45 protein-coding genes and 2 tRNA genes (1 of these 47 running past the window's edge) are annotated in these 57671 nt (G+C 42.5%); 8 read left to right on the top strand and 39 right to left on the bottom strand.

Annotated features, from left to right (window positions below; all coding sequences use genetic code 11):
* Positions 1–219 carry the final stretch of a glycosyltransferase family 2 protein gene (locus QZ076_RS04850; protein ID WP_293710809.1) on the top strand. Its footprint begins 810 nt before the window's first position, so the window shows 219 of its 1029 coding nt (coding positions 811–1029); its start codon lies beyond the left edge, outside the window; the stop codon is at positions 217–219.
* Here the strand turns inward: QZ076_RS04850 and QZ076_RS04845 are convergent.
* Genes QZ076_RS04845 through folB form a run of 5 tightly spaced genes read right to left on the bottom strand, consistent with a single transcriptional unit; the run spans position 206 to position 4722 of the window.
* Positions 206–913: an HAD family hydrolase gene (locus tag QZ076_RS04845; protein WP_293710908.1), complete on the bottom strand. Its 708-nt coding sequence runs from the start codon at positions 911–913 to the stop codon at positions 206–208. The genes QZ076_RS04850 and QZ076_RS04845 overlap by 14 nt on opposite strands.
* Positions 913–1557, bottom strand: coding sequence for a MarC family protein (locus tag QZ076_RS04840; protein ID WP_075558727.1), 645 nt, complete (start codon positions 1555–1557; stop codon positions 913–915). Before QZ076_RS04840 ends, QZ076_RS04845 begins: the two co-directional genes overlap by 1 nt.
* A gap of 60 nt (positions 1558–1617) precedes the next feature.
* Positions 1618–2862 carry a PNGase F N-terminal domain-containing protein gene (locus tag QZ076_RS04835; RefSeq protein ID WP_293710807.1) on the bottom strand — a complete coding sequence of 415 codons (1245 nt, stop codon included), beginning with the start codon at positions 2860–2862 and terminating at the stop codon, positions 1618–1620.
* A gap of 6 nt (positions 2863–2868) precedes the next feature.
* Positions 2869–4305 carry a monomeric [FeFe] hydrogenase gene (locus QZ076_RS04830; protein ID WP_293710806.1) on the bottom strand — a complete coding sequence of 479 codons (1437 nt, stop codon included), beginning with the start codon at positions 4303–4305 and terminating at the stop codon, positions 2869–2871.
* A gap of 54 nt (positions 4306–4359) precedes the next feature.
* On the bottom strand, positions 4360–4722 hold the full coding sequence (gene folB, locus QZ076_RS04825) for a dihydroneopterin aldolase (protein ID WP_293710804.1): 363 nt from the start codon (positions 4720–4722) through the stop codon (positions 4360–4362).
* A 94-nt stretch (positions 4723–4816) separates the two neighbouring features.
* Here folB and QZ076_RS04820 point away from each other — a divergent pair, with 94 nt between their 5' ends.
* On the top strand, positions 4817–5179 hold the full coding sequence (locus QZ076_RS04820; protein ID WP_293710802.1) for a polymer-forming cytoskeletal protein: 363 nt from the start codon (positions 4817–4819) through the stop codon (positions 5177–5179).
* Between the two features lie 106 nt (positions 5180–5285).
* Here the strand turns inward: QZ076_RS04820 and QZ076_RS04815 are convergent, their stop codons facing one another.
* From QZ076_RS04815 to QZ076_RS04735, 17 genes are all read right to left on the bottom strand, one after another.
* Positions 5286–7979 carry a 4-alpha-glucanotransferase gene (locus QZ076_RS04815; RefSeq protein WP_293710800.1) on the bottom strand — a complete coding sequence of 898 codons (2694 nt, stop codon included), beginning with the start codon at positions 7977–7979 and terminating at the stop codon, positions 5286–5288.
* Positions 7980–8066: 87 nt separating this feature from the next.
* Entirely contained in the window at positions 8067–10607 is a 2541-nt protein-coding gene (locus tag QZ076_RS04810) for an adenosylcobalamin-dependent ribonucleoside-diphosphate reductase (protein ID WP_293710798.1), read from the bottom strand.
* Positions 10608–10863: 256 nt separating this feature from the next.
* Positions 10864–12261, bottom strand: coding sequence for a chromosomal replication initiator protein DnaA (dnaA, locus tag QZ076_RS04805; protein ID WP_293710796.1), 1398 nt, complete (start codon positions 12259–12261; stop codon positions 10864–10866).
* Between the two features lie 369 nt (positions 12262–12630).
* A complete protein-coding gene (locus QZ076_RS04800) occupies positions 12631–13515 on the bottom strand; it encodes an MlaD family protein (protein ID WP_293710794.1) in 885 nt (294 codons plus the stop codon).
* Positions 13516–13540: 25 nt separating this feature from the next.
* Positions 13541–14764: an N-acetylmuramoyl-L-alanine amidase gene (locus tag QZ076_RS04795; RefSeq protein WP_293710792.1), complete on the bottom strand. Its 1224-nt coding sequence runs from the start codon at positions 14762–14764 to the stop codon at positions 13541–13543.
* Positions 14765–14882: 118 nt separating this feature from the next.
* Positions 14883–16808 (bottom strand): family 43 glycosylhydrolase, encoded by a 1926-nt coding sequence (locus QZ076_RS04790; RefSeq protein ID WP_293710790.1) that lies wholly within the window; start codon positions 16806–16808, stop codon positions 14883–14885.
* A gap of 196 nt (positions 16809–17004) precedes the next feature.
* Positions 17005–17448: a 50S ribosomal protein L9 gene (rplI, locus tag QZ076_RS04785; RefSeq protein ID WP_075558740.1), complete on the bottom strand. Its 444-nt coding sequence runs from the start codon at positions 17446–17448 to the stop codon at positions 17005–17007.
* A 21-nt stretch (positions 17449–17469) separates the two neighbouring features.
* Positions 17470–17739 (bottom strand): 30S ribosomal protein S18, encoded by a 270-nt coding sequence (gene rpsR, locus QZ076_RS04780; protein ID WP_007654155.1) that lies wholly within the window; start codon positions 17737–17739, stop codon positions 17470–17472.
* A 2-nt stretch (positions 17740–17741) separates the two neighbouring features.
* The gene (gene rpsF, locus QZ076_RS04775) at positions 17742–18095 is read right to left on the bottom strand and encodes a 30S ribosomal protein S6 (RefSeq protein ID WP_293710788.1); all 354 of its coding nucleotides are present in this window, start codon (positions 18093–18095) and stop codon (positions 17742–17744) included.
* A 62-nt stretch (positions 18096–18157) separates the two neighbouring features.
* Positions 18158–19672 (bottom strand): sulfatase, encoded by a 1515-nt coding sequence (locus QZ076_RS04770; RefSeq protein ID WP_293710906.1) that lies wholly within the window; start codon positions 19670–19672, stop codon positions 18158–18160.
* 94 nt (positions 19673–19766) lie between these two features.
* Positions 19767–21161 carry a sulfatase gene (locus QZ076_RS04765; protein ID WP_293710786.1) on the bottom strand — a complete coding sequence of 465 codons (1395 nt, stop codon included), beginning with the start codon at positions 21159–21161 and terminating at the stop codon, positions 19767–19769.
* 60 nt (positions 21162–21221) lie between these two features.
* Positions 21222–22790 carry an arylsulfatase gene (locus tag QZ076_RS04760; protein WP_293710784.1) on the bottom strand — a complete coding sequence of 523 codons (1569 nt, stop codon included), beginning with the start codon at positions 22788–22790 and terminating at the stop codon, positions 21222–21224.
* Positions 22791–22901: 111 nt separating this feature from the next.
* Positions 22902–24536: a RagB/SusD family nutrient uptake outer membrane protein gene (locus QZ076_RS04755; RefSeq protein WP_293710782.1), complete on the bottom strand. Its 1635-nt coding sequence runs from the start codon at positions 24534–24536 to the stop codon at positions 22902–22904.
* 23 nt (positions 24537–24559) lie between these two features.
* Complete coding sequence (locus tag QZ076_RS04750) at positions 24560–27934, bottom strand: TonB-dependent receptor (RefSeq protein WP_293710780.1); 3375 nt, start codon at positions 27932–27934, stop codon at positions 24560–24562.
* A gap of 206 nt (positions 27935–28140) precedes the next feature.
* Positions 28141–29067, bottom strand: coding sequence for a FecR domain-containing protein (locus QZ076_RS04745; protein ID WP_293710778.1), 927 nt, complete (start codon positions 29065–29067; stop codon positions 28141–28143).
* Between the two features lie 89 nt (positions 29068–29156).
* Positions 29157–29714, bottom strand: a complete 558-nt coding sequence (locus tag QZ076_RS04740; protein ID WP_293710776.1) for an RNA polymerase sigma-70 factor — start codon at positions 29712–29714, stop codon at positions 29157–29159.
* A 102-nt stretch (positions 29715–29816) separates the two neighbouring features.
* A complete protein-coding gene (locus QZ076_RS04735) occupies positions 29817–31337 on the bottom strand; it encodes a sulfatase (RefSeq protein WP_293710775.1) in 1521 nt (506 codons plus the stop codon).
* A gap of 214 nt (positions 31338–31551) precedes the next feature.
* On the opposite strand from QZ076_RS04735, the gene QZ076_RS04730 reads away from it, so the two are divergent.
* Genes QZ076_RS04730 through QZ076_RS04720 form a run of 3 tightly spaced genes read left to right on the top strand, consistent with a single transcriptional unit; the run spans position 31552 to position 35746 of the window.
* Positions 31552–33981: a TonB-dependent receptor gene (locus tag QZ076_RS04730; protein ID WP_293710774.1), complete on the top strand. Its 2430-nt coding sequence runs from the start codon at positions 31552–31554 to the stop codon at positions 33979–33981.
* 18 nt (positions 33982–33999) lie between these two features.
* The gene (locus QZ076_RS04725; protein WP_293710772.1) at positions 34000–35040 is read left to right on the top strand and encodes a histidine kinase; all 1041 of its coding nucleotides are present in this window, start codon (positions 34000–34002) and stop codon (positions 35038–35040) included.
* Position 35041: 1 nt separating this feature from the next.
* The gene (locus tag QZ076_RS04720) at positions 35042–35746 is read left to right on the top strand and encodes a LytTR family DNA-binding domain-containing protein (RefSeq protein ID WP_293710770.1); all 705 of its coding nucleotides are present in this window, start codon (positions 35042–35044) and stop codon (positions 35744–35746) included.
* 4 nt (positions 35747–35750) lie between these two features.
* Here QZ076_RS04720 and QZ076_RS04715 read toward each other — a convergent pair whose 3' ends face one another.
* Both QZ076_RS04715 and QZ076_RS04710 read right to left on the bottom strand, forming a co-directional pair.
* On the bottom strand, positions 35751–36971 hold the full coding sequence (locus QZ076_RS04715; RefSeq protein WP_293710768.1) for an alkaline phosphatase family protein: 1221 nt from the start codon (positions 36969–36971) through the stop codon (positions 35751–35753).
* Positions 36972–37044: 73 nt separating this feature from the next.
* Positions 37045–37668 (bottom strand): hypothetical protein, encoded by a 624-nt coding sequence (locus QZ076_RS04710; protein WP_293710766.1) that lies wholly within the window; start codon positions 37666–37668, stop codon positions 37045–37047.
* Positions 37669–38074: 406 nt separating this feature from the next.
* Between QZ076_RS04710 and QZ076_RS04705 the strand changes: the two genes are divergently transcribed.
* Entirely contained in the window at positions 38075–39076 is a 1002-nt protein-coding gene (locus tag QZ076_RS04705) for an alpha/beta hydrolase (RefSeq protein WP_293710764.1), read from the top strand.
* Between the two features lie 6 nt (positions 39077–39082).
* Here QZ076_RS04705 and QZ076_RS04700 read toward each other — a convergent pair whose 3' ends face one another.
* Positions 39083–40468 carry a protein kinase gene (locus QZ076_RS04700; RefSeq protein ID WP_293710762.1) on the bottom strand — a complete coding sequence of 462 codons (1386 nt, stop codon included), beginning with the start codon at positions 40466–40468 and terminating at the stop codon, positions 39083–39085.
* A gap of 140 nt (positions 40469–40608) precedes the next feature.
* Here QZ076_RS04700 and QZ076_RS04695 point away from each other — a divergent pair, with 140 nt between their 5' ends.
* Complete coding sequence (locus QZ076_RS04695) at positions 40609–42093, top strand: capsule assembly Wzi family protein (protein ID WP_293710759.1); 1485 nt, start codon at positions 40609–40611, stop codon at positions 42091–42093.
* A gap of 6 nt (positions 42094–42099) precedes the next feature.
* Here the strand turns inward: QZ076_RS04695 and QZ076_RS04690 are convergent, their stop codons facing one another.
* On the bottom strand, positions 42100–42837 hold the full coding sequence (locus QZ076_RS04690; protein WP_129732184.1) for a lysophospholipid acyltransferase family protein: 738 nt from the start codon (positions 42835–42837) through the stop codon (positions 42100–42102).
* 139 nt (positions 42838–42976) lie between these two features.
* Between QZ076_RS04690 and QZ076_RS04685 the strand changes: the two genes are divergently transcribed.
* Positions 42977–43147, top strand: coding sequence for a hypothetical protein (locus QZ076_RS04685; protein ID WP_293710756.1), 171 nt, complete (start codon positions 42977–42979; stop codon positions 43145–43147).
* A gap of 85 nt (positions 43148–43232) precedes the next feature.
* Here QZ076_RS04685 and QZ076_RS04680 read toward each other — a convergent pair whose 3' ends face one another.
* The 13 genes from QZ076_RS04680 to QZ076_RS04620 form a co-directional block, all read right to left on the bottom strand.
* Positions 43233–43550, bottom strand: a complete 318-nt coding sequence (locus tag QZ076_RS04680) for a DUF3467 domain-containing protein (protein WP_293710754.1) — start codon at positions 43548–43550, stop codon at positions 43233–43235.
* A 385-nt stretch (positions 43551–43935) separates the two neighbouring features.
* A complete protein-coding gene (locus tag QZ076_RS04675; RefSeq protein WP_293710752.1) occupies positions 43936–44799 on the bottom strand; it encodes an endonuclease/exonuclease/phosphatase family protein in 864 nt (287 codons plus the stop codon).
* 132 nt (positions 44800–44931) lie between these two features.
* Positions 44932–49224, bottom strand: a complete 4293-nt coding sequence (gene rpoC / locus QZ076_RS04670) for a DNA-directed RNA polymerase subunit beta' (RefSeq protein ID WP_293710750.1) — start codon at positions 49222–49224, stop codon at positions 44932–44934.
* Positions 49225–49298: 74 nt separating this feature from the next.
* A complete protein-coding gene (gene rpoB / locus QZ076_RS04665) occupies positions 49299–53111 on the bottom strand; it encodes a DNA-directed RNA polymerase subunit beta (protein ID WP_293710748.1) in 3813 nt (1270 codons plus the stop codon).
* 107 nt (positions 53112–53218) lie between these two features.
* Positions 53219–53596 carry a 50S ribosomal protein L7/L12 gene (gene rplL / locus QZ076_RS04660; protein ID WP_293710746.1) on the bottom strand — a complete coding sequence of 126 codons (378 nt, stop codon included), beginning with the start codon at positions 53594–53596 and terminating at the stop codon, positions 53219–53221.
* A 43-nt stretch (positions 53597–53639) separates the two neighbouring features.
* Positions 53640–54170 (bottom strand): 50S ribosomal protein L10, encoded by a 531-nt coding sequence (rplJ, locus tag QZ076_RS04655; protein WP_293710744.1) that lies wholly within the window; start codon positions 54168–54170, stop codon positions 53640–53642.
* Positions 54171–54187: 17 nt separating this feature from the next.
* Complete coding sequence (gene rplA, locus QZ076_RS04650; RefSeq protein WP_293710742.1) at positions 54188–54886, bottom strand: 50S ribosomal protein L1; 699 nt, start codon at positions 54884–54886, stop codon at positions 54188–54190.
* A 15-nt stretch (positions 54887–54901) separates the two neighbouring features.
* Positions 54902–55345, bottom strand: a complete 444-nt coding sequence (gene rplK, locus QZ076_RS04645) for a 50S ribosomal protein L11 (RefSeq protein ID WP_293710740.1) — start codon at positions 55343–55345, stop codon at positions 54902–54904.
* Between the two features lie 63 nt (positions 55346–55408).
* Positions 55409–55951 (bottom strand): transcription termination/antitermination protein NusG, encoded by a 543-nt coding sequence (gene nusG / locus QZ076_RS04640; RefSeq protein WP_075558757.1) that lies wholly within the window; start codon positions 55949–55951, stop codon positions 55409–55411.
* Positions 55952–55963: 12 nt separating this feature from the next.
* Positions 55964–56158, bottom strand: a complete 195-nt coding sequence (gene secE / locus QZ076_RS04635) for a preprotein translocase subunit SecE (RefSeq protein ID WP_007654183.1) — start codon at positions 56156–56158, stop codon at positions 55964–55966.
* A gap of 19 nt (positions 56159–56177) precedes the next feature.
* Positions 56178–56250: transfer RNA gene (locus QZ076_RS04630), tRNA-Trp, on the bottom strand.
* A gap of 49 nt (positions 56251–56299) precedes the next feature.
* Positions 56300–57484, bottom strand: a complete 1185-nt coding sequence (tuf, locus tag QZ076_RS04625; protein ID WP_293710738.1) for an elongation factor Tu — start codon at positions 57482–57484, stop codon at positions 56300–56302.
* Positions 57485–57536: 52 nt separating this feature from the next.
* Positions 57537–57608, bottom strand: a tRNA-Thr gene (locus QZ076_RS04620).
* Positions 57609–57671: the final 63 nt, after the last annotated feature.

Here is a 57671-nt window from a genome sequence, read left to right as displayed (position 1 = left end):
TATATTGCGGCGGCAAAGTTCCTGCTATGCGGTCACTGGCCCAATGCCCGTGCAGTATATGAGGCACGCAAAGCCTTCTTCGAGATGAAGCCGGAGTATGCAGAGAAACGTCGGGAGAATCAGAAAAAGACGACACTCGTCACTATACCCGAATTGATGCGCAGCAGTCTGATTGTGGCTTTCTATTTAAAAGGGAAGAAAAAGTTTATTGATTTATAATCGTGTAAGGAAGTAGTGAAGTCACTTCCCAAAGCGAGTCCGCAGTATGGAAGCGCGGATGAATGACTGGTTCATCTACCAGTTCATGCGCCCAGGTCGTCTGGTAAGGGACGTGGATAGCATAGCTACCCAGTTGCAAGGGAGGAAGTATGTCGGAACGAAGGGAGTTGCCGATCATCAGGAATTCTTCGGGACGGATATCCAGATGATTCAATAAAGAATGATATTCACGGTCGGTCTTGTCGCTCATTATTTCGACATGGTGGAAAAGATGTTCGATACCCGAACGGCGCAGTTTCTGTTCCTGATCGAGCAGGTCGCCTTTAGTGACAACGATCAGACGGTAGCGGCCGACAAGGGCATTCAGGGTCTCCTCCACTCCATCCAATAGCTCTACAGGTTTGGTCAGTTGTTCTTTACCGAGGGTAAGGATCTGTTGCAGGACACTTGCCGGGACTTTTCCGTTCGTGATACGGATAGCTGTTTCAAGAACAGAAAGGATATAGGCTTTCACGCCATAGCCATAGAGGGGCATGTTGCGGCTCTCCGTACGGAAGAGTTCAGCCGAGACAGTTTCGCTATCCACATAAGGAGACAGCAAAAGACGGAGTTTCTGCTCCGTCTCCAGAAAATAAGTTTCGTTAACCCAAAGGGTGTCGTCGGCATCGAAGCCGATCACCTGTATTCCTTCAATCATAAATTAGCTTGTTGCAGTATATCGATCATTATGGGCTTGAAACCGCTTACAAAGCATTCCACGGCAATAACCATCAGGATAAGCCCCATCAGACGCATCATCACGTTGTTGCCCGTTTCCCCCATATACTTGTTCAGCCGGGTAGATGCCCGGAGGATCAGGAAGGTAATGAAGTAAACGGATGCGATCACACTAACCAGCAGGATTTTCTTTATCAATGTATTCGCATCCTCCATCAGCATGATCCCGTTGGCGATAGCACCCGGACCGCAAAGCATCGGGATGGCAAGCGGGGTGACGGAGATATCGTTTACATAGGTTTTCACCTCTTCGTCTTTGAGTTTTGCCTTGGAATAACGTGCCTGAAGCATATCAAATCCGATGGTAAAGATAATAATACCTCCGGCAATACGAAAACCGTTCGTAGAAATACCGAAGAATTTAAACAGGAACTGCCCGGAGAAGGTGAAGACCATCAAGGTGATAAAAGAGACGATAGTGGCACGACGTACGATGGTTTTGCGTTCGTCGTCACTCATGCCGTTGGTCATTGTCAGGAAGACAGGCATGGTACCCAAAGGGTTTGTCAGCGTGAAAAAGGAAGTGAAGCACAAAAGTGCGAAAGGTAATAATGTATCCATAATAATAATGATTTAACAGGTTGATAGTAGGGGCGGGATTGGCCCGCCCCTACTATCATATTAATCTTCATCCCAAACCAGATAGGCGGAAACCAGCCAATGATTCAACTTATTACCATCTACTTCCTGGGCCTCGGGGATACTTACGGTAAAGGTATGCTTACCCGGCTGAATGTCGGAAAGGACTACCTCTTCCGGCACAACATCGGAACCCGGACACCAGTTGGAACGGGAGAAGTCGGAAGAAGCGACAGGCTCTTCCACTTCTTTTTCTTCATACCCTTTATCACCGATATAAGAAGCCAGACGTTTTTCCAGCCACACGCCCGTAGCCGGATTGAAACGGCGGAAAGAGGCACAGTCGTTACGCCAGGGAATGAAATCCAGCACTTCCTTTCCATCCACCGAGATAATGTTTTGCTTCTGGACAAACTCATCGCCACCGCTATGGCCGCCATGCCCGGTTACAATATATTTCAAGCGAACGTTCTTCGCTCCCTCCGGTATGGTAAACTCGGTCGAAACATCTTTACGAGCGAAGATATCAGGATAAGATTGTCCGATATAATAAATAGTGTTCATTAACGGTTCGACATGCCGCTTCGTTAAGGCATCACAGGAGATGTCAGATTCATCCACATCGATCGTCACACTGGCGATATAACCCTCGGCCGTCCAGGTATCGATAAATACACCGACGTAAGCACCACCTTCAAACAAAGGATAAAGGTCGGTAATATTCTGCTCCCAGCTTACGCTGTCGGCCCACTGGTCGATATAAACAGGCTTACGCTTGCTGCTCAGGCTGTCGTCCGCACTGCTGTAATGACCTACACCGAACGGAGTCATAAAGCGCATCAATTCGACAGTAGGTTCGTAATCTTCACCGGAAACGATACCGATCATATTCTCCAGCTTCGTACTGTCTATAGCCGGGAACTGCTTCTCCCCTTTCGCGATGTTCAGCAAATTGATCGCCGACGCTTTCGGCAAGATAAAACAAGAGCCGGACTTATCCCAGCGATCGCCGTTGGAAGCAATCGTCACTTTTAGATTTACAGAGACGTTACGTTTATAGTCGGGCAAGGTCACCTTCTTCAAAATGATACGCCCGTTTACCAGATGATAAATACTGTCGGCACCCGCTTCGCTATACCCGCCGTACTGGTCGGGAGCGAACCTCACCGGAGTATCGTGGAATACCTGCACGGAGTAATCTCCCACAGCCGGCAATTCCCGATGACCACATGCCGTCAGCAGCATGGCACCCGCCAGTGAGAATGATAATAAGATTTTCTTTGTCATTTATGTTTAGTATTTAGTTAGTTCCTTCATCAGCTGCTTCTGTCCCGTCACTTTATCGGCATGGATACAAGGGCCGGTCACACAACCTCCTTCGCAGGCCATGACTTCTATGAACTGTGCCGGAGCTTTGCCTGTTTTGGCGTAGGCACGAAGCAAGGCGACGTTCTTTTTTGTCAGGTTAGCTACCTGCACAGCGTTTACCTGCTCTTCTTTCAGGTAGACTTTCACTGCGTTGATCACACCGCCACTCTGGGCGAAACCATGCGCTTCACGCACGGAGTTGAAAAGGACAGAGAAAGGTTTTGCTTCCTCCACTTTGATGTCGAGTCCTTCCAGAATAGAGCCGATCTCTTCGAATGTCAGTGTAAAGTCTACCGCCGGATCCATCTTTACTTCCTTGCGCTTGGCTACGCACGGGCCGATAAATACGATCTTGCAATCAGGATATTTCTGTTTGACAAGACGTGCCGTGTAATACATCGGAGAGCCTGTGGAAGAGATATATTTCTTCAGATCCGGGATATGCTTTTCAGCCAGCTGAACGTATGAAGGACAACAACTGGTCGTCATGAAAGGTTGTCCTTCTTCGAGTTTTTCTTTCAGTTCTTCCGCTTCACGGCGGGTAGTCTCCATCGCTCCCTGAGCTACTTCTACGATCTCCGTAAATCCCATCGCCTTAATCGCTCCGTATACACTTTCTACCGGAGCGCTGAACTGTGCCAGGATAGAGGGTGCCACGATAGCAACAATTTGTTCCTTATTACGTAACCGTTGCAGAATATCGAATACCTGGGATATTTCGAATATCGCTCCAAACGGACAGGCATTGATACATTTACCGCAGTAGATACATTTAGACTCGTCGATATGCTCCACACCGTATTCATCCTTACTGATGGCTTTCACCGGACAAACCTCTTCACAGGGAATAGGAATATATACGATAGCATGATAGGGACAATTCTGATGGCATTTGCCACAACTGATACAAGTATCGTGATCGATCCTCGCCTGTCCATTCTTCTTGAACTGGATAGCATCTTTCGGACAGTTCATGTAGCAGCTACGTGCCACACAACCACGGCATAGGTTGGTGATCTCATAATTTACCTGTACACAGGACGAACAGGCTTCGTCGACTACGCACATCAGGTTGTCTTTCTTATTCTCCGGGCGGAGCAAGGCGCGTTTGGCATACTCCGACAAAGGAGTCAGTTCGTCTATCTCGTCCTGCATATCGAATCCGAGCAGGGGAAGCGTCTTATATTTCCATACGGCACGCTCCTTGTGTACACAGCAACGGCCTATTACTTTCGATTTACGGGGACTCAATTCTATGGGCAGACGATCGATCTCGTCGAGCAGACGGTTTTCTTTCCAAAGTTTAACTAACTTCGCCATCAAGCCGTGGCGGACAATCATTACGTTGTTGGTAAATGCCATGGTGTATATTATTTGTGCTTTAAAAATGCAAAGATAGAGAAAGTTATCGAAATACTAGCTGTACGTCTCTTCCAGAATTACGGAGGCGCTGTAAACATCCCCGCCAAAAGGAGGATTTAGTTTGGATAGCTTCAGCTTAACAGCCAGTAGTTGGGGAAATGCTCTTTTGAGCGCATGCAGGATCCGCCCGGCTACATGTTCGAGCAGCTTCGACGGGATAGCCATTTCGCTTTTCACGATCTCATACACTTCGGCGTAATTGATCGTGTCGTCCAGATCATCACTAGCCACTGCTTTTTCAAGGGGTGCAGTCAGTATAAGGTTCACCACAAAAGTGTTACCAACACGTGTCTCCTGAGGCGACACGCCATGCCAGGCATAGAATTTCATGGTTTCCAGTTCTATTCGTACTGTCATTTTACGTTATTTTATCTGTAAAAGTAGATAAAGTAGTCCTCTCTGCAAAAAAAATAGCCTATATTTGCGAGACAAGCAACAAAGTATTTATATGATGGGAATAAAACAAAAAGATGAAAATTCCGCCGGTGGCCTACATAACACCCTTGCTGCCGGAACAGCCGTTAAAGGTAATATTATTACAGAAACCGATTTCAGACTGGACGGTCAAGTTGAAGGAGATATCAATTGCAACGGAAAGATCGTGATCGGCCCCAAAGGACGTGTTGCCGGTAATATCGTTTCTGCCAACGCCGAAATTCTGGGAGAAGTGGAAGGATCGGTACGTGTCAGTGAAAAACTGGTTCTGAAAGCTACCGCCAATATTAAAGGGGATGTATTTGCACAGTCTCTGGAAATCGAACCGAATGCTCGCTTCAACGGAGTTTGCAATATGTGTTCCAAAACGACGAAATAAGCAGGACTATAGTCCTACCTGCATCAGCACTACTGTGTTAACAACATCAATACTACTGTGCCGGTACGGGTAGGACTATAGTGCCGGTTAAAGCAAATAACTCTCCTTATTTCCTTCCCGACGACCGGATCAATTGTGACACTTTCTCATTAAACCGGTCTTCCGTCAACAGCCTTTCCAAAGGTATATGCATCCGGTAACGCCAGTAATGATTCGGGATAGCCGGAATATTAATCCGCTCGGATTCTATATCTTTCCTCTTCACCGTGTCGTCGATAGCGAACCAGTCCTGTATAGGAATAATGGTCAGCATGGAATTAGTAGCCAGATGGTTTGTGACGATCTGGGTCGCTATATCTTCCGAACATTCTTCCGGGGCAGTACCTTCTCGCTGCAATACATTATTATAATAGCGTTGTATCTTTTCGCGGTCTTCATTCCACCAATTACGAAGTGGGGTCATATCATGCGTAGATGTCGTACAGACCGAGTGATAGGGTAAGTTGAACATATCCGTAAACTCCCGTTGGGGTGTCTTCGGCATTCGCTCGATCTCCAGGCTGAGTATCTGAAGTTTATTCATTACATCGGGCACTGATTCAGGGATCATTCCCAGGTCTTCACCGCATACCAACATATTGGTACTTGCCACCAAAGGTGTCAGACGTTTAAATGCCTGCGCTTTCCAGAAGTCATTATGACGATGATAGAAGAACTCCCAATACAGTTGATCGAACGCATATCTGTCGGAGGTACTCAATTCACTGTACATGTATGACTGGCTTGCTGAAATACGAGGATGGAATTTATCCTTTTCCTGCGGATCACGGAGGAATAAGACCTCATTGGTAATAGAGAAGAGTCCTTCTTTTATGCGCAAGGAAGCTTCGTCGGTCTTTCCTGCAAACAACGCTTCGATTTTCCGCTGCGTATCGCAGAAAGATTTCAGCACAAAATGATTGGAAGAGGATTGTGCCAGATAGGTTCCCACCACTTCTTCAGACAGAATACCGAATAATTCCGGCAGGAATTTATGATTGATATGCGGAGTCGTGAAACGGGCTTCATTGAAAGTAAATCCATATTGCTCTATCTCCTCTTTTGTCAAAGGAAGAGCCGGATTAAAATGACCGCAAAGCCCCTGAATATAATCCTGCGGTACTTCCCAGATTCGGAAGAAGCCTAAGATGTGGTCAATACGGAAACTGTCGAAATAGTCGCTCATTTTATGGAAGCGTCTCTTCCACCAGGAGTAATTATCCTTCTCCATCACCTCCCAGTTGTAGGTCGGGAACATCCAGTTCTGGCCATTCACCGAAAAATCGTCCGGGGGAGCTCCTGCCTGACCGTTCATATTAAAATATTGCGGCTCTGTCCAGGCATCGATACTGGTGCGGTTCACACCGATCGGGAGGTCGCCTTTCAGGACAATCCCGTTCTTACGGGCATAGTCAGATACAGATTTAAATTGTGTGTGCAGAATATATTGCAGGAAATAATAAAAAGATATTTCCGGATAAGCACCACTATCTTCCGAACAAAGTTCACGTATCTGCGACTTGTTGTAGGTAGCATTATTTCCCCAGCTCGTAAAGTCGGATGTTTTATATTTATCACGAAGGTAACTGTATGCTGCATACGGTACCAGCCAGGATTGACTTTGAGCAAAGAATTCCTGATATTCGGGACTGGCCAGAATAGCAGTTCCCTCCTGACTGAAAAACTCCCGGCAATAAGCCAGTTTATATTTTACTGCTTCTTCATAGTCGACAGCATCCTTCGCGTTCAGTTCTTCCTGCTTTGCCTTATAAAAGGCGGACCTTCCCGCATCCTTCAACTCTCCCATCGACGGCAGGCTGATATACATTGGATGAAGCGCATAAATAGAGATTGCACTGTACGGATAAGAGTCCCCTTTCGTATGGCTCATCGTCGTATCATTCATCGGCAAGACCTGTATGATACGCTGGCGGGTTTTCTTTGCCCAGTCGACCAGCATACGCAGATCCCCGAGGTCACCAACTCCAAATCCTTGTTCGGAACGGAGAGAAAATACCGGGATCACTGTTCCCGCACATCGCCATAAAGGTAGATTGTCGCGGAAATAAAGCCCGGATACGGTAACGGTTTCTCCGAAATCCTGCGGAGGCAGATCGAGTTTCCGGTTCTCGTCTTCTTCCCAGTATACCGGCTGATGCTTATCGTTATCATAGACAAGGAATTTGTATTCCAACGGATAAACTATATCGTTTGCATCCAGGTCGATATGCCAGTCGGGGAAGGTGTCGCAACTAAGGATCAAAGCTTTATCGGGATGCCAGTTTCCCAGACATTCCTGATTGCCGGTGATGGCAACGCTTTGGTTCTTCTCCACACGCGGGGCCGAGATCTTAATGGTCAGCCTTTTCCCGCTTTTGACAACCCGTTCATAGGTGTTGCAGGGATGAGCAAACAGGCTTTTCGTGAAAGCAGAAGAATAGAAAGCCAGATTGTTAGGACGTATCTGCCAATAGTCATACAAGGTGTAATGATTGGCATGCCCTTCAAATACTATCTGATGGTTCTTCTCCCATTCTTCAAATACCTGCTTGTCATTTATACTTAAAAAGTAACGATATTCGATAGTCTGTTGAGGCGATGTAAGTTCCAGATCCAGCTCAAGCTGCCAGTTTCCATCCCCTTTGTAGTTCATTTCCTTAGCCAAAGCAGGCTCCCATGAGCCAAGCTCCGGAATAGATCCTACTACACATAACTTCTGCCCCCAAACGGTATGGAAGTTGATATTAAAGGTGACTTTCATGTGTATCAAATTTAGTTCCAGTCGCGAAGATATGAAAAATGCGGAGATTTCTCTCCGCATTCATTAAAAATATTTACGATGTTACACTTATCCACACTTTGATGCTCCACAGTTCGTGCAAATCAGACATCCTTCCTGGTAGATCAGGGTTTCCTGACCACAGTTAGGACATTTCTGCCCTTTTAGCTCGGTTCCATTCGGCAAGTATTTCTTCAAGGCACGTTCAACACCATTCTTCCAGGTATTGATAGACTCGTTGTTCAACTCCATTCCCTGAACCAGCTTGATCACCTGATCGATAGGCATACCATAACGCAACACACCGGAGATTAGTTTTGCATAGTTCCAGAACTCAGGGTCGAACTTACCGTCCAGGCCTTCGATAGTCATTTTATAACCACGTTTGTTCTTGAACTGGAAGTCGTAATGCTTCTGTCCATCCTCATCATAACTCTTGATGATCGAACCTTTCGATACGTTCTTCGGAAGCATGATACCTTCATCATCGTCTGCAAGACCGGTAAAAATCTCATAAGGACGTCCATTCAGCAAACCGACAAAGGCAATCCACTTTTCGCGGTTATTCTGGAACTTAACGACGTCTGCTTCCAGTTCACGCGGTCGGGTAGCCACGATAACAGGCGGCTCCATGCAATTGCAATCGTCTTTCTTATTCTTTTTCTCTGTCGACAACAATACACCTGAACGGGAACCGTCACGATAAACCGTACATCCTTTACATCCGCACTTCCATGCTTCAACATATAAAGAATCGACCAGATCTTCCGTTACGTCAGCCGGCAGGTTGATAGTCACACTGATAGAATGATCCACCCATTTCTGGATACGCCCTTGCATACGGACTTTCTGCAACCAGTCGACATCATTGGAAGTCGCCTTATAATAAGGTGATTTAGCAACCAACTCATCAATTTCCTCCTGAGTATATCGCTTGGAAGCGGAATAACCGTTTGCCAACATCCAGGTTACAAACTTATGATGGAATACCACATATTCCTCGAATGCATCACCTGTTTCATCGACAAAGTCGACACGCGCATCCGAATCATTAGGATTAACTTTACGACGACGTCTGTACACTGGAAGGAAGACTGGCTCGATACCGGAAGTCGTCTGTGTCATCAGACTGGTTGTTCCCGTAGGAGCAATAGTCAGACAGGCAATATTACGACGTCCGTATTTCAGCATATTTTCATAGAGTCCCGGATCGGCTTCACGCAGACGGTTGATGAACGGATTCTTTTCTTCACGTTTTGAATCATAGATTTCGAAAGCACCACGTTCCTTAGCCATCATAACAGAAGAACGGTAAGCCTCCAAAGCTAATGTTTTCTGAATCTCCTCAGCACATTCGGTAGCTTCTTCCGTACCGTAACGGAGACCTAATGCTGCGATCATATCGCCTTCCGCAGTGATACCCACACCGGTACGACGTCCCTGTAATGTTTTCTTCTGGATCTTTTCCCACAAATGACGTTCCGTTTCCTTCACTTCCATCGATTCCGGATCGGAGTCGATCTTTTCAAGGATCTTCTCAATCTTTTCTGATTCAAGATCGATAATATCATCCATGATGCGCTGTGCCAATGCTACATGTTTTTTGAATAGATCAAAATCAAAGTAAGCATCTTTTGTAAACGGATTCACAACGTATGAATAAAGATTAATCGCCAGCAAACGGCAACTATCATACGGACAAAGCGGTATTTCGCCGCAAGGATTGGTGGAAACCGTACGGAAACCGAGGTCGGCATATGTATCGGGAACCGATTCACGTAGAATAGTATCCCAGAACAAAACACCCGGTTCAGCAGATTTCCATGCATTGTGTATAATCTTCTTCCACAGAGCCGGAGCATCTATTTCTTTTTTAGTAGTAGGATTTTCCGAATCGATAGGATATTGCTGCGTATATGGAGTTCCGCTAACAACGGAATTCATAAAATCATCATCTATTTTCACCGATACGTTTGCACCGGTTACTTTTCCTTCCGTCATCTTCGCATCGATAAAGGATTCTGAATCCGGATGCTTGATCGACACACTCAACATCAATGCACCACGACGTCCGTCCTGCGCTACTTCACGTGTAGAATTAGAGTAACGTTCCATGAACGGCACCAACCCTGTCGAAGTAAGAGCGGAGTTCTTAACAGGAGATCCCTTAGGACGAATATGAGACAAATCATGTCCTACACCTCCACGACGTTTCATCAACTGAACCTGCTCTTCGTCAATCCTGATAATTGCACCATAGGAATCGGCTTCTCCATCCAATCCTATCACAAAACAATTAGAGAGTGAGGCAATCTGATAATCGTTGCCTATCCCCGTCATCGGGCTTCCCTGCGGAACGATGTAGCGGAAATGATCAAATAGGTCAAAAAGTTCCTGTTCCGACAACGGATTAGGATACTTTTTTTCTACACGGGCAATTTCTTTTGCCAACCGGTGATGCATATCATTAGGGGATTCCTCATAAATATTCCCGAATGCATCTTTCAAAGCATACTTGTTTACCCATACTTTCGCGGCAAGCTCGTCGCCCGTAAAGTAGTCCAGTGAAGCCTTAAATGCTTCATCGAATGTGTAAGTTTTATGGTTCACGATAATTACTGTATTTAATAATAGTGCAAGTTTAAGAATACTTTATTTATTAACCAAATTATTCAACAACTAAAATCGAAACAGGCGACAAGTTTTCCACTTCAAGCCAAATCACCAATGAATATCAATACATTACATTTCCACTCACCAAACAAAGTTTTCCAAAACGAAAACCTCCCACTTTTCGAGGTTATCCAAAAACAGAAAAGGATGCCATACAAAATGACATCCTTTCAGACTATATTTTAAGGCTTTCTTAGCCTTTCAACTTAACTTCGATTTCTTCGACAGACGACCGGAAAGATTTGCTCGTTTCCATCTGATCTTTGATTGTTTTGCAGGCATGCAAAACTGTGGCATGATCTTTTTTACCTACTATCTTTCCGATATGGGAAAATGAACAATCGGTATACTTTTTGGCAAGATACATCGTAATCTGACGAGCTTGTACAATTTCACGCTTTCTGGAACGCGTCTGAATGACTGACTGATCCAGATTAAAGTAATTACACACAATTTCCTGAATCATCTGAACAGACAACTGTTTCTTTTCAAGACGAACCGCCTGGCTAACCACACGTTTGGTCAAAGGCAAATCTATTTCCTTATTATTAATGACAGCATTTGCCATCAGAGAAACAAGAATACCTTCCAGGTCACGAACATTTTCCGTTACGTTATTGGCTATAAAGTTGAATACTTCATCCGGAATAACGATTCCGTCATGATTGATCTTGTTTTTAAGAATCTTCTTTCTCAGATCAAGGTCCGGACGACTCAATTCAGCAGTCAAGCCCCATTTCAAACGAGTAATCAAACGCTCCTCCATTCCTTGTAAGTCGACAGGAGCCTTATCGGATGTAAGGATCAACTGTTTTCCTAACTGGTGAAGGTGATTAAATATATGGAAAAATGTGTTCTGTGTTTTATCCATACCGATCAACTCCTGGATATCATCCAATAGTAAGACATCGATATTCTGATAAAAGTTCAGGAAGTCATTTGTCGTATTCTTACGGATCGCATCAGTAAACTGTACACGGAAAAGATGAGACGAAACATATAACACTTTCTTATCTGGATGAAGTTCACGGATACGTGTTCCTATGGCATGACACAAATGTGTTTTACCCACCCCTGAAGGGCCAAAGATAAATAATGGATTAAATGTTGTCTTTCCAGGATTCTGAGCGACAGCTTCTCCCGCAGTACGTACTAATTTATTACTGGTTCCTTCAAAATAGTTTTCAAAGTTATATTTGGGATTCAATTGAGGATCCAAATCCTGAGGTGCAGTTTGTACAAATGGACTAGGAGCCTTGTTCGCATCTTTGGGAGTTATTTTCTTTACAGCTACTGAACCATTCTCTGCCGGATAATCTACCGTACCACCAGTCGTCTTATCTACCATAACACGGTAATTAAGAATCGTACCCTGACCGATAACACGATATAATGTAACCTTCAGTACATTTACGTATTTCTCTTCAAGATACTCATAAAAAAACTGGCTCGGTACCTGAATCGTAAATTTGTTATCCTCATACGATAGAGGTATGATCGGCATGAACCATGTGTTAAAAGCGGCCTCCGGCACGATGTCTTTTATGACAGCGAGGCATTTATTCCACAATGTCTGATATTCAGTTTGCATGATTTATTACTCTCCCAACTATAGCTTTTATATTTCTTTCGGACTACAAAGTTTAGAAATTAATTCGGAAAAAAAAAGCTCCGAATTATTTGGTTCTTTTGAATGTTCAATATCCCATTTAGCATCAAGCAGTTACAAGAAATACATCTGATTAACAAGCACTTACTATTCGCGATATTCAAGAGCCCTTTATTTTGGGGCACTTTTACTATCCACGCTTTCCCCCCTTTCCCTATGCAAAAAGACTCCGATGTCAGGTTATTTTCCTCTATCTAAAGGCCTTAAGCCTGCCTGAAATTAGGTTTGTATATTTTTTTCTTTAATTGGAATAATTCTAAATAACATTAGATGTTTTAATATTCCTTTCAGTTAAAAAACAGAAAAATGAACATATCTTTTCGGATTCTTCTTCAAGTCTATTAATAAATTGGAAGCATTCACCATTGTGCTATCCAGATTATCATATAAACTTCTGTCATTCAACAATAATCCGAGGCTATTATCTTTTTGATTCAACTTATCAGTAGTAAGCTTGAGGTTAGCCAATGTTGCATTTATCGAGTTAACTGTTGTAGCCAGATCCAACTCTTTCAGCCCGGCACTGACCTCATTAAAATTACCTGTTATCACTTTCAGATCCGATACAATTCCGGGAACGTCTTTGCTCAGCAAGACATTCAACTGACGAGTGGAAGCTTCCAGGTTACCAGTTGTTTTCTCAATATGATTCAGAGACTGGGCGATTGCCGGATGAGCAATCAACGTTTGCAGACCTCCCAGGATCGAATCTATCTTAGGTAACAGATCTGCCACACCAGGCAGAATTTTATCTTGTACAGCCTGCATCATATCTTCTTCCATCCGTCCTTCAAGCGTCGCTCCAGGCTTCAGATAATCTTTTACATACTTATTCAGGTGAATATGGAGTTCTCCTCCACTCAGCAAAGTCTTAATAATCGTAATATAACTACCCGAAGTTAGCTTCATCTCATCATCTAAACTGATTTCAACTGTTATTTTATCCGTATTTTCATAATCATAGGCAATGCTTCTAACCAATCCGACTTTAAAACCATCAATAAAAACAGGACTGGAAACAGTAACGTCCTTCACATTATGAAATGTAACAAAATAATGATTTACCGGCTTGAATAAATTTATTCCTTTCAGATAATTAATCCCGAAATACAGCAACGCCAGACTGATAATACTTACGAGTCCGATTTTTGCCTCTTTGGTCAGTATATTTTTCATCCCTTTAAATTATATGTTTCTTTATTTAATATTTCACCTTTTTGCCATCTTTAAAGGCTACGATAAACGCATCTTTAAAGTCCTTAGCTACCTGTCGGCGTAACTTCCTGATTGAATCAAAATCCGTTGTTTCGCCATAAGTATATTTATAAATTCCTTTTTCAACAAAGAAGTTCACATTCTTATATCCTTTAAACACTTTTGCCCCCGGAGAAAGTTTTTTATCGGAGGTAAGAATTTGCACTTTATAGATTATTTTACCTGTCGTATCTGACTTTTCCCTGGACGCCACCGTAGTCTGAGTCCGTTTTCTTTGTGAAGATGAATTTTTCTTTTTGTTAAGAATATCTTCCTCACTCCCTACCGGAGCATCAGAAAGATCGCTCCGTGTCTGCTTATCTTCACTTAACGCTGGGATATTACGGGTTTCCGATGATACAACCGAACTATTTGCACCTACAGAGACACCTCCCTGTTTTCTGTCATATTCTTTTTTGTATTTCGTAAAAGCATCACTAAGAGCACTAGCCAGTTTATTCTGTCCGTCCGACGACTTCATAAAACGTTCTTCTTCCCGGTTGGAGATATAACCAAGTTCTACCAAAACACTAGGCATACTTGTTTTCCTTAAAACCAGAAAACCTGCTTGCCTCACACCTCTGTCACCACGATTGGCCGAGGTGAAACACTTCTGAATTTCAGAAGCCAGGCTGATACTCTGCTCCATATGCTTATTCTGCATAAACTCGAATATGATATATGACTCGGAAGAATTAGGATCGAATCCTTCATATTTCTGCAGATAATTATCTTCTAATAAGATAGCAGAGTTTTCGCGCATAGCAACTGCCAGGTTCTCATCTGTACGGGCCAAACCTAAGGTATAAGTTTCAGTACCGCGGGCTGTACTTCCTTTTTTAACGGAGTTTGTGTGTATCGAGATAAACAGGTCAGCCTTATTCCGGTTGGCGATGTTGGCACGTTCATCCAGTTCTATGAAACGGTCAGTCTTGCGAGTATAAATAACTTTTACATCGTCATGGTTGGCAGAGATCTTCTCCCCCAGCTTTAAAGCGACCGACAGGTTTATTACCTTCTCATCAATAACAGTACCGCGTGCACCAGGGTCTTTCCCCCCGTGACCGGCATCGATCACGACAGTAAACGTTCTCTCCCTGGCCTGAACTCCAGACAAGGAAAGAAACAGGGCTATCAGCAAAGTTATATATAGAAAAGATCTTTTTGCCACGTTATACTTTTATTGCAAATTCGGGGCAAATGTAGCATTTTTTTACTGATTACGAGAAGTCTTTTTCTATAAATAATTGGTCGTCTCTTGTTTACAGTAATAGATCTATCAAATCCACTTAATTAGTAGGCTGCACTTTCTTTATCGTCCCATCCGGATTAAACTCCATACGATCGATACAAACCTCACGGTGTGTACCAGGACTTTCCTTCAGGTAATTTTTATTTATGCGGTGATATATAATATACCATTCATCCGTCCCGGGGATTTGCAGAACAGAGTTATGAGCCGGACCGTATATTCCCTTTGCCGGGTTCTGAACCAATATAACCGGATCATCGGCTACCGAAATAGGACCTAGCGGAGATTTGGATGTACCATAAGCAAGATGATAATTAGGCGATCCGGTATCGTCTACCGACCACAAAAAATAATAAAGCCCGTTCCGGTAAAACACATAAGGAGCTTCACGATAAGCATAATCCTGCAGAGTTCCTCCTTCCGGGGTCATCACGGTAATTGTTTTCTCTTTGAGAGAAGTCATATCTTTATTAAGTTCAGCCCCCGCCATATAGCCATTACCCCAATAAATATAAGGTTTGCCCGATACAGGATCGGTAAAGACATCGACATCGATCTGTTGCCCATGACCGACAGGAGACGATGTAATAATAGGATGTCCTAAGTCAACAAAAGGGCCTGTTGGCGAATCGGCAATGGCAACACCAATCTGTTTGCCACTATCATCATTCGGATTGCCGCTATAATAAAAGAAGTATTTATATTTCCCGTCTATCATTTTTTCTTCTATACAGGGTGCCCAAGCATTCCCGTTAGCCCAGGAGACCTGCCCGGATTTCAAATCGAGCATAGTTCCCTCGTCCGTCCAGTCTTTCAGGTTATCAGACGAAAAGACATTGAAACTCCAACCACCCCATCCATCGTGTCCATCCGTTGTCGAATAGATATAATATTTCTTTGTCTGTTGGGAATATAAGATTTCAGGATCGGCATGGAAACCAGGCAAGATTGGGTTATCGGGTAATTCACCCAGTTCGGCAGGTTTCCCCCACTTACCGGTGATACGTCTTAATTCATCGCGGGTAATAGGAATAATCGTTCCATGACGCGGATGGAAATTCATATTGACCTCACTGTCTATCACTTTGAAGCTCTTCAAATCAATTGTTTCTGTGAACTGATATTTGCCGGAAGTATAAACATCATACATCAAAATATATTTATCCTGATTGATCAGTTTAAAAGTGCCGGCACCCTCCACTGGTTTGTCCGTCTGCTGCTTATAATCTGGTTCTTCATTCCATTGACCGGATGTAAGCGAACGAGTGGTAGCAACTTTGATACCGTTTCCATGCCCTTCCGTTTTATAGAATAAATGATAGGTACCATCTTTATAAACAATATCTCCATCTATACAAGACAGTTTATTTTCGGGTATGAACAACGGCTTAGGTTCTCCTTCCAGGTCCGTAAAGTCGTTATTCGCATAAGCATAATAAATAACATCCGGGCCATCCCCATATTTCATCGACCAATACACCATATACTTTCCGGCTTCCGGATCAAAAACAGTTTGCGGAGCCCAGACACGTTTCAGCTTCTCCTGTCCGACATAGCGCTTCTGCATATTGATCACCGAATGAGACCAATTTACCAGGTCGGTAGATTTCAGTAAAACCATTGCCCGGTTAGAATCCCAGCCATTATCAGAGACCATATCGGTTACAACCATGTAAAAAGTTTTTCCGTCTTCCGAACGTAAAATATGAGGATCACGTACACCACCGGTAGAACTGATCACTTTGGAATCGATCACCGGTTTATTATCATTCAAAGCCCAGTAATTATATCCATCCATACTCACAGCAAAACAGACAGCTTCCTGGCTGATATGGTTTCCCGTAAAATAGGTAAACAGATACGCTACATAATCTTTTTCAAGAACTCTATCCGACGCAGATTGTGACTGAACGATCCACGGCAACAAACAACTAAACAGTAGTAAATAAATTCGGTTTCTCATGTTATTAATATCCTTTGGTTTTAACAATAATCTTAATGACAGACACAAAAGTACAATATACATTTAATAGAGATGGGGGAGAAATTAAGCAAAAAGGGAGACTTTTCAGTCAAAGAGAAGGGGAAAAGGCAATCTAAGAACAAAAAAGGGCAATTCTATGACGAACTGCCCTTTTAAATTTATATCGTTTACTGAATTATTCAGAAACCACTTCGAAAGGAATTTCAACAGAAACTTCTTTGTGAAGTTTAAGAATAGCTTTGTAGCTACCAACTTCCTTAACAGCTTCTTTGATATAGATAATCTTGCGTTCTACTTCGAAACCAGCCTTTGCCAAAGCTTCAGCAACCTGAATATTCGTTACAGAACCAAAGATTGTACCTGTTGAGCTGGTCTTTGCACCGATAGTCAATGCAACACCTTCCAACTTAGCAGCCAATGCCTGAGCGTCTTCTTTGATCTTAGCCAACTTGTGAGCACGTTGTCTCAGGTTTTCAGCTAATACTTTCTTAGCAGACTCAGAAGCGATTACTGCCTTACCCTGGGGGATTAGAAAGTTACGTCCGTAACCATCTTTTACTGTTACGATATCGTCTTTGTAACCTAAGTTGATTACATCTTCTTTCAAAATAACTTGCATATTCTGTCTCCTCTCTTTTTATTATTTCATTAAATCGGTTACGTAAGGAAGCAACGCCAGGTGACGAGCTCTTTTTACAGCCTGAGCAATACGACGCTGGAACTTCAAAGAAGTACCTGTGATACGACGCGGAAGAATTTTACCCTGTTCGTTCAGGAATTTCTTCAGGAATTCAGGATCTTTGTAATCGATATACTTGATACCGTTCTTTTTGAAACGGCAATATTTCTTTTTCTTAACGTCTACTGAAGGCGGAGTTAAATATCTGATTTCTGATTGAGTTGCTGCCATGATTAATTCTCCTTTACTGTTTCTTTAGATGATTTCAGATTTCTTCTCTTAGCGGCATATTCTGCTGCATATTTGTCCTGGCGGAAAGTCAGGAAACGGATTACACGTTCGTCACGACGGAACTGAACTTCCAAAGCGGCGATAGTTTCCGGATTTGCCTTGAATTCAACCAGCTGATAGAAGCCTGTTGTTTTCTTGTCGATAGGATAAGCTAATTTGCGCAATCCCCAATTTTCTTCGTTCACGATTTCAGCCCCCTGTTCTTTCAGGATGTTCGTGAATTTTTCTACCGCTTCCTTCATCTGTGCGTCAGACAAAACGGGAGTTAAAATGAAAACGGTTTCATAATTGTTCATAAAACGCTGTTTTATATTTGTTAGTACTTAAAAATTTGCGGGGCAAAGGTAAGGAGTTTTTTTTATTCTGCAAACTTTGTTTCAAAAAAAGCCATATCAGGACGAACTTCATGCCCATCAAAATCGACGGGATAAAGTGCACCTTCATTTTCAAGACGAACAATCATACGACGAAGCATATCAAGAGTCTTTACAGGATTCAAGGCTGATATTTCTTTTTGTTCTCCCGGATCTTCTACCAGATTGAACAAAAGACAATCCGGTCGCTCAAGATGTTCCGGGTTATAATAATAAACCAGCTTCCAATCTCCTTCCCGATAAACCGTAAAATAACTGCCACGATGGTTATGAGGAAAATGCATTAAAAAACAGTCCTCCCGTGTACGATCTGCCTTTCCGGTCAAAAGCGTTCTCAAATCTTGTCCGTCGACAGGATAAGAATCCGGGATTTCCACTCCGGCAAAAGTAGCCAAAGTTGGCAAAACATCCATTACAGTTCCCATTTGTGTCTGCACAGCTCCTTCGGCCACAGTAAATTGTTTTTGCCATTTATTAGATTTATCTGGTTTTGCCCAGGCTACGATACAAGGGACACGCATGCCTCCCTCAAATTCGGTTCCCTTTTTCCCCCGAAGCGGAGCTGAAGAAGAATATTCCCGGGAAGGACCAAGCGGAGCGTCAGATCCGTTATCCCCTAAAAAGAGAATCAATGTATTCTCCGCAATTCCCAAAGAATCGAGATGATCCATCATATCTCCAAGCGATTTATCCATTCCTTCGATCAGTGTGGCAAAAGACTTTGCATCTGCCGGTTTATCAGACGATTCATAATGAGCCGAAAAACGATTATCTGTTTCGAATGGATAATGAACGGCATAATGGGACATATAAAGAAAAAAAGGTGCTTTCTCCGCTATTGCCTGATCTATCTGTGCATTTGCTTCAATGGTCAGCGCCTCCGTCAAGAAAGTGTCCGTACCATGGTATTTTTCCAAATCCGGAACAGCACGTAGCTTATTGCCTTTTATATATCCATACCCAGATTTACCATAATAACTACCGGGAGAACCAATGGAAGATCCTGCTATTACCACATCAAAACCAAGATTCTGTGGGACCTCCCCTTCACTTTCTTTACAACCGAAGTGAGCTTTTCCTACATGGATCGTCCGGTATCCTTGTTTTTGGAGTAACCGGGGCAATGTCAGACTGTTCGTTTTCAGACCTTCCCAATTCCAATTGTAAGGGCCGTATTGATCACGATTATTAGACTCGGCTTTGATCCAGTTCGTTGTATGATGCCGTGTAGCATTCTGGCCTGTCATAATCGAAGCACGTGAAGGAGAACTCACACTTTGGGCATAAAAAGTAGAAAAACGTATTCCTCGTTGTGCCAGTCTCTCCATATTCGGAGTCCGATACCAATCATTCAAAGGGTAACGAACCGGATTTCCATTCTTATCTGTCAGAAAAGGAAGCGACGTATCCATTACTCCCATATCATCAACCAGGAATACTATTATATTAGGACGTTCCTGAGCCCCTATCAACTGACTCGACAGAATCAATCCTCCCATCAATAGACTTTTCATATTATTCAAAATTTCACTTATTTACACTGAAAAGTAACTTTAATCAATTAAGCTTTTCTAAAAGGGTCTTTCTTCCGAATTACTTTCCATACCCAGGATTAAGCATTGTAGGAATCGGAGCCTCTACCTTTTGTTTCCATATCTGCAACCAATCGAACAATTCATCCCGCTTGTCTTTATTCTGCAAAGCCAGATTCTCCTTTTCAGACACGTCCGTCCGGATATTATACAGTTCAACATTTCCAGTTTCGTAATTTTCGATAAGTTTCCAATCATCCATTCGAATCACGGAAACCGGTCGTGTACGAAAACCATCACTACCAGTCTCTTCCGTTTCTTTTTCATTTCCTTCCAAATAAGCAGGAAAATGCCAAAACAACGGCCTTCCCTTAAAACTTGTTTCATTCCCCTCCAACAACGGAAGAAGACTGACTCCATCCAACAGTAAGTCAGACCGTCTTACTCCTGCTATTTCCAAAAATGTGGGAAACAAATCGAGCTGCATGACCGGCATATTACAAATTTCCCGTTTTTCATATTTACCTTTCTGATAAATAACCATCGGTATTCGAATTCCTCCTTCATAAAAAGAACCTTTTCCTGCTCTTAAAGGCCACTGACGTGATATTCCATATACACCTCCATTATCTGAGGTAAATACAATAAAAGTATTTTCCTCTATTCCCAAAGCCTGTACCTCATCAAGGACTCTTCCGATATTCCAGTCCATATTCTCCACCATAGCGGCATAAACCGGATTATTGTGAGCCGATGTTGATGGCTTTTTTCTATATTTATCAATCAGGTCAGCTTTTGCTTGTAAAGGAGTATGCACTGCATATGTCGCATAATATAGAAAGAATGGTTTACTCTTATCTACTTCCCGAAGATAATCAACAGCTTCCGAACCTAACCGATCCATCAAATACTCCCCTTCCGGACCATTTGTCAAATCTTCATTATAATAAGGAGAAAAGTAGCTAACAGGATGTCCGGCATGATTTCCGGCAATATTAACATCGACGCCATTTTGCTGCGGATCTTCAGTTACGTGCCATTTTCCAATATGGCAAGTCTGATAACCGGAATTTTTCAATACTTCCGGAAGAAGCCGGATACCCGACTCCAATGATGTCCGGTTCGGAATTGCAACCAATTTACGTTTACTGGCATCACCACGGTTAGGTTCCCCGACCGTATAAATACCATGGCGAGGTGTATACATCCCTGTCAGTAAACAAGCACGACTGGGAGCACTGTTAGCTGCACCGGCATAGGCTTCATTCATCCAGATACCTTTTTCACGAAGACGATCGATATTCGGAGTTTCGTAATATTGGCTTCCGTTATTACTCATATCCGTCCAACCCAAATCATCTATATTGATCAGTATGATATTCGGACGATCGGATGCTACTGCGAGGCAAGGAACTAAACCTGCAAAAGCCGTATAATATAATATGTATTTTTTCATGGTACATCGTTTTTACAGGCAGACATGTAAAAATCATATCTGCCTGAACTTTACCTATGCTTACTTATCCCAAGGTTGTTGAAAACCTTTCTGCATCTCCTGTTCGAGGATCTTTTTAAATGCAGAGACTTTGTCAGGATGTAAGGATGACAAATTATTCTTCTCACCAATGTCCTCACGAAGATTATAAAGCTGATCTTCTTTTGAGTTGCCAAGTTCCGTATTTGTCAGCTTATTATATGCAGGTCCATTATTCGGGGTGATATATTTCCATTCGCCGTCACTGATAGATAATGAACCGGAAGATTCGATTACATATTCACGTCCTCTCTGACTTTTGCCGGTCAATACTGTCAGGTAGTCATGGCTATCCGATCCAGCTTCCGCACTCATCTCCTGACCTGTCAGCTTTTCCATCGATGCGAACATATCGATATGAGAAAATAAAGCATTGGATACACCCGGTTTTACCCGCTCAGGCCAGCAAACAATAAACGGGATACGTGTACCAGCTTCAAAGTTACTGTATTTACCACCACGGAAATCCCCCCAGGGACGATGATCGCCTAAAAGTTCCACGGCACGATCCGCATATCCATCGTCGACAACAGGACCATTATCGCTCGTTAATACAATCATTGTGTTTTCATAAATACCAGCGGCCTCAAGTGCCTTTATGATCTCGCCGACAGTCCAGTCGAATTGCAGGATTGCATCCCCCCGATACCCCATGCCACTTTTATCACGAAAACGTTCATGCGGATAACGCGGAACATGGACATCGTTCGTTCCAACATACAGGAAGAAAGGAGCATCCTTATGCAGGTCGATAAACCGGACAGCCTTAGTCGCAATCGAATCGGCAATATTTTCATCCTCCCAAAGAGCCGTACCGCCTCCCTTCATATAACCTATACGAGAGATGCCGTTCACAATTGCCATATCATGTCCATGATTAAGAGAAGGTTTCAGCTTGGTTAAAAGCTCCGGATGATCTTTACCTAAAGGTTCTCCGGGGAAAGGTTCTTTATAACTGACAGATATAGGAGCCGACGGATCATAATTGGCAACTTTCTGGTTTTCCATCCACACACAGGGGACACGGTCGCCTGTAGCAGCCATCAAATAAGAATAGTCAAAGCCCAGATCACCCGGTCCGGGTGTCACCGTGCCGTTCCAATCCTGCGTACCAGCTTCTGCTCCCATCCCTAAATGCCATTTACCGATCGCACCGGTAGTATAACCGGCAGACTTAAATATATCGGCTACTGTCGTTTGCTCCGGACGAATGACCATGCCCGCATCTCCTGTCGCAATCCCGGTATCGTTACGCCGCCAGCTATAAAGCCCTGTAAACAAAGAATAACGGGAAGGAGTACTGGTCGATGCGACCGCATGTGCATCTGTAAAACGTAACCCATCAGAAGCCAGACGGTCTACATTCGGCGTACTGATACGATGGGCGCCATAGCAACTCATATCACCATATCCCAAATCGTCAGCCACAATAAAGATCACATTGGGTTGTGCTTTCGCCTGCTTACTTTCACCGGATTTGGAAGCTGAACCACCACAGCTTGCAAGAGAGACCAAGCTTAATCCATATATTAATTCCAATTTAATATCCATACTATCTCTATTTTTTATTCGTATTTCTTTTCTTTATAATCAAAAGGCCGCCCCACTCTCATGAGACAGCCTTTGATTCCTATCATCATCCAAAATCAGTCTTCAAAGGTGTCAACGTAAATTCGGATTAATATTCTTTTCAGCTAATGGGATCGGCCAGATATCCTGTCCTTTCTGGAAACTACGTGTGTTTACATACCAACGGTTATGCGGATCCGGTTGCCCGTCTTTCATCTTCATCAAACTCTGATCCGACACATAGAACGGTGAACCGTAAATATCAGCATTCAACTTCTCTTCTGCAATACCCCAACGGAACAAATCCCACAATCTCCATCCTTCGAAAGCCAATTCTATCATTCTTTCTTTCTGAATCAGTTTAAACAGCTTATCCGGATTCGTTTCTGTCAATGCCGGCATGCCTACACTCTGACGCCCCCGAACTGCATTGATTGTCTGATCCAGCAACTGCTGCGTGATCGCTTGACCACCACGAACTTTGGCTTCAAGATACATTAACAAGACATCGGCATAACGCGCCAACGGAACATTTACGCCATAAGAGTTGACATCTCCGCTCCAGGACTCATCCAGGAATTTACGCAAAAGATATCCCGTTTGCGTTGTCTGCCCCGGTCCGATTTTATCAGCAGTCGTGCTCTCCGGATTACAACGATACACAGAACCTCTAAAAGTAGCACCTTCATAATAAAGCGTATAATCCAGACGAGGATCGCGGTTCGCTCCGAAATTAGTCTTATCGAAACGTACATCTTCATAACTGAAAGGCGTTCCATCCAGAAAATCGTATGCTTCAAACAAGAAGTTCGAGATATTCACCAAACACCAGCCACCGTCTTTGATCGGATAAGCATGTTGCGGCAAACCTATACCGGCAAGATCATCAACAAACTGAGTAGCAAAAATATGCTCACTGCTACCTTCTCCGGATTGATAAAACAAGGTTTGATAATTCGGGTCCAGCGTATTATCCCCCCAGGAAATAATCTGTTCGCAAGCAGCCGCAGCATTCGTAAAATCTTCCATCACGAGATATGTACGTGCAAGATAGACCAACGCAGCCTGAGCCGTAGCCCGTCCCTGCTCCGAAGAGGGCAAATCTTTATGACGGGGTAGTATTTCAGAAACAGCTTTCAGCTCATCCGCCGCATATTTCAGAACCTCAGCCCGTGCAGATTTCGTCACGCTATTTGCTTCCTCCAGAGTCATTGTTTTAGTCACAAGAGGAACATCATGATAAAAAGAAGCCAGATAAAAATACTGAACCGCGCGGATAAAACGAGCTTCAGCTTTCATTCGTTCCATCTCAGCACTCTCATTGGTCAGTGCATCCAAACCATCAATAAAACGACAACAAGCACTTATTCGCTTATAAGGTTTCTGATAAAGATTGGTAACCCATAGATTGGTTTCCGTAATTGTTCCGGCAGTCAACTGCCCTATCGCATTATTAAAACCGCGACGATCATAACCTATATCGGATATCCCATCAAAAAGAATCGTTGCACTATATGCCCACCAGTCAGAGACATTGTAATCAACTCCCAAAGTAATACCTCCGCGATATAAACCATTCAAAGCTAATTTTACATTCGCCTCATCATGGTAAAAAGTTTCTTCACTAAAGCTAGTCAACGGATAGCGATCCATGTCACAACCACCCAGCAATAACAGAGAAACTGCTGCCAGACCAATCGTTCTTATTATTTTATTTGATTTAATCATTGTATACATACTCATAACCTCCATTAAAATTTAAGATTCACGCCAAATGTGAAATTACGTAAAACAGGATAGAATTGTCCTCCACTATAGGAATCGTCTTTAGCCGAATTAATTTCAGGATCCCAGCCATCCGGATAACTATGGAATGTATATGGGTTTTCCGCAGCTGCATAAACACGTAAACTTGAAATCACCGAATTTTGCAACCACTTCTTCGGAAGTGTATATCCCAGCTGTATATTTTTGATACGCAGATAAGAAGCATTACGAACCCAATAGTCAGAAGTCTGTGTATTATGTCCACCCGCAGTTCCGATATTCTCCAGACGTGGGTACTTCGCATAACGATTCGGATTTTCCGGATCGAAAGCTTCTTCCATCTGCCATTTCTGCACATTACCTTCTGAGAAGAATGCCCAGGCAGCATAATTATTCAACATACCTTTCACACCGGCAACACCCTGTAAGAAGATATTCAGGTCAAAACCTTTATAAGCAGCATTCAAAGAGACACCAAATGTATATTTCGGGATTCTGGAACCCAGATAAACACGGTCATAGGTTGCATCGACTTTTCCATCAGGAACACCGTCCGGACCGGAAATATCTTTGTAACGAATATCACCAGGCTTTGTATTTGCGTGATTTCTACCGAATGCAGACTGGTCCGTATGAGCAAACCATGCATCGATATCAGCCTGATCTGTAAATACGCCATCAGTCAGATAACCGTAATACATTTGCATCGGATACCCGATGAACAGATCGGAACCGTTACCAACCATGCCATTCGGTTGATCCACATTACCCACTCCCAGTGATTTCACTTCGTTATTGATAATACTAAAATTAGCATTTACACCATAACTGAACCCACCGATCGTATTTCTGTGTCCTACTTCAAACTCCCAACCATGATTGAGCGCTTCACCTGTATTGACCTCGCTCATGTTAAGTCCGAAAATAGAAGAAGCACTGGCATTCGGCTTAAACAAAATGTCGTATGTATAACGATGAAAATAAGAGATATTGGCACTCAGCAAGCCATTCCACAAAATAGACTCGAAACCGGCATCGACCGTACGTGTTGTTTCCCACTTCAATCTGGGATCCGTATAGTTGACCAATTGTGCCCCTTGCTGTATAACACCTCCAAGCGGATAGTTATATTCATTACCCAGCACATAGACAGAGTGGTAAGCATAATCACCGATATTATTATTACCCAGAATTCCGACAGATGCTTTCAACTTCAGGTTGCTAATGAACGATAGTTTTTCATTCTCCTTCATGAAGTTTTCTTCCGAAATACGCCAGCCAATAGCTCCTGAAGGGAAAAATGCATAACGGGAATCCGACGGGAAGCGGGAAGAACCGTCATAACGCATGGTTACTTCTGCCAGATAACGCTCCGCATAGTTATATTGAGCACGTCCGAAAACAGACTGGATCACCCAATCTTTACCACCGCCAGTATTCGTCTGTACATCCGGCGAACCAACCGTTAGATACGGATAGTTATTGTTCGGGAAGTTTTGGCGTCCTGCTTCCAGGTCACGTTCCCTTTCATCTTCCCAGGAGTAACCGATCAATACATCCAGGTTATGCAATTCATTAAAAGTCTTCACATAATTAGCTGTCGCCTGGAATGACTTATATTCTGTATTTTTATTCTTCTCCGTCAATTTAGATGGGCCTAACGTATTAATCGTCCCGTCAATATTCACCGGAAGAGTCGCTTTATAATCTTTCTCCTGTGCATTCGTAAAATTATACGCTCCGGTAGCAGTCAACTTCAAACCTTTTATCGGTTCATAATCCAGACTGACAGTAGCATTAAAGCGTTTAACGGGATCTTCCGAGAAAGACTCGGAAGCCAGCCAGGCTTTCGGAGTACCAAAGTTTTTAACACCCGGTCCCCAAGTTCCGTCACTAAGAACAGACGGACGATATCCCGGAAAACGTAATCCCTGCTGGATCAACAACAACATTCCGTCGCCATCGATAGCACCTGCCGTACCCGGTTCTTTGGTCGTTGCATGATCACCACGCATACGGACCGTCATTTTCAGATTATCAGTCAAATTGGATGTCAGGTTTACGCGAGCCGTATATCGGGAATAGTTATTTCCCGGAACTATACCATCCTGACTCAAATAGCCGAATGAGGTAAAATACTGGCTACGATCGTTACCGCCCGTAACAGATATATCATGGCCGGTTTGAAAACCGTTTCCTGAAAAAATATCATCGGCAAACTTCTCATTTGCCCAACGGTCCGGTTGGCTACCGTCACGCATGGATTGGATATCTGCATCGGTAAAGCGGGTAATACCTTCAGCCTGATTCAACAAACGGGCATAATCCCATGAATCTACATATTGAGGCAGTTCTGTTGCCCGGTTAAAACCGACATAACCGTTGTAGGAGATCGCTACTTTCTGTTCTTTACCCAGCTTAGTCGTCACCAACACAACACCATTCGCCGCACGTGCTCCATAGATTGCAGCTGTAGAAGCATCTTTCAGGACAGAAACCGATTCAATATCATTCGGATTAATATCCGTCATATTACCAGGAATACCATCGATCAATACCAACGCATCCGGTGTCGCACCAAAAGAACCGACACCACGTACACGAATCGTACCAGTATTATCACCCGGACGTCCTCCCGGCTGGGTAATCGTTACACCCGGCATCTGACCAGTCAATGCGGAAACGACAGAAGAAGTCGCACGATTCTCCAGTTTTTCAGCACCTACCATCGCAATAGATCCGATCACATTCACCTTTTTCTGTGTACCGTATCCTACAACCACGACTTCATCCAATGCCTGGGAATCTTCCTTCAGAACAACGGCCAATACAGATTCGTTGCCTACTTTCATTTCCTGCTCTACGTAACCTATATAAGTAATGGATAAAACAGCTCCGGACGGAACTTCAAGGCTAAACTTCCCGTCCAGATCCGTTACAGTTCCGTTCGTTGTTCCCTTTACAATTACATTCGCCCCGATCACAGGATATCCGGTCTGGTCGACAACTGTTCCGGTGATCTTACGGTCCTGTTGGGTTGCTTGTGCGGAAGCATTCTCACCTCTTTCGGACAAAACGATATTCACGCCTTCCAACTTAAAGGTCAACCCTGTGTTTTTCAAAATAGTTTCTAAGACTTCACGGACAGAAACGTCCGACACATTCACTGATACATTCTGTTTCAAATCGATGTTTCGATTTGAAATAAACAGATAGTCTGTTTGACTTTCGATAGCTTCAAGAACTTCGCTCAAATGAGCCTGTTGCTTGTTCAAACTGACTTTTGCATTTTGAGAGTTTGCCGGATTAGCAAACGCAAAAGCTGAACATAATAACAAAAAACCCGTCGTTAACTTCATAACTCTACCCGTTTGTTTTCCTCCCGAATCTTTTTCTTCTAAAGACCCGGATAAAAAAAGTTTTTTCATACCTTTGTTTACGATTTTAAATTAGTAAGTATATTTATAAATGTACTGCTTGACCGGTAGTTGTTAGCGCAACTGCCGGTTCTTTTTGTCAGCGTGTTTTTTCATGTTCTTTTCCTCATAGGCAATTCCATTTTTTATTAGTTAATATATATAATGTTAGTTTCTTCATCGCGCTTATAAGTGAATGGAAAATCGTTCTGCAACACACGTAAGGCGTGGTCTACCCCATCCGAAATACGCAGCTTCCCATGATATCCAAGATCACCGACTTTCTGGTTATTAACCACAATCCGGACATCATAAAATTTCTCAAACAATTCCATAACAGCATCAAACGATTTATTCTCAATATAAATCAGACCGTCTTTCCAACGGCAACTATTCCCGTCGGTTGTAGAAGATACTTCCAGACGGCCTCCCACCAACTGAGCTGTTTGTCCGGGCGAGAGAAAAACGGCTTCGGGATCTGTCGAATTATATAGTTTCACTTTTCCGTTGTAAAGCATTGTCCTGAATGCCGGCTTATCGGCATAAGCTTCTACATTGAAAGTCGTACCCAACACCTCTACATTATATTTATCCGTTTTTACAATGAAAGGTTTCTTGTCTTTTACCACCTCAAAATAAGCTTCCCCGTCCAATATGATTTCCCTGTTTTTAGAAGAGAATGCGATGGGATAGCGCAAAGTCGTATTGGCATTCAACCAGACACTCGTTCCATCCGGCAAGATAATGTTCGTCCGATTACCGACAGGAACATACACAGTCTGGACAGCATGCAGCAGTTGTTCGTTCCGATAAGTGTCATAAGCATAGAAACCACCCAGCAAAAACAACACCGATGCAGCAATCCCCACATAACGGACGATCCGCGGAGAAAGATGAAAATACTTTTTACGGGCCAATGCCTGTTCGTCTACCAACAAAGAAGCATCGAACCGAATCCTTTCGTTTATGAAAACCCGGCGATTGGCTTCATCAGTTTCCAACCATTGCCGTATCTCTTCTTTTTCAGGCTCCGGGCTTTGTCCTAAAAAGTAACGTGTCAATATATGTCGATCCATTTGCATCTATATTCTTTTGTGTATACAATAATAGAGCAACCGATCAGGCAAAAATCCCAAACAACTATGGCACTTTTTTCAAAAAAAATTCAATTAAAGAATAAAAGGAGAAAGGGGACGTAGTCTTTCAGGCGATATTTAAGATGGTCATTCGCCTTATTTATATGGTAATCGATTTTCTGCTGGGAGACACCCAACAGTTGGGCAATTTCTTTCCTGGGTTTATTTTTCAGTCTGTTTAACAAAAAGATCTCCCTGGTTTGTTCGGGCAACTCAGCCAGGGAGTCTTCTACTATCTTGAGAATATCTTTTGTAAAAATAGTTGCATAGCTTTCACTCTCCAACGTCTGGATACGCATATCGATCTCCCAGTCGTACAAATTGGCATAATTCTTACTATACTCCCATTCTACCTGCACATGCTTCAGGTAATTAAGGCATTTATTCTTTACCGACTGAAGTATATAACCTAACACATCCATGTCTGCCGCCAGCTTATGCCGGTTTTCCCAATAATAAAGCAAAGCATCATGGGTCATATCTTCAGCCGTCGGTTTATCATTCACATAATAATAAGCATATCTTACAAAACGCTGGTAATACGTATTGTAAAACGTTGCAAAGTTCATTTCAGAATTGACTTCCAAAGGATTTATTATGTCTCTATAGGTACTCAAAGATGTATTAGTTTTCTCACTATGCAAAAATAGCTAATTTTATGATAGCTACCACTAAATAGACCTAAGTTGTCAGATAGAGCCAGAGAAGAACGGCTTCAGCACATTCCCTTTCGCATCCTCCGGATAAAGCGCCCCTTCGGCTTCGAGCTGTGCCGTCATTGCTTTTATCATCTTTACCAATAATTTAGGATTTCTTTCCGATACATCGAGCGATTCGCCCGGATCTTTCTTCAGGTTATACAGACGGTAACGGGGTTCTGATGGATTTTCCGGGTTATAATAATAGATCAGTTTCCAGTCTCCTTCTATATAGGTCGTAAAGTAACTTCCCCGGTGTTCATGCGGGAAATGCATCAGGACAGTTTCCGGACGGCTATTGTTTCTCTTCCCTTCCAATTGTTCCCGCAAGTCGATACCATCCACAATATGTCCCTGCGGATTTTTTGCTCCGCCCAAAGAAACAAGTGTCGGATAAATATCCATTACAGTTCCCATCTGCAACTGGACTCCTCCCACTTCAATCGGTAATTGCTTCTGAACCGGATTATTCATATCCGGCTTACCCCAGCAGGCGATAAACGGAACGCGAACCCCTCCTTCAAATTCGGAACCTTTCTTTCCGCGCAAAGGAGCAGAAGAAGTGTAGCCCTTATCATCCCCCAAAGGAGCATCGGAACCATTGTCCCCCAGGAATATTATTAATGTGTTTTCAGCAATCCCCATTTCTTCCAGATGATCCATAATATCACCCAGTGATTTATCCATTCCTTCGATCAACGTAGCAAAATCGGCCGCCACTTTCGGCTTTCCCGTATATCGGTAATGATCGGCAAATCGCTTGTCAGCCTCGAAAGGAGAATGCACTGCATAATGGGACATATATAAGAAGAAAGGTTTCTTTTCCCCTACCGCCTGCGAAATCTGTTCGTTCGCTTCCAATGTAAGGGCTTCACTCAGGAAGGTATCCGTACCATGATACTTTTGTAAGCCCGGTACGGCACGAGCTTTTTGTCCTTTGATATTTCCATATCCGTTCTCTCCGTAATAACTACCCGGATGTCCGATAGAGGAACCGGCAATATTCACATCGAAACCGATATTTTGCGGAAGTTCACCTTCGCTATTCTGGCAACCGAAGTGAGCCTTGCCGACATGGATCGTTTTATATCCGGCATCATGCAACACACGGGGTAATGTTGCATCATTCTTCGATATTCCTTTCCAGTTCCATGCCGTAGGTCCGTAAGGTGTTTTGTTGTTTGTTTCGGAATTGATCCAGTTAGTTGTTCCATGCCGGGTCGAGTTTTGCCCGGTCATGATGGATGCACGGGAAGGGGAACTGACACTCTGCGCATAGAAAGTAGAAAAGCGGATTCCCTGACGAGCCATACGCTCCATATTCGGTGTCTGATACCAGTCGTTCAACGGATAACGAACCGGATTACCGGCTTCATCCGTCAGAAACGGCAACGAGGTATCCATCAAGCCCATATCATCGACCAGAAAAACAATAATATTCGGACGCTCTTGTGCCATAAGCGGCTGTCCGGCTAAACATAAAAGAGTTGATACGCATAGAGTTTTTTTCATGATATTTATTTTATAAGATTATCCCTAGAAGATCTGTTATTCGAATGACTGCAAATTTAAACAATATCTCCTAAACCTGAAGCTTCTACTCTCCATAATCACAGGAAACGGACTTTTTCCCTTTCATCAAGTAAATCACTCCGTTCGTCAGGTTAATTTGATAGCTGTATTGCTTCGGATTAGTTTTGTCTCAGAAATCAAAAACAATAAAGTTATGAAATACAACAAAATGTATATCCTGGCCGTATTACTGATTCTGTCTATCAGTATATCCGCACAATCCGTCATATCAGGAAAAGTAATAGACAAAGACAATACACCTATTGCAGGTGTGACAATATTATTAATCACCCATGCCGATTCAACCTACATAACAGGCGCTATCTCTGATCTGGACGGGCTATTTGAAATTCCTAATCTCAAACCGGATAATTATATCCTCTCATTTTCTATGATGGGATTAAAAAAGAGCAACATAGAGCAACAAGTCGGACTAAATACAAAAAACGAATTGGGTAACATCGTTATGGAAGAAGATTCTTATATGTTGTCTGCTGTAACTATAACCGGTAAACGCCCTTCAGTGAAAGTCGAACCAGGGAAAATGACAATCAACCTGTCGTCCGCATTATTGAGTACGGATGGCAATATACTGGATGCACTAAAGAAACTTCCGGGCGTGATCGTTCAAAATGACGGATCGATCATTCTAAATGGCAAACCAGGTGCAAAAGTATTGATCAATGATAAAGTAACTTACCTGTCAGGAGAAAACCTGGTCAATTATTTGCGTTCCATCCCCGCCAACTCCATTGAAAATATCGAACTGATATCCCAACCATCATCAAAATATGATGCAGCAGGTAGTTCAGGTATGATTAATATTCAAAAAAAGAAGGTCAAAGAACAAGGTATAAATATGACAGTATCTTCCGGTTTGGAGAGAGGAAAATATACCAAAGGGAATGATAATTTATCCTTAAACTTTCGTCATAACAAATTAAACGTATATGCGGATTACTCCTATTATTGGGGGAAAGATTATATAGAACTCACAGTCTCCGGCCATTACATAGATCCGGTCACACTAAAACCACTCGAACTACGAAAAGACTTTGTAAATGATATAGAAAGGAAATATAGAGGACATTATGTAAACACCGGAATAGATTATGACTTTTCGGATAAAGTTACCGTCGGAGCCTATCTATCGTCAAGTTGGTTTAACCGGGATAAAAACGAAGTTATCATATCAGATTTCTTTAAGAATAACAGCACGCAAAGCGATTCTACTCTAACAGCATTAAGCGCATTAGATCATAGCTACACCAATATCACAGGCGGAGCCAATATGGTATACCAATTTGCGAAAGCGGGGAAATGGGATGCATCCTTCGACTTCCAGCTATTCGACCAGAAAGACGATCAGTTGCTGAAATCCTTTTTCCAGACTCATATCAAACCATTACAGGAAGATACAATGTCCGGCAAAACAAATGGGGACATTAAAATATACAGCGGACAAACTAATTTGAGTTATGATCTGTCCGGGAAATTTGGAATAAAAGCCGGTCTGAAAACCGTTTTCGTTAATATAGGAAGCGATGCTTTGTATAAAAACCTGATTAATGGCAATTGGCAGGAAGACAACAACCTCAGCAGTAATTTTGCTTATAATGAAAACATCAACGCAGGGTATTTTCAATTCAACGCGAAATGGTCTCCCCGCTTTTCAACCGAAATAGGTTTGCGAGTAGAAAATACATATACCAAAAGTGATTATAGTTCGACAACCCGGGACACAACTTTCAGTAAAAGATATACAGACCTTTTCCCTTCTTTAATGGCTCAATATCAGCTTTCTGAAAATCATGGTCTGTCTATGGTATACAACCGCCGTATTGTCCGGCCGAATTATAGAAATATGAATCCTTTTGTAGAGGTTAGAGATCAGTTTTTATATGAACAAGGGAATACGGAGCTGAAACCCGAGTTAATAGATAATATAGAAATTTCATGGCTATTCAAAAAACGATATTCATTTAATGTATTCTACTCTCATACAAAGGATCCGATCTCTACAAGTTTTCTGGTGGAGGATAGCCGTGTCATGATTATGCCGCTAAACTTATCCGGCAACAATTCACTCGGATTAAGAGTCGGATTAAATAACCTGCAACCTTTTAGTTGGTGGACAGCCCACATAAACGGTTCCTTAACTTATAAACAATACGATTGGGCGGCATCCGGAAAAACGTTAAAAAATGAAGCTATCACCCCGATGTTACATATCAGCAATCAATTTAGATTACCTTACGAATGGGGCGGAGAAGTCCAGGGATTTTATAGTGGCAAGATGATCGAAGGACAAACCAGGGTGAAATCTTTATGGACTGTATCACTCGGAGTTCGCAAAAACCTGTTCAAAGACAGATTTAGTATGTATATTTACGCAAACGATATCTTTCACTCTCTTCGTCCCCGTGTTAGTATAGATAGTAATTATCTGTATTATACATCTAAAGAAAAGAATGACAGTAGAATGATAGGAATATCGCTCGGTTACCGTTTTAATCGTGGCAGGGAAATAAAGAATTCTCAGAAAGCCAACAGGATCGAAGAAAGTAAACGAATAGGTTTGTAACATTTAAGATAAAGACAAATGAACTTAAAGCATGACTGGATTAATTCCCTGCTTATCGCATTAACACTCACATTGTGCATGTTTATTGTTGTAGATATTACTTATAATGAGCAAATGTGGGAGTTTTCCCCCTTCGCCTTTAAAACCCGTTTACAGGCGATGGGCATAACCGTTGTCACCTTCTTTTCAGGAAGCTATATTTATCAAAGAATAGCCAGACACTTCATCAATAAAAGCAAAGATAAGAAGAGAGCAAGCTGGAAAGAATACGTATTGGTTTTTCTGATAAATTTCGTCCTCTTAAATATCACACACACGTTTATTCAGTTTTATGTAAATCTGAACGATACTTTTAAATGGGGCGAATCGGCACTGATCAATGTGGTTGTATCTCTTCTATTGTTTCTATATTATACGCTGGTACGCAATGGTATTTTATTCAAAAGCTTTATCGAGCAAAACCTTCAACTGGAAAAGGTTAAAGTCGACCAGTTAGAAACCGAACTGAAATTCCTTAAATCGCAATACCACCCGCATTTCCTGTTCAATGCCTTAAATACCATTTATTTTCAGGTAGACGACAAAAACAGGGAAGCCAAACAAAGTATCGAGCAGTTATCCGACCTGTTGCGCTATCAGCTCTACGATATAGAAAAGGAAGTGAGAATGGAGCAGGAAATAAACTATCTGAGATCATACATTGCTTTTCAGCAGTTACGGATGACTGAAAGGCTTGTATTGGATTTGTATTTCGACCCGGAATTGAAAGACCGGAAGATACATCCCCTTTTGTTTCAGCCTCTGATTGAAAATGCTTTTAAATATGTAAGAGGCGAATACAGAATACAACTGGAAATGAAATCGGACGGGGGACAAATTCTGTTTGAAATAGCAAATACAATATCCCAGTCGCAAAGCACCAACAAGAAAAAAGGGAAAGGAATAGGCATCGAGAATTTAAAACGGCGACTCGACCTTCTGTATCCCGGCAAATATAACTTAGAGATTAAACAAACAGAAAATCTGTTTGTTGCTAAACTAATTATAAGCACAAACTGACATGAAAATAAAATGTATCATTACAGATGACGAACCCATGGCAAGAAAGGGTTTACGAGGATATATCGAAAAGATAGAATTCCTCACGCTAACCGGTGAATGCGAAGATGCTATTCAACTAAACACAATGTTAAAGACGCAACAGGTCGATCTTATCTTTCTCGATATTGAAATGCCAGAGATGACAGGGCTGGAATTATTATCAAATTTAACGAATCCACCTAAAGTCATCATCGTATCCGCTTATGAGCAATATGCCCTTAAAGGATATGAGTTTGAGGTTGTGGATTATCTTTTGAAACCGGTATCTTTCGACCGCTTCCTAAAATCGGCAAACAGGGTCCATGACCTGTTACAAACGGAACAGAAAGAAGCTGACGACTATATATTCGTAAAGAGCGACAAGCAGTTAAAGAAGATTATGTTCAGGGATATCCTCTTTATCGAAAGCATGGAAAACTATGTTATCATCCAAACGGTGTCTTCTAAAGAAATAGTGTACACTACTTTGAAACAAATCCATGAGTCGTTGCCACAAGATATCTTTCAACAGACTCATCGTTCATACATTGTAAATATCGATCAGGTAAACGCAATCGACGGAAATCTGCTGAACATAAATTCGCACAAAATCCCCGTAGCCCGGAATTTAAGGGATAACGTATTCAACCTGATTCTGAATAACCGGTTAATAACCAAAGGTTAGATAGCTATTTCTGTAGCCAGCGGTTCAGATGATTACCCGGAGCAGCGACGACAAACTTATAGAACTTTGATGCCGGCAAAACTTGCAGGTCGACCGTATAACTTTTCGTTCCGGCCGGCAGTGTCGCCAGCTTGATCCACTCATCTTCCCCACCCTCTTTGAATTTATTTGCGGCGGCGGCATAAACAGTCACCGGAACATCCTCCGAATAACATTTCCAGGACAGCCCGACCGTATCGTCATAAGGCATTGTCTGTAAATCATAAATATCGGCATCCCCGACAAAAGGCATACCATCCTGCTCCCACAAGACAGGCTGCGGAACCTCAAAACCGACAAACCGGCAGATCGAAGGCACAATATCGGTAATCGCCAGGCCACCGGAAGTAAAATGGCTGTTTACCGGCACATTCGTTGAAATCCAGGTAGTACGTTCACGCCAGGACTGTCCTCCGTGACCGTGGCCATTCTCCCCGCGTCCGTGATCGGTAGTGATTACGACCATCCATTCTTCATCGAAATTAGCCTCCCGGTATTTCACGGCTTCCCAGATACGGGCAACCTGATCGTCCGCTTTGCGTACATATTCGTCGAAAAAAGCGCCGTTACCGGCAATATGTCCCGCGTCGTCGGTGTACCACAAGTACACCCAGCTCAGATCAGGCGCATCTTTGCGGATACCTTCTGCCGCATCTTTCGAGATTTGTTCGTCTATATCGAAAATATGCAAATCCTTCTCTTTCTTCGGGAAACGGATGGTATCCAGATCGTAACCGTCTTTTACGTAATCGATCTTGAGATAGTTTGTCTCCTTTTTCCCCTCCCCGATCAGGACAGTCCGGTTATCCGTCCAGCTGGAATAGATGGCCGTTTTATATTCTTTCGGTTGCTCTTTGGCAATCCGGAAGATTGTCCAGTAGTTATAATTCGGTTTCAGGTCGGAGTTACCGCCTACGTTATGTTTATTAAACCAGGTAGATGTCAGCAGATTGGTGTAACCAATGGCCGAGATCGTCGCCGTCTGCGAATATCCGCCTATCTCCCCTCCGGTATATGCCCGGCTATAAGCGCCTTTCGAAGCAATATCGAATACAGCCGGCGTATGAAGCCTTTCGATCTGATCGGCCGGAACCCCGTCGACAATTACATATACAGCTTTCTTCGTTTTAGCAAACAAGCCGGTACAACACAAACTAACCAGCAACAGATAATAAAAACGTCTCATAACTATCTTCCCTTATTGATTTAACCAAGTCTTAAATATACATATTTCTTTCATTCCACAAAAAAACAAACGACTATTCAGCGGCTTGTACCGACTCTTCCTGAATGCGTCTGATCGAAACCACTCGTCGATGTGCCTCTTTCAGCAGATTCAATTCCTTTAAACTCATAATAATCTTGCACGTCTGCGAACAATACGGAAAACTCGCCTGTAAAATCTGGGTCTGCTTATTATCAGCATTATAACAAATCACCTCCACTTGATTATCGACCTCAATAATATCATCCGTAAAGATCACGACATTCTTATCTATCGTAGATACTCCCAGATAGGAAACCTTCGTAAAATTCTGCTTTCCGTTCTCAAATTCCATCGGAGAATACAACGTATTTTGAAGTCCTTCGATAAGTCCGGCACTCCCCTTCCCTAATATCTCCCCGGCAACTTTCCCTATCGAGTCGGCATTCTTCGTCAGCAATTTACTTAAAGATTTCCCGACGCCTTTTCCTACTTCTCCTAAACCATCGGCAGCTTTCTCGCCGGTTTCTCCCCCCCGGTCTTTCAGTGCGTCCGATATTCCATCAATCACATCCAGCGTTTTCTCGGTAACTTTCTTTGAACTATCCCGTGTGCTGCAAGAAATCACAGGCAACAGAAACAGGATACTTCCCAAAACAATAAACCACCTTTTGACCATAATAACAGGAATTTAATTAACACTAATGAGTTTGTTTTCGCATCATTTATCAATGAAGTTCTAAAAGTACGCAAATCTTTTATTTTACGAAACAAAGCCTGACTCTTATTATTTTATTTGCCCGGACGCTACTCTTTAGTTTGTACATATACTACTTTTAATATTTTGTTCCTGTATTTTTATATTTTTGCCCATGCTAAAAATCAATTTTGAGCTAGCTCAAAATTAAATTCATGCTAGCTCGAAATTAAATTTTAGCATGCTCAAAAGAAAAAAAATACAGATACTAAGAGTTAGTTATAAGGTAGAAAAAGATTAGATTACAAGCACCTTTCTATTAGTTGTTTCCTACCTTTGCAGACTGAACAAAGGCTAACAAGTTATAGTTATAAAAAGAAAAACAGCTATGATACGCAAGTTACTTCTTACTTCCCTGGTATTTTTCTTTGCAATAAGCATTTACGCGCAATATGTTCCCGACGTACTCGGTGATGGTTATCTGCGCCGGACGTTTCAGATGCCGGATGATTATGAAGGAAAAGTGGTCTGCACGCTTGTAAAAAAGCCGCAACTACCGGATGTAAAGAAAGCGGTTTTATACATTCATGGTTACAACGATTATTTCTTTCAGAAGCAATTGGGAGACAGCGTGAATGCACATGGCTACAATTTCTATGCGATGGATTTGAGAAAGTACGGCCGTTCCATCCTACCCAACCAGAACCCTTTCTTCTGTAAAAGCCTGACGGAATATTTTGCCGACATCGATACGGCGCTAGCAACCATACGGTCGGAAGGGAACGATAAAATCCTGCTGATGGCACATTCCACCGGGGGATTGATCACACCCTTATATCTGGATAGCAAAAAGGATAACCTGCCGGTAGACGGCTTGATACTGAACAGTCCTTTCCTGGACTGGAACTTCGGTTGGTTTATGGAGAAGGTGGCTATTCCGGCCGTCGCATTTATAGGGCGGTTCTTCCCTAACCTGACTGTACAGGGTGAAGGCGACGCATCATACGCACACAGTCTCCTGAAACAATTCAAAGGGGAATGGGAATATGATACAAACTGGAAAATGATCAACGGACACCCGAAAAAAGCCGGTTGGATCAAGGCGATCCAGGAAGGACAAAAAAAGGTCAGAAAAGGATTGCAACTGGATTGCCCGATACTGGTTATGTCGTCCGACAAATCGTTTCCGGAGACCAGTGAATGGCATAACGAATATCTGTCATCCGATATTGTACTCAATGTGCACGACATCCAGAAGTATGCTCCCAAACTAGGTGATTATGTAACCCGCGACACGATACCGAACGGCATGCACGACTTGATCCTCTCCGAAAAACCATCGCGTGATTACACCTACCTGATGGTTTTCGACTGGATGGAAAAGAAATAAGTTCGTTTACTTTCTGCGGGGAGACGTCACATGCTGTTTCGTCAGATTATTCATATCTTCAAGAATATATCGGTTGACATAGCTGAAGCTGAACCGGAAAAAGTAGTCCCGTAACGTTCCGATATTGGCCGGATTGATCAGGCTATGCAAGTGGTTCAATGCAATGAAAAAGTAACCTTCGCGAGGCAACCGGTTATAAAACTCGATCTTTGTACGGTCGAGGGCTATTATATCGCCATCGCTCTCGGCAAATCCGTTCATTGCCTCTTCCCAGGTTATCAATGTGCGGTCCTCGTAGACAGCCCAACGATAGACATCTTTGCCGTTAACCTTTTCAGGGGACGTATTGGAATGATGCACAAGGATATAGTCATTACGCATATCGGTATCGCTATGTATCCAGATATCGAGGATACGAAGTTGGGCCGAATTGTCGAACTTGATATAACCGTTCTTGCATAGCTGCGGAGAAAATATATTCCGCTCGACATCTGTAAAATAGACAAGGTTACTTCCAAAGAATTCCTTTCTTTCGACGAATTCGGAGAACAGTTTGTTTATCTTCTTCTGGTCCGAGCAGTGTACAAACTCGGGCAGTTCTTTCGGAAAGTTCTTACGGCATATCAGACTGAACTCTTTCAACAGGTCGTTCGGATCGCGTTCCTTCTGGATCTCGACAAATGCCAGCATCTCTTCCACCGTATGAAAACGCTGACGGGAGTCTTGTGTCAAACAACGTTCTACTATACGATCATAGAATTTCAAAGCAGGAAAAACCTTACTGATAGTTACATCGCCGTTCGTATTACCAAAAGCATACCATCGCAGGATTTCTCCTATGGCGGTTATATCGGAATAGTCCGGATCTGTATTCTCTGCCATCGCAATATCTGTCAGCACAAAATCATTATGATCGTCAACCAGTATATTACGCGGGGTGATGGCACCGTGTATAATCCCCATACTATGCAGGAACTGAACGGTATTAGTAAGGAAATGGAATAACTTAAGAAAAGAATCCACAGAAAGGATGCTCCTGTATTCTTCCAATGAACATCTGTACAGTTTCATTATCAACACAGGGATTTCCTGTCCCTGCACGGTTATCATATCAAAGTCTGCATATTGAACAATATTATTCCTCGTTTCAAGCAAGGATATTACCAGATATTTAGCTTTAAGTTTACTTAACCATTTTTCTTTTCCTGCATCGTCCCCATTATATAGAAAAAACTTCAGGGCAACATCGTTCCCATTCATTCGGCCCTTGAAGACTATGCCAGCTTCGCTTCTGCCCAAAGGCTTGGAATCAAGCTGACACTCTCCCAAAGATAATGAAATTCTATGCTTTTCGCTTTCTAGAAATTCCAAAAATAACTGTTTTTCATTCATATCAAACGTTGTAAATCAAGGAACGGAAACAAAGATACAATTATATTTGTATTTTTATAATGCTTAAGCTTCTTTTTTAAATCTCCCGACAGAGAGATTATTTTAATCATTACCTTTGTTGCAGACAAAAAGTATATTGAATGAAAGCCTTACATATTATAATAGCAGGAACTATTTTACTAGGTATATCCAATTATAGTTATTCCCAGACAACCGATATCCCAGAAGCGACAATCTACAAAACAGAATTGTTCGGTTCGGCGGCAACTGGCTCCAACACCCCCTTCTGGATGGTAAGCAACCGTTATGGGATCGTTCCCCTGGATGCAGGTAACGGTTTATTGAATGCGGGAGTATTCCACAACCAACATTTCGGCAAAGGCTTTCGCTGGGGAGCCGGACTCGATATTGTTGCTGCCGTACCCCGCCATCGTAATGTATTCATCCAGCAGGCTTATGCGGAGATAGGATACAAAAGTCTATTACTTAGCTTTGGTAGTAAAGAAAGATATAACTCTCTGTGGGACCGGAATCTGAGTTCCGGTGATATGGTCCATTCGGCAAATGCACGACCTATCCCGGAAGTTAACTTAAGTATGCCGGAATTTACGTTAGTGCCTTTAACTAAAGGTTGGTTACAGATAAAAGGAGATTTTGCAGTCGGCAGATCATTCGATACCGATTACCTGGAAGATTTCGTTAACACCAAGCAAGTCTATATAAAGAATGTCTTATGGCATCATAAATCGTTATTCCTCCGTATCAAGGATACAGAAAATGATTTTCCCTTATCACTTACTCTAGGTGCCCAGCATTTTGCTCAATGGGGAGGGACTTCCACTAATCCGAAGATCGGTAAACAGCCTCAATCCTTCAAAGACCTGATCCGGGTGATCTGTGGACAAAAAGGAGGTAGCGATGCTACGGAATCCGACCAGATCAATGTATTAGGAAGTCATTACGGTTCTTACGATTTCAAATTGAGTTATACAGAGAAAGACTGGGCGGCTCACGTCTACTATCAACATTATTTTAATGATAAGTCCGGCATGGAGTTTGCCAATAAAACAGACGGTTTGTGGGGAGTACAATTTGATTTGCCTTTCCTTCCCTGGCTGAACAAAGTGGTTGCCGAATATCTTGTAACAATGAATCAAAGCGGTCCCATGCACTTTATCATATTCGACCGGGACAAATGGCAAGGCGGACGTGGAGGAGGAAACGACGATTATTACAACAACGGGGAATACACAACCGGATTCTCTTACTTCAACCGGGGAATAGGTTCTCCGCTAATTCCGGCTCCCGAATATAATTCAAACGGTTCCCTGGGTTTCAAAAACAACCGTGTTAAAAGCTGGCATTTTGCTGCTGAAGGGGATATTAATACACAACTCTCCTACCGTATCCTGTTCACGGCGATGAATGGCTGGGGAACTTCATATTTTCCGTTCCTGAATAAAAAGTTCGGAACATCCAGCCTGGTCGATATAAATTATACCCACCCTAAACTGCAAGGATGGAAGTTTTCCGGATCAGTAGCAGCAGACACGGGAACCATGTTAGGGAAAAGTGTAGGCTTTAGCTTAGGTGTAACAAAAACAGGAATTCTGAAAGCCTGGTAACAAACACTATTTATATTTATCCCATAAAGCAGAAGCGATTATCTCTTGCGTATGATCGGCAAATTGTTGCATCCCTTTATGGGATGTATCCATATCACTCGTCGATATAGCGGGGTGAATAATCATTTCCATCTTATGCCTATGCACATTCAATGACCCGATGGGCAATACATCAAAAGGTCCGTTCAACGTAATTGGAATAACCGACAAATGCTGATCGAGAGCCATCTGGTAAGCTCCCTTTTTGAAACGGATCATCTTTCCGGTATATGTACGGGAACCTTCGGGAAAGACAACCACAGAAGCACCGTTCCTGAGACAACGTTCAGCTTCCCTCACACTACGAGCCGCCGCCTTGGAAGTCGAATTATCAACAAAGATGAAACCGGCAGCCCGACAGGCAGCTCCGACAAAAGGTATCTTTCCTATCCCTGCCTTCATAACCCACTTGATAGGGACACCGAGAAAACCATATATCAAAAAGATATCGAACGCACCCTGATGATTTGAAACGAATACATAAGATTGGTTACGGTCAATATTCTCCCGCCCTTTTACTTTTACCGGACAAAGGGCCAGATAACAGGTTAATCTCGACCAAATCATACCCGGATAATAGGCAAATATCTTCTCCCCCCCCAAAAGGCAACCGATAATAACAGTCAAGGCCGTAAGTATAGTCAGTACCACAAATACAGGTACAAAAAACAGCCATAAATAAACCAAGTAAAGTATTCGTATCATATATAACTGTGTTGATACTACAAATATAGAAGCTAAATTTGTAGGATTCATTATTTTTATTCTAAAATATTTTTGCAATCGGGTTATTATTACTTTATTTGCGGTAGAAAAGAAAATAATTATAAAAACATCTATAACCATGAACGAATTAATCAAATATCTTGGGGTAATCGTACTCCTGATCGGTGTAATTATTCTTGCAGTACCGGCTATTAGCGGAGGTATGACAAATACTATCCTTCTGGCAGGTTTAGGAGTTATTATTTTAGGTTACATCGGCCATATTGTTATCAACAAGAAGATGGAGTAAGACAACGCAAGTTTAAAAAATTAAAAAGGATTGTTCCCTGATTGGAAACAATCCTTTTTTGCTATCGATAAAAGGTTGAAATATTTTAAGCTTCTCCCTGAACCCCACCCATAGGAGGAATAAAGTCTTCAAAATTAGCTGTCTTGTTTCCACCCTTCAACTGTTCTTCATATTTTACCAGATTATCCTGCAAAGCAAAAAGTAAACGTTTTGCATTATCCGGTGTCAGAATCACGCGGCTCTTTACCTGTGCCTTAGGTACACCGGGAACCACACGGATAAAGTCCAGTATAAACTCGGATGTTGAATGTGAAATAATAGCTAGATTAGCATAAGTACCTTGTGCCATTTCTTCAGACAGCTCTACCTGTATCTCATTAGATTGCTTGTTATCGTTTTCCATTTCTTTTATGTTTTATATTTAACAAATCGGGCACAAATATACAGATATAAGAGGGTTTCATGAAATATATTGCAAATAAAAAGGGCCACCTTCACAGGCAGCCCTTTTCCAGTTGTGTTTTTAATTCTCAATTCTTTAGACCAATGTAAAAAAAATACCTTATTGTGTTTAATATTTATTATCCTGACTTTTAGGCTAAGGTTTTACGTCCAGATGCATATTTATACATTTTGAACAATGCAAAGATACAAACTGTACAAAAAACCTCCAAACGCAAATAACTCATTAACTAATATTACTCCAATAATTAACAAAATAAAACATATATAAAACTGGTGTAAATGTGATTATTAGAAAGATATGTATTTACAACAGTCCGTATTTTCTATTGAATGATTAAAGTAGCCATAACCGGACAGTGATCCGAAGGATAAAGACTATTTAATGTATCAGTAAGAACACCGTTACGCAACACCTTAATGTCTCCTTTTACAAAAATATAATCGATCCATTCTCTTTTTTCGTTCGGTATACGTCCATAATCGTGGAATGTCCACTCCGGACCATATTTTAAAGAAGCGATTTCACGTGAATGTATGATATGGCGAGGATCATTTTTATCTGTCAATACCTTGATCGGATCATCATCCGGTGTTGCATTGAAGTCGCCTGTAACGATAACCGGAAGCCCTTTAGCTAATTTATGTGCTTCTTCTAACACCAGGGAGGCACCCTCGTGGCGTGCCACTTTCCCCATATGGTCCAAATGAGTATTCAGGAAAAAGAATTTCTTTCCGGATTCCTTATCCTTAAAAATTCCCCAGGTAGCAACACGCTCACAGGCTGCATCCCAGCCTTTCTTACCCACAGCGTTTATGTCTTCCGCCAACCAGAAGTTACCACTGTCTTCCAGGACAAAACGATCCTTCTTGTAAAATATCGCGGCATATTCTCCTTTTGTCTTACCGTCTTCACGTCCGACACCAACATAAGCATATTCCGGCAAACACGTCAAAAGGTCATTCAACTGATGATTCAACACCTCCTGGGCACCAAAAATATCTACATTATGGAATTTAACCAGACCGGCAGCCAGATCCTTACGGTTACTCCATTGGTTAGCCCCGTCGTCTTTTGTATCCATTCGTATATTAAAAGTCATTACATTTAATGGGACATCCGGTTGCTTGGCAGATAAAAAACTCACTGACAAGAAGAGTGACAAGAAGCTTAACAGAATTTTTTTCATGATATTTGATATGTTTATTATTAAAGTCTACCTACAAAAGTAAAGGTTATGCTTTGATTAACCAAATTAGTAAAAACAAAAAGGCTTCCGGAAATCAATCCGGAAGCCTTTTCTATTGTGTGATAAGTATTATTACTCGTCGTCTTTATCCATAGCGTTAAAATCGACTACGTTCTTACGATTAGCAAAAATACGTTCGAATTCATCTTTAGCACCAACAACCAGTTTGTCGAAATCTCTCTGACCTGTACCTGCCGGTATCAAGTGACCGCAGATAACATTTTCTTTCAAGCCTTCCAGACGGTCTACCTTTCCATTGATAGCAGCTTCGTTCAACACTTTCGTTGTTTCCTGGAATGATGCAGCCGACATAAAGCTAGTTGTTTGCAGTGCAGCACGTGTAATACCCTGAAGAATCTGATTGGCAGTAGCAGGAACGGCATCACGAACTTCTACAAGTTTCATGTCACGACGTTTCAACATACTGTTTTCATCTCTCAACTTACGGGCGGTTACAATCTGACCAGCTTGTAATGTCTGAGAGTCTCCCGGTTCCAAAACAACCTTCTTGCCCCAGATACGATCGTTTTCATCCATTACTTCCAACTTATCAACAATCTGCTGTTCCAGGAAGCGAGTATCTCCCGGATCAACCACTTCTACCTTACGCATCATCTGACGAACGATAACTTCGAAGTGTTTGTCATTGATCTTCACACCCTGCAGACGGTAAACATCCTGTACTTCATTCACGATATATTCCTGAACGGCAGTCGGACCCTTGATAGCAAGGATATCCGAAGGAGTAGTTGCTCCGTCAGACAACGGCATACCTGCACGGATATAGTCGTTTTCCTGAACCAAAAGCTGTTTTGACAGAGGTACCATGTACTTCTTCACTTCACCCAGCTTAGAAGTTACAGTGATCTCACGGTTACCACGTTTGATCTTACCGAAGCCAACTTCACCGTCGATTTCAGAAACGACAGCCGGGTTAGACGGGTTACGAGCTTCAAACAACTCGGTAACACGGGGAAGACCTCCGGTGATATCACCAGCCTTACCAACTGCACGCGGAATCTTAACCAAAACCTCACCAGCCTTAACCGGATCGCCGTTCTCTTTGACAACGTGAGCGCCCAGTGGCAATGAATAGTTCTTCAGATAATTTCCGTTTTCATCTACGATGTGGGCAGCCGGAGCTTTTGTCTTATCCTTAGATTCGATAATGATCTTTTCTTTCAAACCTGTAGTTTCGTCACTTTCAACTTTGTAAGTAACACCTTCTACAACGCTTTCGAATTCGATCTTACCGGAAACTTCCGATACGATAACCGCATTGAACGGGTCCCATTCGATGATTACGTCCCCTTTAGTAATTTTATCTCCGTTATTGAAGAACAACTTAGAACCGTAAGGGATATTATGAGTCAGCAATACAATCTTCGTATTCGGATCAACGATACGCATTTCAGCCAGACGGCTTACAACAACCTGATATTTCTTTCCGGTTGTTGCATCAGTAGCTTCTACTGCGCGAAGTTCATCAATTTCCAGAATACCGTCATATTTAGATGTAATACTGTTTTCTGTTGCAATGTTAGATGCGATACCACCGACGTGGAATGTACGCAGTGTCAACTGTGTACCCGGTTCACCGATAGACTGGGCAGCGATAACCCCAACGACTTCACCTTTCTGAACCATACGTCCGGTTGCCAGGTTACGTCCGTAACACTTAGCACAAACACCTTTCTTCGATTCACAGGTAAGTACTGAACGAATCTCCACACTTTCGATCGGAGAATCCTGGATCATCTTAGCTGCATCTTCACGGATCTCTTCACCGGCAGAAACAATCAGTTCACCGGTAAGCGGATGCTGGATATCATGTACGGATACACGGCCGAGGATACGTTCGTACAGAGAAGCAATCACTTCTTCGTTATTCTTCAGTTCTGTACAAATCAGACCACGCAATGTACCACAGTCTTCTTCATTAATAATCACATCATGCGATACGTCTACCAGACGACGAGTCAGGTAACCAGCATCGGCAGTCTTCAAAGCGGTATCGGCCAAACCTTTACGAGCACCGTGGGTAGAGATAAAGTACTCCAACACAGACAAACCTTCTTTAAAGTTTGAAAGGATCGGGTTTTCAATAATCTGACCACCTTCAGCACCACTCTTCTGCGGTTTTGCCATCAAACCACGCATACCAGACAGCTGACGAATCTGTTCCTTAGAACCACGGGCTCCGGAATCCATCATCATGTATACAGAGTTGAATCCGTCGTTATCCGCAGTCAACTGCTTCATCAGGATATTAGACAACTTACTGTTGACATGTGTCCAGGTATCGATAATCTGGTTGTAACGTTCGTTGAAGGTAATGAAACCCATGCTATAGTTAGCCAGGATCTGTTCCACTTCATCGTAACCTTCTTTAACCAGTTCGTCTTTTTCGGGTGGGATAAGTACGTCGGCCAGGTTGAAGGACAGACCTCCCTTAAATGCCATGTAGTATCCTAAGTTCTTGATATCATCCAGGAACTGAGCCGTACGGGCAACACCACAAGTCTTAATAACCTTACCAATGATATCACGAAGAGATTTCTTACCAAGCACTTCGTTGATATAACCTACTTCAGCAGGAACGAATTCGTTCACCATCAAACGACCTACCGATGTTTCAGTCAATACCTTAACAATCTCACCATTTTCATTCACATCTTCTACATACACTTTGATCGGAGCATGGATATCCACTTTCTTTTCATTGTATGCGATAGTTGCTTCTTCCGGTCCGTAGAATACTAAACCTTCTCCCAGTGTACCGGGACGCATTTTAGTAATGTAGTACAAACCAAGCACCATATCCTGTGAAGGAACGGTAATAGGCGCACCGTTAGCCGGGTTCAAAATGTTATGAGATGCAAGCATCAGCATCTGTGCTTCCAATACAGCCTCATTACCTAAAGGCAAGTGAACAGCCATCTGGTCACCGTCGAAGTCGGCGTTGAATGCCGTACAAGCCAACGGGTGCAACTGGATAGCCTTACCTTCGATCAGTTTCGGCTGGAATGCCTGGATACCCAAACGGTGCAATGTCGGTGCACGGTTCAGCAACACAGGGTGACCTTTCATTACATATTCCAGGATATCCCAAACAACCGGTTCTTTACGGTCTACGATCTTCTTAGCAGACTTAACCGTTTTAACGATACCGCGTTCGATCAATTTACGGATAACGAAAGGTTTATAAAGTTCGGCAGCCATATTCTTCGGCAGACCGCACTCGTGCATCTTTAATTCAGGACCTACAACGATAACCGAACGGGCAGAATAGTCAACACGTTTACCCAACAAGTTCTGACGGAAACGACCTTGTTTACCTTTCAAACTGTCGGACAGTGACTTCAGCGGACGGTTAGCATCTGTCTTAACTGCACTCGATTTACGAGAGTTGTCGAACAGAGAGTCCACAGCTTCCTGAAGCATACGTTTTTCATTACGTAAGATCACTTCCGGAGCCTTAATATCAATTAATCGTTTCAGACGGTTATTACGGATAATAACACGACGATACAAATCATTCAAGTCGGAGGTTGCGAAACGTCCACCGTCCAGCGGAACCAACGGACGCAGTTCAGGAGGAATAACAGGAACAACCTTCACGATCATCCATTCCGGTTTGTTACGACCTCTGGACGCACGGAAAGATTCAACTACCTGCAAACGTTTCAAAGCTTCGTTCTTACGTTGCTGTGAACCGTCCGTACTTGCACGGTGACGCAGTTCGTAAGATAGAGAATCCAGGTCCAGACGAGCCAACAAATCATAAACGGCTTCAGCACCGATCTTTGCGATGAACTTGTTAGGATCTGTATCTTCCAGCATCTGGTTTTCCTTAGGCAGGTTATCCAGGATCTGCAGGTATTCTTCTTCCGAAAGCAAGTCTAATTCAGCAACAGTGTCTACACAACCCGGCTGAATAACCACATAACGTTCATAGTAAATGATAGAATCCAGTTTCTTGGTAGGCAAGCCTAACAGATAACCGATTTTATTAGGTAGAGAACGGAAATACCAGATATGAGCGACCGGAACCACCAAATGGATATGTCCCATACGTTCGCGACGCACTTTCTTCTCTGTAACTTCTACCCCGCAACGATCGCAGACAATACCTTTATAACGGATACGTTTGTATTTTCCGCAATGGCACTCATAGTCCTTGATAGGACCGAAGATACGTTCGCAGAAAAGACCGTCACGCTCAGGTTTGTACGTACGATAGTTAATCGTTTCCGGTTTCAGAACTTCGCCGCTAGAGTTTTCAAGAATCTCTTCAGGAGAAGCCAGACCGATGGTTATTTTTGAAAAGTTACTCTTTATCTTGTTTTCTTTTCTAAAAGCCATATTGTTTATTTATAAAGAGTTATCAATAGATAAAGTAGATGAGCCGAAACTCACCTACTTATATTGTTGTTGAATTAATCCAGAGTAAAGCTTAAACCTAAACCTCGCAGCTCATGAAGCAATACATTCAGAGATTCCGGAATACCCGGTTGTGGCATCGGATCACCTTTTACAATAGCCTCGTAAGCTTTAGAACGTCCTACAACGTCGTCAGACTTAATTGTAAGGATTTCCTGCAGAACATGTGCGGCACCGAAAGCTTCCAGTGCCCAAACTTCCATCTCTCCGAAACGCTGACCACCGAACTGAGCTTTACCACCCAGAGGCTGTTGAGTAATCAGAGAGTACGGACCGATCGAACGGGCGTGCATCTTATCGTCAACCATGTGACCCAGCTTCAGGAAGTAAGTTACACCTACTGTTGCCGGCTGGTCGAAACGCTCACCGGTTCCACCATCATACAGGTAAGACTTACCATACCGGGGAATACCGGCTTTGTCAGTCATTTCATTCAGGTCATCCAAAGATGCACCATCGAAAATCGGAGTCGCGAACTTAACATCCATTGTTCTACCTGCCCAACCTAATACAGCTTCAAAGATCTGTCCCAGGTTCATACGAGAAGGCACACCCAGCGGGTTCAAACAGATATCGACCGGAGTTCCGTCTTCCAGGAACGGCATATCTTCCTGACGAACGATCTTGGAAACAATACCCTTGTTACCGTGACGACCGGCCATCTTATCACCCACCTGAATCTTACGTTTCTTAGCAATATAAACTTTTGCCATCTGAACAATACCTGTAGGCAGTTCATCACCGATAGTAAGATCGAATTTCTTACGTCTCAGTTCGGCATCCAGCTCTTTGTATTTCTTCAGATAGTTCAGGATAACCTGCTTGATAAGTTCGTTCTTATCTGCATCGGCAGTCCATTTACTTACCTGAACAGCATTATAATCCAGATCTTCCAGTGCTTTACGAGAGAACTTGGCTCCCTTCGCAATCACTTCTGTATTCATATAGTCTTTGACACCCTGAGAAACCTTACCGTTAGTAAGAGTCAATAATTTCTCTACCAACAGATTTTTCAGGTCGGCCATCTTCATTTCGTATTCTTCATCCAACTTCGGAAGAATAGCCTTGTCTGTCAATCTTGACTTACGTTTCTTAACAGCTTTAGAGAATAAAGCAGTATCGATAACAACACCACGAAGAGACGGAGTAGCTTTCAAAGAAGCGTCCTTCACATCACCTGCCTTATCACCGAAGATGGCACGCAGCAATTTTTCTTCAGGAGAAGGATCCGATTCACCCTTCGGAGTAATCTTACCGATCAGAATATCACCCGGTTCGATGCGAGCACCTACACGAACGATACCTCTTTCATCCAAATCCTTAGTAGCTTCCTCACTTACGTTAGGAATATCAGATGTCAGCTCTTCCATACCACGCTTTGTTTCACGTACTTCAAGGATATATTCATCCACGTGAACAGAAGTAAAGAAGTCTTCACGAACCATACGTTCGTTCAATACGATAGCATCCTCATAGTTGTAACCCTTCCAAGGCATATAAGCCACTTTCACGTTACGTCCCAAAGCAAGTTCACCCTTCTGTGTAGAATAACCTTCAGTCAGGATATCCCCCGTCTTCACACGCTGTCCACGATGACAGATCGGACGAAGATCGACAGTCGTACTCTGGTTCGTTTTGCGCCATTTCGGAATTACATATGTCTTGATAGCATCTTCGAAGCTTACAAAGTCTTCGTCTTCGCTACGGTCATATTTGATCTTGATACAAGTTGCATCAACAAAAACAATTTCACCGTCACGTTCAGCCATGATCTGAGTACGTGAGTCGCGGGCAACCTGTGCCTCGATACCAGTACCGACAATCGGAGCATCCGTACGCAACAAAGGAACTGCCTGGCGCATCATGTTAGATCCCATCAACGCACGGTTAGCATCGTCATGTTCCAGGAACGGAATCAAAGATGCGGCAATTGAAGCAATCTGCTGCGGAGCCACGTCCATCAAGTCGATTTCAGAAGGCGGAACAACAGGGAAGTCTGCTTCAAAACGAGCTTTAACCCTGTCGAGGATAAATTTACCTTCATCGTCCAATGGAGCATTACCCTGTGCGATTGTCATTTCCTCTTCTTCCTCTGCTGTGTAATATTGCAGACTCTCTTCTGAAAAGTCCACTTTACCATCCACAACATTACGATACGGAGTAGAAATGAATCCCAGGTCATTGATCTTTGCATATACACACAGAGAAGAAATCAAACCGATGTTCGGTCCTTCAGGTGTTTCAATCGGACAAAGACGACCATAGTGAGTATAGTGAACGTCACGAACCTCGAATCCGGCACGTTCTCTTGACAAACCACCCGGTCCAAGGGCAGACAGACGACGTTTGTGAGTAATCTCTGCCAACGGGTTTGTCTGGTCCATAAACTGTGACAAAGCATTTGTTCCGAAGAATGAATTAACCACTGAAGAAATAGTCTTCGCGTTAATCAAGTCGATCGGAGTAAACACTTCGTTGTCGCGAACGTTCATACGTTCACGAACGGTACGTGACATACGAGCCAGACCGATACCGAACTGGTTGTATAACTGCTCACCTACTGTACGTACACGACGGTTACTTAAGTGGTCGATATCATCCACGATCGCTTTCGAGTTGATCAACTCGATCAGATACTTGATGATCTCGATTATATCTTCTTTCGTTAAAACCTTTACATCATCGCTGGTAGTAAGGTTCAACTTCTTATTAATTCTGTAACGGCCTACTTCACCTAAATCATAACGTTTTTCAGAGAAGAAAAGGTTCTGTATAACTTCACGGGCACTTGCTTCGTCTGCAGGTTCTGCGTTACGCAACTGACGGTAAATATACAAAACTGCCTCTTTTTCAGAGTTACTGGGGTCTTTCTGAAGCGTATTATAGATGATTGCATAATCCGAAAGATTCTGGTCTTCACGATGTAATAATACATTCTGCGTTCCAGATTCCAGAATAGCTTCAATATTATCGCTATCCAACACCGATTCACGGTCGATGATAACGTCATTACGTTCAATAGAAACAACTTCGCCGGTATCTTCATCCACGAAATCTTCCACCCATGTTTTCAACACGCGGGCAGCCAGCTTACGACCGATCAGTTTCTTCAGGTTTGCCTTCGAAACTTTTACTTCTTCTGCCAGATTAAAGATTTCAAGAATGTCTCTATCGCCTTCAAAACCAATAGCTCTTAAAAGGGTGGTTACAGGTAATTTCTTTTTACGGTCGATATAAGCATACATCACATTATTGATGTCTGTTGCAAATTCGATCCATGAGCCTTTAAACGGAATGATACGTGCTGAATACAATTTTGTTCCGTTGGCATGTGTACTCTGACCGAAAAACACACCCGGAGAACGGTGTAACTGTGAAACAACAACACGCTCAGCACCATTTATAACAAAAGTACCACGTTCCGTCATATAAGGGATCGGGCCTAAATATACGTCCTGGATAACCGTGTCGAAATCTTCGTGATCCGGATCCGTACAATATAGTTTTAACTTTGCTTTTAAAGGCACACTATAGGTTAATCCGCGGGCAATACATTCGTCGATCGTATAGCGGGGCGGATCTATATAGTAATCTAAGAACTCCAACACAAAATTGTTTCTGGTATCTGCAATCGGAAAATTCTCTGCAAACACCTTATACAATCCCTCCTTCTTTCTCTTTTCAGGAGGTGTGTCAAGTTGAAGAAAGTCTTGGAATGACTTCAATTGAACTTCGAGAAAGTCCGGATACGGAAACTGATTCTTAATCGAAGCAAAATTAACTCTTTGGTTTTCAGCTGTTGAAGACATCTAGTAAGGAATTTATTGAACTTATTGAAATTATAGACACAAAAAGGTTAAGAATCTCCTTTAAGGGAGACTCTTAACCAAATCACCTGGAAACCAGGTTATAAATACTATTTAAGCTCAACTTCAGCTCCAGCTTCTTCCAAGCTCTTCTTTAATGCTTCAGCATCAGCTTTAGCGATTCCTTCTTTGATTGCGCTAGGTGCACCGTCTACTAAATCTTTAGCTTCTTTCAAGCCAAGACCAGTTAATTCTTTTACTGCTTTAACAACAGCCAATTTATTAGCACCAGCTGCTTTCAAAACTACATCGAAAGAAGTCTTTTCTTCTTCTGCAGCAGCAGCGCCACCAGCAGCAGGACCAGCAACAGCAACAGCTGCAGCTGCAGGTTCAATACCATATTCTTCTTTAAGGATTGTAGCCAGTTCGCTAACTTCTTTTACGGTCAGGTTTACTAATTGTTCTGCAAAAGCTTTCAAATCTGCCATTTTTGTATGATTTAAATGATTGTTTACTGTAAAAATTAAATTATTATCTTTCTTCCAGAGTCTTCAACAGACCATGGATAGTTTGTCCTGATGACTGAAGAGCAGAGATAACGTTCTTCGCCGGAGACTGCAGCAATGCAATAACGTCGCCGATAAGTTCATTTTTGCTCTTGATATTTACAAGGGCTTCCAGGTTTTCAGCACCGATGTAGAAACTTTCCTGTACATAGGCAGCCTTCAGTTCCGGTTTAGCGATTTCGCCCTTCTTTGCACCTTTTGTAAATTCTTTGATCAGACGAGCAGGAGCATTAGCTGTCTGTGAAAACATAACAGCTGTATTGCCCTTTAAAGCAATCTGCAACTGAGAGAAATCACCCTCTACGTTTTCCAGTGCTTTTTTAAGCAAGTTGTTCTTAACAACAACCAACTTCACATCCTGTTTAAAACATTCTCTTCTCAATTTGCTTGTCTTCTCAGCATTCAATGCTTCGATATCAGTCAAATAGAAATTAGGATATTCTTTTACAGTTTCTGTAAGCTGGCTTATTACTATGCCTTTATCTTCCTTTTTCATTGTGCAATAATTTTAAATTAGTTTTCTTCAACTGATTTCGGGTCAATCTTAATACCCGCGCTCATTGTACTTGAAAGATAAATGCTCTTTATATATGTACCTTTAGCTGCAGACGGTTTCAACTTCAAAAGAGTTGAAATGAATTCCTTGGCGTTATCACGAATCTGATCGGCATTGAAAGATACCTTTCCGATTGATGTATGAACGATACCGGTTTTGTCTACCTTAAAGTCGATCTTACCTTGCTTAACTTCCTTCACTGCATTGCCGATTTCATTGGTAACCGTTCCGCTTTTAGGGTTAGGCATCAAACCACGAGGGCCTAATACTCTACCCAGAGCACCGATTTTACCCATGATAGAAGGCATAGTGATGATAACGTCAATATCAGTCCAACCACCTTTAATTTTATCAATATACTCATCCAAGCCAACATAGTCAGCTCCAGCAGCAGTTGCTTCAGCTTCCTTGTCTGGTGTACATAATGCGAGAACCCTAACTTGTTTACCAGTTCCGTGAGGTAATGAAACAACACCTCTAACCATTTGATTGGCTTTACGGGGGTCAACACCTAAACGAACATCCACATCTACAGAGGCATCGAACTTAGACGTAGTAATTTCTTTTACTAATTCTGATGCTTCCTTTAATGTATATGCTTTCCCAGCTTCAATTTTGCCTAAAGCCAACTTTTGATTTTTTGTCAGTTTACTCATTTCAATTGAAGTTTATTAATTATTACCCGGGAATGTCCCTTTAACAGTGATACCCATACTTCTGGCTGTTCCGGCAACCATTCTCATGGCAGCTTCAACAGTAAAACAGTTCAAGTCGACAATTTTGTCTTCTGCGATAGTTTTTACCTGATCCCAAGAGATTTCAGCAATCTTCTTACGATTCGGCTCTGCAGAACCACTCTTCTGTTTGGATGCTTCCAGCAATTGGATAGCAACAGGAGGGGTTTTAACGACAAAGTCGAAAGACTTATCGACATAGTAAGTAATTACCACAGGTAATACTTTACCAGCCTTGTCTTGGGTTCTGGCATTAAATTGCTTGCAAAACTCCATAATATTAATACCCTTAGAACCTAAGGCAGGTCCTACTGGGGGAGAAGGGTTTGCTGCTCCTCCTTTAATCTGCAATTTGATTTGTCCAGCAACTTCTTTAGCCATTTTTCTAAAATTTAGATATATAACATCAATAACAGAAAGAAAACACTTCTCGTAACAAAAGCGTTACTCCTTCTCAACTTGCATATAGCCTAACTCAAGCGGTGTTTTACGTCCGAAGACTTTTACCATCACTTTAAGTTTCTTTTTCTCGGCGTTAACCTCTTCGATCACACCCGTAAAACCGCTGAACGGTCCAAAGGTGATTTTCACACTCTCGCCAACATAGAATTGGATATCCAGTTCTTCCTGTTGATCCTGCAATTCGTCTACCGTACCTAAAATACGGCTTACTTCGGAAGGACGCAACGGGACCGGGTTATCAGACCCGCCCAAAAATCCGATTACATTGGGAATGTTTCTTAATCGATGTGCAACTTCTCCAACCAATGCAGCTTCTACCAATACATAACCCGGCAAGTAAGCTCTTTCTTTCATCACTTTCTTACCATTACGCACCGTAAAAGTTTTCTCCGTAGGAATCAGAACCTGGTTGACATACTCACCCAAGTCTGTATTCTTCAATTCAGCTTCTAGATATTCTCTTACCTTATTCTCCTTACCACTAATGGCGCGCAGAACATAAAATTTTTTCTGGATATCAGACATATCTAAAACTGATTAAAAGATTTTCTCGTAGAAGAAACGCATTACGCTCTCAAAGCCTAAGTCAACAACAAAGATTACTGCTGCGATTATAAGGGAAGCAAACATAACAACCACAGCACTATTGGAAAGCTCTGTTCTAGTAGGCCAAGAAACTTTATAAACAAGTTCGTTATAAGATTCCTTAATATAAGTAATTATCTTTTTCATCGAATCTATAGATTTTTTGCACGGAAGGAGAGGCTCGAACTCCCGACACCTGGTTTTGGAGACCAGTGCTCTACCAACTGAGCTACTTCCGTAAAATAGCCAGTCTCTTCATAAGACTGGCTATAAGTATTGTCTTAATTATTAGTCGATCAATTCTGTAATCTGACCAGCACCTACTGTACGTCCACCTTCGCGGATAGCGAAACGAAGACCTACGCTACAAGCTACCGGGTAGATCAGTTCAACGTCGATTGTTACGTTATCACCAGGCATAACCATTTCAGTTCCTTCCGGAAGAGTAATTTCACCTGTTACGTCCAATGTACGGATGTAGAACTGAGGACGGTATTTGTTGTGGAACGGAGTGTGACGACCACCTTCTTCTTTCTTCAAAACGTAGATAGAAGCTTTGAACTTAGAGTGAGGTTTAATCTGACCGGGCTTACAAAGAACCATACCACGTTTGATTTCGTTCTTGTCGATACCACGGAGCAACAGACCTACGTTGTCACCAGCTTCACCTTGATCCAGCAACTTGCGGAACATTTCAACACCAGTTACAACAGACTTCTTGTCTTCACCCAAACCGAGGATTTCAACTTCGTCACCTACATGGATAACACCAGCTTCGATACGACCAGTAGCTACAGTACCACGACCAGTGATTGAGAATACGTCTTCAACCGGCATCAAGAACGGTTTGTCAATATCACGCGGAGGCAGAGGAATCCAAGTGTCGCAAGCATCCATCAGCTCCATAACCTTCTCTTCCCACTTTTCAACGCCATTCAACGCACCAAGAGCAGAACCCTGGATGAACGGAGTGTTGTCGCCGTCGAATTCGTAGGCTGAAAGCAGTTCACGCATTTCCATTTCAACGAGTTCCAACATTTCAGCGTCGTCTACCATGTCACACTTGTTCATGAATACAACCAGTCTCGGTACGTTTACCTGACGAGCCAGCAAGATATGCTCACGAGTCTGAGGCATCGGACCATCAGTAGCAGCAACTACGATGATAGCACCGTCCATCTGAGCAGCACCAGTTACCATGTTCTTTACGTAGTCGGCGTGACCCGGACAGTCTACGTGAGCATAGTGACGATTTGCAGTCTGATACTCTACGTGAGAAGTGTTAATAGTAATACCTCTTTCTTTTTCTTCAGGAGCGTTGTCGATAGAATCGAATGAACGCAGTTCTGAAAGACCTCTCTTTGCCAATACTGTTGTGATAGCAGCTGTCAAAGTTGTTTTACCGTGGTCAACGTGACCAATCGTACCAATGTTCACATGTGGTTTCGATCTGTCAAATTTCTCTTTTGCCATAACTTAATTGTTCTTTATTTGATTAATGATCATGTTCTAAATTCATCTTATGAGCCGGTGCCGAGACTTGAACTCGGGACCTCTTCCTTACCAAGGAAGTGCTCTACCGCTGAGCTACACAGGCGAAATAAAAAGAGCGGAAGACGGGGCTCAAACCCGCGACCCTCAGCTTGGAAGGCTAATGCTC

It is taken from the genome of uncultured Parabacteroides sp. (genome assembly GCF_905196875.1).
Classification (GTDB): domain Bacteria; phylum Bacteroidota; class Bacteroidia; order Bacteroidales; family Tannerellaceae; genus Parabacteroides.
This window is presented reverse-complemented; position numbering and strand designations above follow the sequence as displayed.

What these genes read in the sequence shown, in the direction of transcription:
- QZ076_RS04840 (WP_075558727.1), bottom strand. Translation starts at nt 1,557, where the DNA reads ATGGATACATTATTACCTTTCGCACTTTTGTGCTTCACTTCCTTTTTC.
- QZ076_RS04835 (WP_293710807.1), bottom strand. Translation starts at nt 2,862, where the DNA reads ATGACAAAGAAAATCTTATTATCATTCTCACTGGCGGGTGCCATGCTG.
- QZ076_RS04830 (WP_293710806.1), bottom strand. Translation starts at nt 4,305, where the DNA reads ATGGCATTTACCAACAACGTAATGATTGTCCGCCACGGCTTGATGGCG.
- folB (WP_293710804.1), bottom strand. Translation starts at nt 4,722, where the DNA reads ATGACAGTACGAATAGAACTGGAAACCATGAAATTCTATGCCTGGCAT.
- QZ076_RS04820 (WP_293710802.1), top strand. Translation starts at nt 4,817, where the DNA reads ATGGGAATAAAACAAAAAGATGAAAATTCCGCCGGTGGCCTACATAAC.
- QZ076_RS04815 (WP_293710800.1), bottom strand. Translation starts at nt 7,979, where the DNA reads ATGAAAGTCACCTTTAATATCAACTTCCATACCGTTTGGGGGCAGAAG.
- dnaA (WP_293710796.1), bottom strand. Translation starts at nt 12,261, where the DNA reads ATGCAAACTGAATATCAGACATTGTGGAATAAATGCCTCGCTGTCATA.
- QZ076_RS04800 (WP_293710794.1), bottom strand. Translation starts at nt 13,515, where the DNA reads ATGAAAAATATACTGACCAAAGAGGCAAAAATCGGACTCGTAAGTATT.
- QZ076_RS04790 (WP_293710790.1), bottom strand. Translation starts at nt 16,808, where the DNA reads ATGAGAAACCGAATTTATTTACTACTGTTTAGTTGTTTGTTGCCGTGG.
- rplI (WP_075558740.1), bottom strand. Translation starts at nt 17,448, where the DNA reads ATGCAAGTTATTTTGAAAGAAGATGTAATCAACTTAGGTTACAAAGAC.
- rpsR (WP_007654155.1), bottom strand. Translation starts at nt 17,739, where the DNA reads ATGGCAGCAACTCAATCAGAAATCAGATATTTAACTCCGCCTTCAGTA.
- rpsF (WP_293710788.1), bottom strand. Translation starts at nt 18,095, where the DNA reads ATGAACAATTATGAAACCGTTTTCATTTTAACTCCCGTTTTGTCTGAC.
- QZ076_RS04770 (WP_293710906.1), bottom strand. Translation starts at nt 19,672, where the DNA reads ATGGGAGGATTGATTCTGTCGAGTCAGTTGATAGGGGCTCAGGAACGT.
- QZ076_RS04765 (WP_293710786.1), bottom strand. Translation starts at nt 21,161, where the DNA reads ATGAAAAAATACATATTATATTATACGGCTTTTGCAGGTTTAGTTCCT.
- QZ076_RS04760 (WP_293710784.1), bottom strand. Translation starts at nt 22,790, where the DNA reads ATGGATATTAAATTGGAATTAATATATGGATTAAGCTTGGTCTCTCTT.
- QZ076_RS04755 (WP_293710782.1), bottom strand. Translation starts at nt 24,536, where the DNA reads ATGATTAAATCAAATAAAATAATAAGAACGATTGGTCTGGCAGCAGTT.
- QZ076_RS04750 (WP_293710780.1), bottom strand. Translation starts at nt 27,934, where the DNA reads ATGAAGTTAACGACGGGTTTTTTGTTATTATGTTCAGCTTTTGCGTTT.
- QZ076_RS04745 (WP_293710778.1), bottom strand. Translation starts at nt 29,067, where the DNA reads ATGGATCGACATATATTGACACGTTACTTTTTAGGACAAAGCCCGGAG.
- QZ076_RS04735 (WP_293710775.1), bottom strand. Translation starts at nt 31,337, where the DNA reads ATGAAAAAAACTCTATGCGTATCAACTCTTTTATGTTTAGCCGGACAG.
- QZ076_RS04730 (WP_293710774.1), top strand. Translation starts at nt 31,552, where the DNA reads ATGAAATACAACAAAATGTATATCCTGGCCGTATTACTGATTCTGTCT.
- QZ076_RS04725 (WP_293710772.1), top strand. Translation starts at nt 34,000, where the DNA reads ATGAACTTAAAGCATGACTGGATTAATTCCCTGCTTATCGCATTAACA.
- QZ076_RS04720 (WP_293710770.1), top strand. Translation starts at nt 35,042, where the DNA reads ATGAAAATAAAATGTATCATTACAGATGACGAACCCATGGCAAGAAAG.
- QZ076_RS04715 (WP_293710768.1), bottom strand. Translation starts at nt 36,971, where the DNA reads ATGAGACGTTTTTATTATCTGTTGCTGGTTAGTTTGTGTTGTACCGGC.
- QZ076_RS04710 (WP_293710766.1), bottom strand. Translation starts at nt 37,668, where the DNA reads ATGGTCAAAAGGTGGTTTATTGTTTTGGGAAGTATCCTGTTTCTGTTG.
- QZ076_RS04705 (WP_293710764.1), top strand. Translation starts at nt 38,075, where the DNA reads ATGATACGCAAGTTACTTCTTACTTCCCTGGTATTTTTCTTTGCAATA.
- QZ076_RS04700 (WP_293710762.1), bottom strand. Translation starts at nt 40,468, where the DNA reads ATGAATGAAAAACAGTTATTTTTGGAATTTCTAGAAAGCGAAAAGCAT.
- QZ076_RS04695 (WP_293710759.1), top strand. Translation starts at nt 40,609, where the DNA reads ATGAAAGCCTTACATATTATAATAGCAGGAACTATTTTACTAGGTATA.
- QZ076_RS04690 (WP_129732184.1), bottom strand. Translation starts at nt 42,837, where the DNA reads ATGATACGAATACTTTACTTGGTTTATTTATGGCTGTTTTTTGTACCT.
- QZ076_RS04685 (WP_293710756.1), top strand. Translation starts at nt 42,977, where the DNA reads ATGAACGAATTAATCAAATATCTTGGGGTAATCGTACTCCTGATCGGT.
- QZ076_RS04680 (WP_293710754.1), bottom strand. Translation starts at nt 43,550, where the DNA reads ATGGAAAACGATAACAAGCAATCTAATGAGATACAGGTAGAGCTGTCT.
- QZ076_RS04675 (WP_293710752.1), bottom strand. Translation starts at nt 44,799, where the DNA reads ATGAAAAAAATTCTGTTAAGCTTCTTGTCACTCTTCTTGTCAGTGAGT.
- rpoC (WP_293710750.1), bottom strand. Translation starts at nt 49,224, where the DNA reads ATGGCTTTTAGAAAAGAAAACAAGATAAAGAGTAACTTTTCAAAAATA.
- rpoB (WP_293710748.1), bottom strand. Translation starts at nt 53,111, where the DNA reads ATGTCTTCAACAGCTGAAAACCAAAGAGTTAATTTTGCTTCGATTAAG.
- rplL (WP_293710746.1), bottom strand. Translation starts at nt 53,596, where the DNA reads ATGGCAGATTTGAAAGCTTTTGCAGAACAATTAGTAAACCTGACCGTA.
- rplJ (WP_293710744.1), bottom strand. Translation starts at nt 54,170, where the DNA reads ATGAAAAAGGAAGATAAAGGCATAGTAATAAGCCAGCTTACAGAAACT.
- rplA (WP_293710742.1), bottom strand. Translation starts at nt 54,886, where the DNA reads ATGAGTAAACTGACAAAAAATCAAAAGTTGGCTTTAGGCAAAATTGAA.
- rplK (WP_293710740.1), bottom strand. Translation starts at nt 55,345, where the DNA reads ATGGCTAAAGAAGTTGCTGGACAAATCAAATTGCAGATTAAAGGAGGA.
- nusG (WP_075558757.1), bottom strand. Translation starts at nt 55,951, where the DNA reads ATGTCTGATATCCAGAAAAAATTTTATGTTCTGCGCGCCATTAGTGGT.
- secE (WP_007654183.1), bottom strand. Translation starts at nt 56,158, where the DNA reads ATGAAAAAGATAATTACTTATATTAAGGAATCTTATAACGAACTTGTT.
- tuf (WP_293710738.1), bottom strand. Translation starts at nt 57,484, where the DNA reads ATGGCAAAAGAGAAATTTGACAGATCGAAACCACATGTGAACATTGGT.